Annotated in this window: 56 protein-coding genes (2 of these 56 cut by a window edge); 6 read left to right on the top strand and 50 right to left on the bottom strand. The window is 32.3% G+C overall.

Translation table 11 applies throughout. From position 1 onward, the window contains the following. Positions 1–588 carry the start of a MalY/PatB family protein gene (locus HNQ80_RS05500; RefSeq protein ID WP_184308973.1) on the bottom strand. 606 nt of this gene lie to the left of the window's left edge, so only the first 588 of its 1,194 coding nucleotides appear in the window; it begins with the start codon at positions 586–588; its stop codon lies off the left edge, out of view. Between the two features lie 236 nt (positions 589–824). Between HNQ80_RS05500 and HNQ80_RS05505 the strand changes: the two genes are divergently transcribed. Beyond that, positions 825–1,532 carry a helix-turn-helix domain-containing protein gene (locus tag HNQ80_RS05505; RefSeq protein WP_184308975.1) on the top strand — a complete coding sequence of 236 codons (708 nt, stop codon included), beginning with the start codon at positions 825–827 and terminating at the stop codon, positions 1,530–1,532. A 204-nt stretch (positions 1,533–1,736) separates the two neighbouring features. Here the strand turns inward: HNQ80_RS05505 and HNQ80_RS05510 are convergent, their stop codons facing one another. The 6 genes from HNQ80_RS05510 to HNQ80_RS05535 form a co-directional block, all read right to left on the bottom strand. Beyond that, positions 1,737–2,027: a hypothetical protein gene (locus tag HNQ80_RS05510; RefSeq protein WP_184308977.1), complete on the bottom strand. Its 291-nt coding sequence runs from the start codon at positions 2,025–2,027 to the stop codon at positions 1,737–1,739. A gap of 126 nt (positions 2,028–2,153) precedes the next feature. Then, positions 2,154–2,531, bottom strand: a complete 378-nt coding sequence (locus HNQ80_RS05515) for a winged helix-turn-helix transcriptional regulator (RefSeq protein ID WP_184308979.1) — start codon at positions 2,529–2,531, stop codon at positions 2,154–2,156. A gap of 272 nt (positions 2,532–2,803) precedes the next feature. Further along, the gene (gene polC / locus HNQ80_RS05520) at positions 2,804–7,144 is read right to left on the bottom strand and encodes a DNA polymerase III subunit alpha (protein ID WP_184308981.1); all 4,341 of its coding nucleotides are present in this window, start codon (positions 7,142–7,144) and stop codon (positions 2,804–2,806) included. A gap of 578 nt (positions 7,145–7,722) precedes the next feature. Continuing rightward, positions 7,723–8,415, bottom strand: a complete 693-nt coding sequence (locus HNQ80_RS05525; RefSeq protein WP_184308983.1) for a cadmium resistance transporter — start codon at positions 8,413–8,415, stop codon at positions 7,723–7,725. 40 nt (positions 8,416–8,455) lie between these two features. Further along, positions 8,456–8,977 carry a hypothetical protein gene (locus tag HNQ80_RS05530; RefSeq protein WP_184308985.1) on the bottom strand — a complete coding sequence of 174 codons (522 nt, stop codon included), beginning with the start codon at positions 8,975–8,977 and terminating at the stop codon, positions 8,456–8,458. 107 nt (positions 8,978–9,084) lie between these two features. After that, a complete protein-coding gene (locus HNQ80_RS05535; protein ID WP_184308987.1) occupies positions 9,085–9,837 on the bottom strand; it encodes a transposase in 753 nt (250 codons plus the stop codon). Positions 9,838–9,998: 161 nt separating this feature from the next. Here HNQ80_RS05535 and HNQ80_RS05540 point away from each other — a divergent pair, with 161 nt between their 5' ends. From HNQ80_RS05540 to HNQ80_RS05550, 3 genes are read left to right on the top strand one after another with little or no spacing between them, the layout of a single operon-like run. Beyond that, positions 9,999–10,442: a MarR family winged helix-turn-helix transcriptional regulator gene (locus HNQ80_RS05540; protein WP_184308989.1), complete on the top strand. Its 444-nt coding sequence runs from the start codon at positions 9,999–10,001 to the stop codon at positions 10,440–10,442. Positions 10,443–10,459: 17 nt separating this feature from the next. Continuing rightward, complete coding sequence (gene arsM / locus HNQ80_RS05545) at positions 10,460–11,281, top strand: arsenite methyltransferase (protein WP_184308991.1); 822 nt, start codon at positions 10,460–10,462, stop codon at positions 11,279–11,281. An 11-nt stretch (positions 11,282–11,292) separates the two neighbouring features. Next, on the top strand, positions 11,293–11,787 hold the full coding sequence (locus tag HNQ80_RS05550) for an arsinothricin resistance N-acetyltransferase ArsN1 family A (RefSeq protein ID WP_184308993.1): 495 nt from the start codon (positions 11,293–11,295) through the stop codon (positions 11,785–11,787). A gap of 60 nt (positions 11,788–11,847) precedes the next feature. Here the strand turns inward: HNQ80_RS05550 and HNQ80_RS05555 are convergent, their stop codons facing one another. The 12 genes from HNQ80_RS05555 to HNQ80_RS05610 all read right to left on the bottom strand — a co-directional run bounded on the left by HNQ80_RS05555 (position 11,848) and on the right by HNQ80_RS05610 (position 18,301). After that, positions 11,848–12,249: an arsenate reductase ArsC gene (locus HNQ80_RS05555; RefSeq protein ID WP_184308995.1), complete on the bottom strand. Its 402-nt coding sequence runs from the start codon at positions 12,247–12,249 to the stop codon at positions 11,848–11,850. Positions 12,250–12,289: 40 nt separating this feature from the next. Further along, positions 12,290–12,625 carry a Lin0368 family putative glycerol transporter subunit gene (locus tag HNQ80_RS05560; RefSeq protein ID WP_184308997.1) on the bottom strand — a complete coding sequence of 112 codons (336 nt, stop codon included), beginning with the start codon at positions 12,623–12,625 and terminating at the stop codon, positions 12,290–12,292. Between the two features lie 28 nt (positions 12,626–12,653). Continuing rightward, positions 12,654–13,031, bottom strand: a complete 378-nt coding sequence (locus HNQ80_RS05565) for a Lin0368 family putative glycerol transporter subunit (protein WP_184308998.1) — start codon at positions 13,029–13,031, stop codon at positions 12,654–12,656. Positions 13,032–13,079: 48 nt separating this feature from the next. Next, complete coding sequence (locus HNQ80_RS05570) at positions 13,080–13,796, bottom strand: metallophosphoesterase family protein (protein ID WP_184309000.1); 717 nt, start codon at positions 13,794–13,796, stop codon at positions 13,080–13,082. A gap of 11 nt (positions 13,797–13,807) precedes the next feature. Further along, the gene (locus HNQ80_RS05575; RefSeq protein ID WP_184309002.1) at positions 13,808–14,143 is read right to left on the bottom strand and encodes an ArsR/SmtB family transcription factor; all 336 of its coding nucleotides are present in this window, start codon (positions 14,141–14,143) and stop codon (positions 13,808–13,810) included. Positions 14,144–14,381: 238 nt separating this feature from the next. Further along, positions 14,382–15,113: a metallophosphoesterase family protein gene (locus HNQ80_RS05580; RefSeq protein ID WP_184309004.1), complete on the bottom strand. Its 732-nt coding sequence runs from the start codon at positions 15,111–15,113 to the stop codon at positions 14,382–14,384. A gap of 63 nt (positions 15,114–15,176) precedes the next feature. After that, a complete protein-coding gene (locus HNQ80_RS05585) occupies positions 15,177–15,410 on the bottom strand; it encodes a DUF1462 family protein (RefSeq protein WP_207726871.1) in 234 nt (77 codons plus the stop codon). Positions 15,411–15,519: 109 nt separating this feature from the next. After that, positions 15,520–16,416 (bottom strand): ArsA family ATPase, encoded by an 897-nt coding sequence (locus HNQ80_RS05590; protein WP_184309008.1) that lies wholly within the window; start codon positions 16,414–16,416, stop codon positions 15,520–15,522. Further along, positions 16,394–17,302 (bottom strand): ArsA family ATPase, encoded by a 909-nt coding sequence (locus tag HNQ80_RS05595; RefSeq protein WP_184309010.1) that lies wholly within the window; start codon positions 17,300–17,302, stop codon positions 16,394–16,396. Before HNQ80_RS05595 ends, HNQ80_RS05590 begins: the two co-directional genes overlap by 23 nt. A 10-nt stretch (positions 17,303–17,312) precedes the next feature. Continuing rightward, the gene (arsD, locus tag HNQ80_RS05600) at positions 17,313–17,633 is read right to left on the bottom strand and encodes an arsenite efflux transporter metallochaperone ArsD (protein ID WP_184309012.1); all 321 of its coding nucleotides are present in this window, start codon (positions 17,631–17,633) and stop codon (positions 17,313–17,315) included. 21 nt (positions 17,634–17,654) lie between these two features. Beyond that, entirely contained in the window at positions 17,655–17,984 is a 330-nt protein-coding gene (locus tag HNQ80_RS05605) for an ArsR/SmtB family transcription factor (RefSeq protein WP_184309014.1), read from the bottom strand. Positions 17,985–18,127: 143 nt separating this feature from the next. After that, entirely contained in the window at positions 18,128–18,301 is a 174-nt protein-coding gene (locus HNQ80_RS05610) for a hypothetical protein (protein ID WP_207726872.1), read from the bottom strand. A 1,056-nt stretch (positions 18,302–19,357) separates the two neighbouring features. On the opposite strand from HNQ80_RS05610, the gene HNQ80_RS05615 reads away from it, so the two are divergent. Further along, complete coding sequence (locus tag HNQ80_RS05615; protein ID WP_184309018.1) at positions 19,358–19,537, top strand: hypothetical protein; 180 nt, start codon at positions 19,358–19,360, stop codon at positions 19,535–19,537. Positions 19,538–20,752: 1,215 nt separating this feature from the next. Here the strand turns inward: HNQ80_RS05615 and HNQ80_RS05620 are convergent. The 10 genes from HNQ80_RS05620 to HNQ80_RS05665 form a co-directional block, all read right to left on the bottom strand. After that, complete coding sequence (locus HNQ80_RS05620) at positions 20,753–21,040, bottom strand: hypothetical protein (RefSeq protein ID WP_184309020.1); 288 nt, start codon at positions 21,038–21,040, stop codon at positions 20,753–20,755. Between the two features lie 156 nt (positions 21,041–21,196). After that, a complete protein-coding gene (locus HNQ80_RS05625; RefSeq protein ID WP_184309022.1) occupies positions 21,197–21,631 on the bottom strand; it encodes a DUF3908 family protein in 435 nt (144 codons plus the stop codon). 17 nt (positions 21,632–21,648) lie between these two features. Next, on the bottom strand, positions 21,649–22,623 hold the full coding sequence (locus HNQ80_RS05630; protein WP_184309024.1) for a toll/interleukin-1 receptor domain-containing protein: 975 nt from the start codon (positions 22,621–22,623) through the stop codon (positions 21,649–21,651). Positions 22,624–22,645: 22 nt separating this feature from the next. Continuing rightward, a complete protein-coding gene (locus tag HNQ80_RS05635) occupies positions 22,646–23,383 on the bottom strand; it encodes a DUF429 domain-containing protein (protein WP_184309026.1) in 738 nt (245 codons plus the stop codon). A gap of 193 nt (positions 23,384–23,576) precedes the next feature. Next, entirely contained in the window at positions 23,577–24,161 is a 585-nt protein-coding gene (locus HNQ80_RS05640) for a hypothetical protein (protein ID WP_184309028.1), read from the bottom strand. Positions 24,162–24,217: 56 nt separating this feature from the next. After that, a complete protein-coding gene (locus tag HNQ80_RS05645) occupies positions 24,218–25,984 on the bottom strand; it encodes an ATP-dependent helicase (RefSeq protein WP_184309030.1) in 1,767 nt (588 codons plus the stop codon). Continuing rightward, the gene (locus HNQ80_RS05650) at positions 25,984–27,882 is read right to left on the bottom strand and encodes an ATP-dependent nuclease (protein ID WP_184309032.1); all 1,899 of its coding nucleotides are present in this window, start codon (positions 27,880–27,882) and stop codon (positions 25,984–25,986) included. Before HNQ80_RS05650 ends, HNQ80_RS05645 begins: the two co-directional genes overlap by 1 nt. Before the next feature lie 331 nt (positions 27,883–28,213). Then, entirely contained in the window at positions 28,214–28,744 is a 531-nt protein-coding gene (locus tag HNQ80_RS05655; protein WP_207726873.1) for a tyrosine-type recombinase/integrase, read from the bottom strand. A gap of 285 nt (positions 28,745–29,029) precedes the next feature. Then, positions 29,030–29,320 (bottom strand): hypothetical protein, encoded by a 291-nt coding sequence (locus HNQ80_RS05660; RefSeq protein ID WP_184309034.1) that lies wholly within the window; start codon positions 29,318–29,320, stop codon positions 29,030–29,032. Between the two features lie 70 nt (positions 29,321–29,390). After that, positions 29,391–29,762 (bottom strand): hypothetical protein, encoded by a 372-nt coding sequence (locus HNQ80_RS05665; RefSeq protein ID WP_184309036.1) that lies wholly within the window; start codon positions 29,760–29,762, stop codon positions 29,391–29,393. Between the two features lie 188 nt (positions 29,763–29,950). On the opposite strand from HNQ80_RS05665, the gene HNQ80_RS05670 reads away from it, so the two are divergent. After that, complete coding sequence (locus tag HNQ80_RS05670; protein ID WP_184309038.1) at positions 29,951–30,868, top strand: helix-turn-helix domain-containing protein; 918 nt, start codon at positions 29,951–29,953, stop codon at positions 30,866–30,868. Between the two features lie 67 nt (positions 30,869–30,935). On the opposite strand, the gene HNQ80_RS05675 is transcribed toward HNQ80_RS05670, so the two are convergent. From HNQ80_RS05675 to HNQ80_RS05775, 21 genes are all read right to left on the bottom strand, one after another. Next, positions 30,936–31,631 (bottom strand): hypothetical protein, encoded by a 696-nt coding sequence (locus HNQ80_RS05675; RefSeq protein WP_184309040.1) that lies wholly within the window; start codon positions 31,629–31,631, stop codon positions 30,936–30,938. A gap of 104 nt (positions 31,632–31,735) precedes the next feature. Further along, on the bottom strand, positions 31,736–37,252 hold the full coding sequence (locus HNQ80_RS05680) for an ATP-binding protein (protein WP_184309041.1): 5,517 nt from the start codon (positions 37,250–37,252) through the stop codon (positions 31,736–31,738). Between the two features lie 18 nt (positions 37,253–37,270). After that, entirely contained in the window at positions 37,271–38,830 is a 1,560-nt protein-coding gene (locus tag HNQ80_RS05685; protein WP_184309043.1) for a hypothetical protein, read from the bottom strand. A gap of 9 nt (positions 38,831–38,839) precedes the next feature. Continuing rightward, on the bottom strand, positions 38,840–40,726 hold the full coding sequence (locus HNQ80_RS05690; RefSeq protein ID WP_184309045.1) for a hypothetical protein: 1,887 nt from the start codon (positions 40,724–40,726) through the stop codon (positions 38,840–38,842). A gap of 27 nt (positions 40,727–40,753) precedes the next feature. Then, positions 40,754–41,908, bottom strand: a complete 1,155-nt coding sequence (locus HNQ80_RS05695; RefSeq protein ID WP_184309047.1) for an aminotransferase class V-fold PLP-dependent enzyme — start codon at positions 41,906–41,908, stop codon at positions 40,754–40,756. Positions 41,909–41,929: 21 nt separating this feature from the next. Further along, positions 41,930–45,496 carry a hypothetical protein gene (locus tag HNQ80_RS05700; protein WP_184309049.1) on the bottom strand — a complete coding sequence of 1,189 codons (3,567 nt, stop codon included), beginning with the start codon at positions 45,494–45,496 and terminating at the stop codon, positions 41,930–41,932. 6 nt (positions 45,497–45,502) lie between these two features. Further along, entirely contained in the window at positions 45,503–46,405 is a 903-nt protein-coding gene (locus HNQ80_RS05705; protein ID WP_184309051.1) for a DUF4007 family protein, read from the bottom strand. Next, positions 46,402–48,129: a phosphoadenosine phosphosulfate reductase domain-containing protein gene (locus tag HNQ80_RS05710; protein WP_184309054.1), complete on the bottom strand. Its 1,728-nt coding sequence runs from the start codon at positions 48,127–48,129 to the stop codon at positions 46,402–46,404. The genes HNQ80_RS05705 and HNQ80_RS05710 overlap by 4 nt, the downstream gene beginning before the upstream one ends. 292 nt (positions 48,130–48,421) lie before the next feature. Further along, on the bottom strand, positions 48,422–48,670 hold the full coding sequence (locus HNQ80_RS05715) for a hypothetical protein (protein ID WP_207726874.1): 249 nt from the start codon (positions 48,668–48,670) through the stop codon (positions 48,422–48,424). Positions 48,671–48,704: 34 nt separating this feature from the next. After that, positions 48,705–49,628, bottom strand: coding sequence for a ParM/StbA family protein (locus HNQ80_RS05720; RefSeq protein ID WP_184309057.1), 924 nt, complete (start codon positions 49,626–49,628; stop codon positions 48,705–48,707). A gap of 244 nt (positions 49,629–49,872) precedes the next feature. Beyond that, positions 49,873–50,073, bottom strand: a complete 201-nt coding sequence (locus tag HNQ80_RS05725) for a hypothetical protein (protein ID WP_184309059.1) — start codon at positions 50,071–50,073, stop codon at positions 49,873–49,875. A gap of 803 nt (positions 50,074–50,876) precedes the next feature. After that, positions 50,877–51,062, bottom strand: a complete 186-nt coding sequence (locus HNQ80_RS05730; RefSeq protein WP_184309061.1) for a hypothetical protein — start codon at positions 51,060–51,062, stop codon at positions 50,877–50,879. Positions 51,063–51,455: 393 nt separating this feature from the next. Beyond that, complete coding sequence (locus HNQ80_RS05735) at positions 51,456–51,638, bottom strand: hypothetical protein (RefSeq protein WP_184309063.1); 183 nt, start codon at positions 51,636–51,638, stop codon at positions 51,456–51,458. A gap of 56 nt (positions 51,639–51,694) precedes the next feature. Next, positions 51,695–51,877, bottom strand: a complete 183-nt coding sequence (locus HNQ80_RS05740; RefSeq protein ID WP_184309065.1) for a hypothetical protein — start codon at positions 51,875–51,877, stop codon at positions 51,695–51,697. 43 nt (positions 51,878–51,920) lie between these two features. Next, entirely contained in the window at positions 51,921–52,274 is a 354-nt protein-coding gene (locus tag HNQ80_RS05745) for a hypothetical protein (RefSeq protein ID WP_184309067.1), read from the bottom strand. A gap of 205 nt (positions 52,275–52,479) precedes the next feature. Further along, entirely contained in the window at positions 52,480–55,158 is a 2,679-nt protein-coding gene (locus tag HNQ80_RS05750) for a hypothetical protein (protein ID WP_184309069.1), read from the bottom strand. A 174-nt stretch (positions 55,159–55,332) separates the two neighbouring features. Then, a complete protein-coding gene (locus HNQ80_RS05755) occupies positions 55,333–55,644 on the bottom strand; it encodes a hypothetical protein (protein ID WP_184309071.1) in 312 nt (103 codons plus the stop codon). 227 nt (positions 55,645–55,871) lie between these two features. Further along, positions 55,872–56,162, bottom strand: a complete 291-nt coding sequence (locus tag HNQ80_RS05760; RefSeq protein WP_184309073.1) for a hypothetical protein — start codon at positions 56,160–56,162, stop codon at positions 55,872–55,874. A 34-nt stretch (positions 56,163–56,196) separates the two neighbouring features. Next, complete coding sequence (locus tag HNQ80_RS05765) at positions 56,197–56,481, bottom strand: hypothetical protein (RefSeq protein WP_184309075.1); 285 nt, start codon at positions 56,479–56,481, stop codon at positions 56,197–56,199. 285 nt (positions 56,482–56,766) lie between these two features. Beyond that, positions 56,767–57,114 (bottom strand): hypothetical protein, encoded by a 348-nt coding sequence (locus HNQ80_RS05770; RefSeq protein ID WP_184309077.1) that lies wholly within the window; start codon positions 57,112–57,114, stop codon positions 56,767–56,769. A gap of 399 nt (positions 57,115–57,513) precedes the next feature. Next, on the bottom strand, positions 57,514–57,671 hold the final stretch of the coding sequence (locus HNQ80_RS05775; protein WP_207726875.1) for a GGDEF domain-containing protein. 598 nt of this gene lie beyond the right edge of the window; 158 of the gene's 756 nt are visible here — the last part of the coding sequence; the start codon falls outside the window, past its right edge — the gene reads right to left on this strand; the stop codon is at positions 57,514–57,516.

Below are 57,671 nucleotides of genomic sequence, written 5' to 3' on the forward strand. Positions count from 1 at the left end.
TCTAAGCTCTTCTTCAGTCCAAACTCGACCTGTAGGATTATGTGGATTACACAAAATGAAAAGCGTTGTTTTTTCATCAGCTGCTTTCCGTTCAAAATCATCGAAGTCAATACTATAGCGACCATTATCATTTATAAGATCTGCACATACACACTCCCGATGATTAAAATCTGCTGCATATTTAAAATATGCATAAGAAGGAGTTAAAAAGATAACCTTCTCATCTGGCTTGCAGATATAATCAACAAGTTCATATAAAGCAGGTATAATCCCATTAGACATTACCAGGTGTTTTCTTTCAAAGCTCCATCCATATCTTCTGATACACCAATTCACAAAAGCATTATAATAAGTATCAGAGAATATACGGGTATAACCAAATATTCTTCTGTCCAGACGTTCTTTGATTGCATCAATGATTACCTGTGGTATTGCAAACTCCATATCTGCAACCCACATTCTGATAAACTCCTCATCCTTGTAAGGAAATGTCATTGAATCATCGGCATGAAAGATATAGTCACGGAAACCATCTGTATTCATTGCATTTGTATTTCTTCTGTCAATAATTTCGTCAAAATTGTACATAATCTCACCCTTCTTTCTGTTTTTTTATGCATCCTGCATTTAGTTACACTAATCTTACTGGTATAATCGTCCAGCGTCAAAACAGCATAAGTTTCTTTAAAATAGATATTTTTTGTCGATTGTCTATTTAAAGTAGAAAATTGACCCTGATTGTGTTATAAATAAATTAATTATTAAATTTAATCTCACATATTAACCTTTTAATCTATTTTAAATAAACTTTTCGAGGAGGTTCTATGTCGGAAATTAGCATTGAAATCGGTAAAAGAATCAGAAACTTCCGTAAGAAGAGAAAGATGACAATAGAAGAATTGGCCCAGATTATCTGCAAAAGTAAAGCAACTGTATCCAAATATGAAAAAGGGGAAATTGTACTAGATATTGTTACATTATACGATATAGCCAATGCACTCCAGCTCCACGTTGAGCAGCTTCTTTATTGCAAACCGGAGCGGACAACCATATCTACAACAGGTAAAAATCCAGCATTTTTTAACGGCCTTTCCCAATTTTACGCCTATGTTTTTGATGGGCGAACAAACCAGATAATAAAATGTGTATTTGACGTTTTATCAGAATCTGGAGAATCCAGATATAAAATCATGATGTACATGAATTTTAAAGATTATAATAATTATCAGAACTGTGAAAATACATATTGGGGGTATATAGAACACTATGACGCTCTTACGAACATCTTTATGAAGAATCAAGATACATCCATGGAACAGATAACCATCAGTATTTTAGCATCTTTTCTAGATTCAGATACAAAATGGGGGCTATTCTTTGGAATCTCTTCACGACCCATGATGCCAATCGCAGTCAAAATGCTTTTTTCCAAAAAGATGTTAAGAGAAGATGAAACCCTTATCAAACAGCTTAAAGTTTCACGAGAAGATATCCGCCTACTGAAGCTTTATAACATGCTTTCAGTAACATAACGCATAAGAAAAAAGGCATCCCAAATCTGATTGAACTTATATAACCGCACGTAAAACGTTCGGTATCAGCATATTCTTTGAACTATAAAAGCCTTGTTCAATATGATATTGAACAAGGCTTTCAGTAATGCTTTTTTTGTGTCTGCTTTTTCTTGATAAGTTCAACTTTGGATATAATCTCAAAGCCACGATTTAGCTATCTTATTATGCCACACTATAAATCTTCACTTCAGGAGCAGTACTCCACAATGGCTTAAGACCAACCACAACATCATTATTAAACATTTCAGTTTTTAGATAAGCTTCTGCATTTTCAACACTATCAAATCCATGAAGCACTTGAACATCTTCAGCTCTAATGAGAAGTTCCTTAGAAACTGCGCCTTTTATTTGTGTCAGAAAAGGTTGGCGATAATCAGTATATACCTTGGCCGCTGCCGGACGGTTTGCTTCATCAATCACCATTGTAATTTCTAAATATGCTTTTGTACTCATGATATCAACCTCCATTTAGTTTATTTTATTGTATGGATCAACCATGACTGAAGTATATCAGAGTAACTTATACGGGTAAATATATTAACAAATTTATAAGTAGCTATTAAATTTCATAGTATTTCATCATAATTGATCGCAGGTCATGCACGGAGGCAATTTCTTGTCTATTTCCTCATTCGTATGGGTTCTTGACCATTGACAGATGCTTTGAAGAATCGGGAGAACCGATTTTCCACCTTCGGTGAGAGAGTATTCTACTTTTGGCGGAATCTCATTATATTGTTTCCGCTGAATAATTTTATCCGCAATTAATTCTTTTAACATTGCAGCAAGCACTGCGTCGGTAATGTTGCTGAGTTCTTTTCTTATTTCACCGTATCGCATAACATCTTTTGAAGATAATACACAGATAATCCTAGATTTCCATTTACCTCCAAAAATATTTAGACCATATTCTATCGGACACATTATCTCTTTTTCAAGCTTTGGTACATATTTCATTTCTATTTCCTCCCAACGCTATTCAAATCTAATTAACTCTCGTAACTTTTCTTAATATAGTAACTATTTTTTGTATAGTATCTATTTTTAACAAAGTAATTATTATCCATCATAGCATTTAGCCTGTAAAAAGTCATGTTATATATCCAAAACTGTAATAAACACCCTAAATGTTAGTCTTCTGCCTAACATTTAGGGTGCATTTCAAACCGTCCCCTGTCGCATTTTATTACGTACTTAGCAATATCAATCCACGGTGGTGACTTTACCCATTAGATTACATCAAAAAAGCTCATTTGATCACTTTCTGGAAGACCGTTCAAGCAGCCAAACTTTTTAAGTAAGTCTATAGCAGCATTCCCGATCTTGGCCCGTTTCCTTAGATCTTCTATTGAACTGATGGGCTCTTCTTCATGAAATGCATTAAATATACCTTCTGATGCAATGTTTCCCATGCCGGAAATACTGTTTATAGGTGGCCTTAAGCCGTCCTCCTCTACCAGAAATTTTGTGGCATGGGACTTATTTAAATCTATGGGGAAAAATTTAATCCCCCTCTCGTACATTTCCAAAACTATTTCCAAGTCATCGTACATATCCTTATCCTTGGGGGCGGCTTGCATGCCCAACATTTCTATTTCCTTCATCTTTTCTTTAACCTTTTCTTTTCCGAATATCATAAATTCTGCATCAAATGCCTTTGCTCTAATGCTGAAGTATGCTGCGTAATAAGCCTTAGGTATGTGAACCTTGAACCAAGCTATCCTGAAGGCCATCATTACATAGGCTGCAGCATGGGCCTTAGGGAACATATATTTTATTTTTTTACAGGAATTTATATACCATTCAGGCACATTACACTCCCTCATTTGCGCCTCATATTCCGGCCATTTGTCGTCCTTTAGTGCCTTTCCCTTACGTACTGTCTCCATAATCTTAAACGCAGTATTAGGTTTCAGACCTTTTTTGATAAGATACGTCATGATATCATCTCTCGTACATACCGCCTCACTTAAGGTAACGATTCCCTCATCAATCAAGTCCTTGGCATTGCCGATCCATACATCTGTACCGTGAGAAAGCCCCGATATACATATTAAATCCATAAAGGCCTTTGGCATTGTATCTAAGAGCATTCCCCTTACAAATCTAGTTCCGAATTCAGGAATACCAAAGGTTCCCACTTTGGAATTTATCTGCTCCGGGGTTACTGCCAGCGCTTCCGTGGATGAAAATATAGACATGGTCTTCTTATCATCCATAGGTATCGTTTTAGGGTCCACTCCGGTTATATCCTGCAGCATTCTTATGACTGTGGGATCATCGTGACCCAATATATCCAGCTTCAATAAATTCTGATCAATAGAGTGATAGTCAAAATGCGTTGTTATAATATCAGAATTTGGATCATCAGCAGGATGCTGTACAGGGCAAAATTCAAAGATTTCTCTTCCTTTAGGCACTACGATGATTCCACCAGGATGCTGGCCCGAGGTTCTTTTTATGCCTGTACAACCCTTTGCGATTCTGGCTATTTCTGCTTTGTTTACTGTTAGGTTCTTTTCTTCAAAATATTTTTTCACATAGCCAAAGGCTGTTTTATCCGCGATGGTTCCTATGGTTCCTGCCTTAAAAGTTGTGCCCTTTCCAAAGATTACTTCTGTATACTTATGGGCTGTTGCCTGATATTCACCAGAAAAATTTAAGTCGATATCCGGCTCCTTATCCCCATTAAAGCCCAAGAAGGTTTCAAAGGGTATGTCTATACCATCTTTGACCATCTTTTCTCCACAAACAGGACAAAGCTTATCCGGTAAGTCAAAACCAATTTTAAAACCATAATCTGTAAAGTCCGAATGCTTGCAGCCGGGACACCTGTAATGGGCTGGCAGGGCATTTACTTCCGTGATCCCCGTCATATATGCTACAACAGATGAACCTACGGAACCTCTAGATCCCACCAGATAACCATCTTCGTTTGATTTCCATACCAGTTTTTGTGAGATGATGTACATTACGGAGAAACCATTTTTTATAATGGAATCCAATTCCTTATCTAGTCTTTGCTGAACAATTTCCGGCAATAGATCGCCATATAGCTCATGGGCCTTCCCATAAGTGATGTCCTTAATAGTCTGCTCACAGCCCTCAATGTGGGGCGGACATTTTTCCGATGAAATGGGGCTAATCTGCTGGCACATATCTGATATCTTATTAGTATTTGTGACAACCACCTCATATGCCTTTTCAGCTCCTAAATAGGAAAATTCCTCCAGCATCTCCTCTGTGGTTCTTAGATATAAGGGCGCTTGATCATCTGCATCCTTAAAGCCCTGTCCTGCTTCCAGTATACGTCTGTATATCTCATCCTCAGGATCCAAAAAATGAACATCTCCCGTTGCCACTACAGGCTTATTTAATTTCTCTCCCAGCGCTACAATCTTTCTGTTAATTTCCCTTAGATATTCTTTATTAGGCACCTGCTCTGTTCTTATTAAATAATCATTATTTCCTAAAGGCTGTATCTCCAGATAATCATATTCCTCTGCAATGGCCTCAATTTCCTCATCAGATTTTCCTAGAAGTATTGCCTGATACAGTTCCCCTTCACTGCAGGCACTTCCAAGTATCAAACCCTCGGAATACTTTTTATATATGCTTTTCAGTATACGGGGTCTTTTATGAAAATAATCTAAACTAGAGATAGACACTAATCTGTATAAATTCTTTAACCCCACATAATCCTTTGCAAATATGATTGCATGATAGGTTTTAAGTTTTTTATACTCCTGCTTCAATGCCTCCTCATCAGAACCATATATATCTATTTCCTCAAGGGTTTTAGCTCCCCTCTCTTTAAGCATTTCAAGCATTATATGAAACACCTTAACTGTGGTATCCACATCATCCAAAGCTCTATGTGCAACCTCTACTTTTATGCCAAGATTTTTAGCAATTCTTCCTAATTTATAGGATTTAAAATCCGGGAATAACTCCTTCGCTAGGGATAAGGTATCCACATATGTAAAGTCGAAGTCATAGCCTAAGACTTTGGCATTATGTTTTAAGAAGCCTATATCAAATCCTGCATTATGGGCAACCAAAACACTCCCCTTAATAAAGTCCAGCATTTTAGGAAATACCTTCTCTATGGTTTCTGCATCCTTTACCATATCATCCGTTATTTGGGTGACCTCCACCACCTTTGATGGAATAGGCTTTTCAGGATTTACAAAACAACTGAATTTATCGATTACCTTACCGTCCTCAAATTTCATGATTCCTATTTCAGTAATTTTTTCAGTTACTGGTGAGAAGCCTGTCGTTTCCAAATCCAGCACACAATATGTAGTATCGATACTCTGCCCCTTGGGATTTGTTACAGATGGTTTTTTATCCGGTGCCAAATAGGCCTCCACTCCATATAAAACCTTCATGTCGGGATGATCTCTCCCTAAAAGCTTATGGGCTTCAGGAAAGGACTGCACCACTCCATGATCGGTTATTGCAATGGATTTCATGCCCCAACTCATAGCTCTTTTGATCAAATCAGTGGCACTTGCCATAGCATCCATCCGACTCATTTGTGTATGCATGTGGAGTTCTACTCTCTTCACCGCTGCTCTGTCTGTCCTCTGAGCCTTCTTTATGCCTTCTATTTCTACGATTGTATTCGCAATCATCTCAACTTCTCCAGAAAACTTGCTGTAGCCTGCGTTTCCTGCAATCCTGACACCCTTAGCCTTTTTAAGCCTGGACAATATCTCTTCGTCTTCACCAGGCTTCAAGAAAGACTTACAGGTCATGGAACTTGAGCCATCATACAAATCAAAGGAAACTAATGTCTTTCCACTTTTCAATTCCTTCGCTTCTATATTGGATATTTCACCCTCTAAAGCGATCTTACCCTCATCCGGTGTAATATCTGTAATTTTCATTATGGTATCTTTAATCTTACTACTTCTGCCTACTATCAAAAATGGATCGCGTTTTTTCCCATCGGTCTCTGCTTTTGCTTCCTGCATTTTTACTCCAGATTCATTAGGCAATTTGTTCATATTATTGTTTGCTGTCTCTTTTACTTCTTGAATATACAATAGTTCCTTTGCAAGGGTTTCCTCTTGCTGCCTTATTACTTCTTCACTGCTTACTTTATCAGAAAAATTTATTGTATATGCTGCGTCGTACAGTTTTTTTATGGTCTCATGGATTTTTTTATCATAATTCATGCCTTTTAAAATGTCGGATACAGCGCCATTAAAGCTAAAATTTATGGTATCTTCATCCACTTCATATTCACTATTACTCAGCAGTGCTTTTAAGGCAGGATATTTATTTTTCAGGGAAGATATAATACTTGGGAGTTCCTCTTCTACAGGCTTTTTATCTGTCTTATCGTCATACTTCACCGTAATCGTAGACTCATTTAAGCCAAATCTCTCTCTTATAAACTTATTGAGATGTTCAAATTCACTGATTTCAATATATTTATCAGCGCTAATTTTCATTTCAAGGGTTTTGTCTTTTTTGCTTAAGACCACCGATTCTACCATGGCAGTATTTATATTACCACTTATGATAGAATCACTAAAAATTTCATTTACTCTTCTCATGTTGTCATCTAACCTTCTCCTAAAAATTTTCAGTATGTTACCATTATATAAGACAAGCTTATACTTTGTCATATACAAAAATAGGATAGCATTATTTCTTTATTATATCACTATTTGGGGTAGTGGGAGCATCCATGGGCTTATCTATAGCAGGCGGGGTTCTTGGTAGTTGACAGGCGGAAAGAAAAAAGCGAGGTTATTTAACCCCGCATTGCGTAAGCGTCAAATTAGTCCTTTCCAAAGTTAGTTGATTTTACAAGATTTTCACCATGAATCCCCTATTTCTTTTATTTTTTATCTACGTATTTTTCAACTTTATCTTTATATTTTTTCACCATCTGGGATTCTAACTCTTTCAGAAGCTCACGCTCAGCCTTCTTTTCTTTTTCAACTTTATCTTTGCCATCAATGTTATATTTTGCTTGGGCTAAGCCAAACGTCGCATAAGAATTGAATTTTTTACTTTAGAATCCTTATAAGCCCCATTTATATGCAAAGTGATTTTTATCCAACGTTGTAATGTGTATAGGCAAACGGAACCGTCCCTACTTGCTATATAAGAGAGAAATGCCCTACAATCATCCCGAAAGCACTTTCTTATATATAAAAGCTATCGTTCCACTTTCAATTAATATAAAAATTCCTAACCCTATGAATATGATAGGAATAAAGACATGCTTATTCATTTCAATGTTTTTCTGAACGAAAGGATATTCTGCTAACCTTAGACCAATAAAACACCATAGTCCTGTAAGAAGTATAAAGACTGCCACTGTTATCATGATGTCAATAAAATTCATACTTGTAAAAAGAGGTATATAAATCCCTATATTATCTCCACCGTTAGCAATCGTTACGCTCGCTACTTTTAACACACTTGGATTAACAAAGTCCTTCATAAAGGGTATTATATAGCTTTCTTGCATACTTGTTGATTCTTCAGGTTTGTTATTCTCATTATCTTCCGCTTCTTGCTGCTCTACATTCGTCTTATCCATACTCTCTGTTTTGTGTTCAAAATATGCTTTTATACCTAAATATATCGGCACTATTCCAAGAAACCCTACATATTCACTTGGAATGAGCGATATACCTAGAGCACCAATTATACTTACCGCTGTTAGAACCCCGATTCCTAAATACTGCCCAACAATAATATGTCCTTTTTTCATAACATGATTTATTTGCGAGAAAAAAAGCATGAGTACAAATATGTCGTCTATATTGGTACTTACAAATGAAACAAAAGCCGTTATTACAGTACTTAACAATTACTTTTCCTCCCCCTTTATGATCTTTCAATCGATAAAGCTAAAATTTTAAATTATCTTTTTCAATCAAAGGATTTAACCAATCAGACAATCCTTCAAAAATATTTTTATCACTTTCACTAGTATTGTATTCACTTTCCCAATGTCTACCTGTAGTATAATCTATATTAACTGTGTTGTAAGAATCAATAGTTAGCCGCTGATGCATGATTTGGTTTTTGGAACTACTATGAGTTATAAAGATTTGCATAAACGAATATGTCTTTCCTGTTATATTTTCAGAATCTCCCGGCATAAGATTTTTAAAACTAAACTTTTTTGAGTATTTATAGTTGTCTAAGATGTTGATTACTTCATCAATATCATTTTTGTCATCTATTATAAGATCATACGAACTACCGAAACTTCCCTTCCGATAATGAGCATATATTCTAATTTCTTCTATATCCTCTATGCTTCCTATATTTGCAGCATCATTGAAGTTGATTGGTTGAGTAAAAAAAATGTAAAAACTAATTATGCTAATAGCAATAATTAAAACTATAATTATTTTCTTAGACATTATTATTAACCAACCTCCCATCCATAGTAGATATTACATTCATATCTATACAAGACACGGGGACGTTTCGTTCGTCTTCTTTTTTCAAGTAAAGTATTCTACTTATTCTATTTTATAGCCTTTTCAATAATCGTTTTTCCTACCCCTAGTACTCTTCCTAACTGTCTTATACTAGCCCCTGTTCTTTGATATATCTCTTTAATTATTTTATTTCTTTCTTCACTGCCCATCTCTAATAATGCATCTATATGTATCTCTGTTTCAAAGATTTTTCTAAGTCTTGCATCGGTATATTTTTGAGTAGTCCTGTATTCTAGGAATTCCTCTTTTGTAGAAGCATTCATAAACTCTTCAAAGTCGGTGTCCTTTTCAAAATATGCTTTGACTAGTTGATCATCCACGAAAGCTTCTTGTCTGTTATATGCCAGGATATACTGCTGATAACTGCTCCATGGATAATCCTTAGCATGATTTGTGATTTTAGCTTTTACTGGGTTTTGATGAATATACCTTAATACATTTATTAAATATTCCTCTGTTTCAACGACTTCGCTCATATACCGATTTTGGAATAAGTGTCCTGTTCTTTCATGTTTGTTATTATGCCACTGAACGTAACCTACAGTAATACGCTTAATGCTTATGCCGATCTCCTCCTGCTCACCTATCAATAGGTGTACATGATTATCCATGAGACAATATCCGTAAAGTTTAAATCCAGCAGTTTTCCTTGCCTTGAGTAGCTTCTCTATAAATTTCATTCTGTCTTCATCATCTAAAAAGATATTTCTTTTGTCTATCCCCCGAAGCATGATATGATAGATTCCAGTTTTACTTCTTACCCTTGCTATCCTTGCCATGCTATCCCCCCTGTCTCAGAATATCATAAGAATATCGCTCAGACAATCGAAACGTCCCCGTGTCTTGAACTTATATATCATTTGCATAAAAAATAAAAAAATTTAAAATACTATTGCAACATGCAATTATTTTATATTACAATTATATTGAGGTGATACACATGACAAATACAAATAACAGTCAGCAACTTAGAGAACTTGTTAAAACCCTGGTTAGAAATCTGGGTGTCCTAGAAAAAAGTGAAGCTTCCTGCTGCGGCATAACCCTTGGCCAATGTCATGCTATCGTTGAGATTGGCAGTAGAAAAACGATCTCATTAAATGAACTGGCTGAATTGCTCAATTTAGACAATAGTACCATGAGTAGAACTGTAAATAATCTAGTTAATCAAAATCTCGTTGAAAGAGAAATAGATCCAAGTGATAGGAGGTATGTGAAAATAAAACTAACAAAGGAAGGTGAAGCATCTTTTCATTCTATTGAAGAGAGTATGACACAATATTTTGAAACTGTTCTTGCGTCCATAGCCGATGATAAAAGGGATCAGGTGATTGAAAGTCTTCAGTTATTGGTTAAAGCTATAAAAAATAATAAATGTTGTTAAGGGAAAGGGGTTATATTATGAACTTTGATGTTAAACAGAAAGTAAGGGATTACTACGGTGGTATTGCAAGTCAAGTGAAATCAACAAGTAGCAGCGGGTGTGGATGCAATGCCTCATGTTGTGGAGATGTTAGTAATAGCTCTCTCATTTATAACAGCGAACAGCTAAAGAACTTGCCTAAAGAGGCTGTCGCTGCATCCTTGGGCTGTGCAGATCCAGTAATATTTGCCGATATAAAAGAAGGCGAAACAGTTTTAGACCTAGGAAGCGGCGGTGGTATTGATGTCTTGGTGGCCTCAAGATATGTAGGAGCGACCGGGAAAGTCTATGGTCTTGATATGACTGATGAAATGCTTGAGCTGGCAAATCAAAATAAGACAAAGATGGGTGCTACCAATGTAGAGTTTATCAAAGGATTTATCGAAGAAATTCCACTAAATAATGAAGCCGTTGATTGTATTCTATCCAATTGCGTCATTAACCTATCGGAAGATAAAGAAAGAGCATTAACTGAAGCCCATCGTGTACTAAAAGCAGGTGGACGACTAGCAATCGCTGATATCGTAAATCTAACAGATGTACCAGATCATGTACGAAAAAGTGCTGAGTTATGGGCTGGATGTATTGCCGGAACCCTTAAAGTCGGTGAATACAAAGAGATTTTAGAAAAAGTAGGCTTTACAAATGTAGAAATCGAGCCTGTCCATGTCTATACAAAGAGCGTAATAGAAAGTCTCGCCAATCAAAAAGATACAAATCTAGCAGATATCCTTGCCCAGACTGATATTGAAATTCTAGATGGCGCTTTTGCAGGGGCATACATTAAGGCTTACAAGTAGGGGGTTATCTTATGAACTTCACAACTAGGTTTGCAACCACTGATGATGTTCCAGCTATTCGAGAAATTTATAATCAAGGAATTGAGGATCGAATCGCTACCTTAGAAACCAGATTGCGAACAGACGAAGATATGAAAGAATGGCTATTGAATAGAAGCGACCAGCATAAGGTATTGATAGTACAGGATGACACTGAAACTATCCACGGATGGGCATCCTTAAATGTGTTTAATTCAAGATGCTGTTACAGCGGTGTTGTCGATATTTCCGTATATATTCGTAGAGATATGCGCGGAAAAGGATTGGGAAAGATTCTTCTACAAAACCTTATTGGCGTAGCGAAGGAACAGGGTTTTCACAAACTGGTTTTAAGCACCTTTAAATTTAATGAAGCAGGTCAGCACCTGTATAAATCTGTAGGCTTTAGGGAAGTGGGTACCTATATTCAGCAAGGTATCTTAGATGGCAAGTGGATTGATGTAACGATTATGGAGAGACTTCTTTAGCCTAAATAAGTTCATTATTTAATCAAACTCAAAAATGGGAACCCAAAGGATTCCCATTTTCTATAACTCACCTTTTTTTACTCTTTCAATTAAGTCTTCTACCTTTGACTTGATGATATCCCTTGTTTCTCTAAATCCTTCAATAGGTCCACCGGAAGGATCTGTTAAACCCCAATCTTCTTCATGCTTACATGGCACAAATGGGCAAACAACGCCACATCCCATGGTAACCAATATGTCGATTTCTTCAGGAATATCTGTCAACAGCTTAGGATAATGCTCACTCATATCCACCTCTGCTTCTTCCATCACCTGAACTGCTAAGGGCTTTACTTCATGGTATTCCTCCGTCCCTGCAGAGTAAACTTCTAAAACATCGGACCCTAAATGTTTTGCCCAACCTTCTGCCATCTGAGAACGGCAAGAATTATGAATACATACAAATGCTACTTTCTTTTTCATGTTGAATCCTCCTTATTTGTCTTCTAGACTATTATATTTTCTATAGAAATGTAGCTAGAATAAATGCACCGATTGCTCCTCCTAGGATTGAAGAAACAACTGTAGGCATAGCTTTTCTTAAACTTGCACCAGAATATTTAGCTCCAGCCAATAGGCCTACGCCTGCTGCCCAGGCCATATCCACCCAAGCGCCTCCACTCTGATGAATCATCCCTATCCCGTGATTTAATGTCCAGACTGTCCCTACAATAAATCCTGCTGCCATCCATCCGCCGATAGCACCCCAGGTTTCTACCATCTTTCCCCAACACAAACTAACTAAAAAAGGAAAAATAAATGCACCTGCAAACGTTGAAATCATCAGTCCTACCGTCACGTTTATTGCTCCCTTCCATATCGATAAACTAAGCTTTTTTACCTTCTTGCTTTTCTTTCTCTATATCCTTTTGAATGATCGCTGCCATAATTCCACCAGCAATCCCTCCAAGGATTACAATCACAAGAGTAGGAATTGATTCTATCAGTGGTGTAATGGAGCCTGCGGAGAATACTGGTCTCAATGTACCACAAACGCCGATGGCTAAGGCCATATCCACCCATGCACCCTCCTCGGGATTGTGGAGTATGCCAATATGGTGATTTAAGAACCACATAGTACCAATAATAATGAGAGCTGCTACCCAGCCACCTGCAATACCATAGCTTTCAGCGAACTTTCCCCATACACTCATAACGAAAATGCCTGCGATGCTGCCACCAATCATTGTTCGGATGTTTTTCATACTGCCACCTCTTCAAATAAGTATGCTATCTCGTTGAACAACCTACACTTACAGAATTCCTCTTAAATTCTCTGCAAACCTTTCTGGTAGCCCTGCGTCAATCACTGCCTGGGCCATCTTTTCATAATCATATGTGACATATTGTATGTCCATCTCCACGTGGTCCTTGGTCACATCTACAATAATGTAAGTTCCTCTTGGATCTCCTTGGGCATGCTTTGGTTTGCCCACACTACCGCCATTCATAAAATGAATGTCATTCACTAACTGATGAAAGGGTTTGTGAGTGTGCCCACAGATAAGTATATCAAAGTTTGCTCCTTCAGCAATTTCGTCCAACTCCTTAGACTTCTCATACAAATACTCATTATTTCTTCGCGTACTGCCATGGACGAATAGGACTTTCTTACCCTCAACCTCTTGCCAAAGCTGTTTTGGCAACTCCCGAAGCCATTTCTTATTCTCATAGGTAGTATGCTCCCGTGACCAAAAAAGAGACTGGGCGCCAAGATCCATGGCACTTTGAACATTGTAGTCACATCCACATGCAAACAAATCTTCACCTACACTATGATCATAATTGCCTTGTAATGTAGGTATCTGTCTCATTCTTATAAGTTGAATTACCTCATTGGGAAAGGGCGCATATCCAACTAAGTCTCCAGTACAATAAACTACTTCTATGCCCTTTTTCTCTATATCTTCTAAAGCAGCTTCTAAAGCATAGATATTTGCATGGACGTCAGAAATGACCGCAAATTTCATATTTACACCTCCTAGTACTTCATGCAATTATATTTTTCCTCTGAAGCATCTTTGATCAATTCCTTTGATAAAACAAGAATTGTTTTGATCTTTTCATCTGCAATACTGTAATAGATAAATTTGCCTTCTTGCCGTGCTTGGACCAAATCACTTTCCCTCAAGCATTTCAAATGATTCGATATTTTAGATTGACTAAATCCTGTATATTCAATAATTTCTGTTACAGTCTTCTCTCCATCCATAAGACTCTCGAAAATTAGTAATCTGCTGTAATCAGCAAATCCTTTAAAGAATTTACTTATTAGCTTTAGCCTCATAATATCTTCATTGCTCAATTGTACTTCCATACCTATTCCCTTCTTTCCTGATATCCACTTGTTATGATCATAACCTATATACTTTGATAGAATACCTAGTCCTTATGATTTTAATTATATATCATGATATTCTGATGTGTAAATATATAGAGCGTTAAATCTTTGTTAACTTCCATGACATTGCCACATAATAGAGGTCTCACCAAAATTAGAAATAATGCTGATGCGACCTCTAGTGTATGTCTTTCAATCTTCAAGATTTCGCAGATTATTTGATATCTCTTCCTGTCCTCAATACTTCTGCAAAAACATCCAATAACGCAGAGCCCTCTATTTCTTTCGCTACCTTCTCTATATCATATGGAATTCGTATGAATTCCACGCTAATATCCTCGCCAAGTTCTAAGATACAATAACAAGCTCTGTTATCTCCATCTTTGGGTCTTCCTACACTTCCCGCATTAATAAATATCTTATTCTCTATCTTCTTATAATACGGATAATGCGTATGACCAAAGATAACTATATCTTCATCTAATTCTTCAGCAATTTCCTCTTGCTTTTCTGTGTCACTTTCATAAACATAGTCATTGATAGAATATGGACTTGCATGGGTCAATAAAACTGTATATCCTTCTATTTCTAAAGATATTTGTTCCTCAAGGTTCCTCAAGAACTCTTTATTTTCATCTGTAGTGTGCTGGGCAGTCCATTCTAGAGAATTTTTTGATCTCATTCTGTCGTTTTCAGATTCGATATTACATCCACAAGTAGGTAGATAAAATCCTACAGCTTCATCATAGTTACCAAGAATAGATTGAATATTGTACTTCTTAATGAATTCTATTGTTTCATTTGGCCTCGGGCCGTATCCTACCAGATCGCCAAGGCAATAAATATTCTCTGATGAAATACCTTTTTCATCAAGATCCTGTAGGACAGCCTCTAATGCTTTGATGTTTCCATGTATATCTGAAATGAATGCAATTCTTCTTCCCATTTCATACCACTCCATATTTAGTATGATAAGCCCAGGATATCCCTGGGCTTATTTATTATATATCTATATAGACTGTACTTTACCCATAATTTTATGGATATCAATACTTCCCTGGCTGATTACTTCACCATTTAGAACAACAAGGGGTACTTCTACCTCTCCATTGCTGATTTTATTCTGTACATCAGGATATCTTTCTAATATTGGCGAAAATATATCGATAAACTTTAAAGCATTTAGTTTTCCTAATAAATTAGCTTCTTTCAAAGCATTTTTCATATCCTGAATATCATCCATGATTGTTCTAGTTGGCCCGCAACTATCTACAGGTCCTCAACCACAGCCCTGAGGCTTAACACCAAATACCAACATTTCTAATCTTTTCATGTAAAATCCCTCCAGTGATTTATTTATATAGTTCCGATGCAGCTTCTCTTATGGTATCCAATCCCTTTATTTCTTCAGCAAATAAAGGCATTTCTAATATTTCACAATCAAACTTTTCTTTTATTACTGTAAGATGTTTATCTTGCATCTCTCTTCTTTTCTTGAAATACTCTGTAGTACAGTATTCTACTGGCAATACTTGATTGGCAATAATAAGTTGAGTATAAATCTCAGCACCTTTTAGCTCCTCTACAGCGCGATAAGCTTCTTGTATTGGTGTATTCTCAGGGTATACTACAAAGGCAAAGGTAGTCTGCTCTTTATCCCTCATCTTTGAAATGACTCTTTTAAATCGCTCTTGCGCCTTCAAATCCCCTTCATTCACTGTATTCATAGCAGATTTTAACTCAATCTGCTTATTCCAACTTAAAGGGAGTTCAAGTAGTCTTAATGTATGTCCTGTAGGTGCTGTATCGAATATAATGGCATCAAACTCTTCATTATCAGCATAGTCTGTAAAGCGATCAAAGGCTGCCATTTCTTCAGTACATGGAGAATCCAGTTCCTCTTCTAATGCCATGAGCATTTCTGGAGAATAATTATTTTTCTTGGCATCACTCATAATCTTGTTTTTATATTCCTTGGCTGCTTTCTTTGGATCTATTTTAAGAGCATGCAGATTATCAATACCTTTCAGTTCTTGGATTTTCTCATCTATCACCTGCTCAAATACGTCTCCTATATGGGAAGCTGGATCGGTGGTAAGTAGCAGAGTTTTAAATCCTTTATCCGCTAAGTATGCAGCAGTGACACAGGACATAGATGTTTTTCCTACCCCACCCTTTCCTGCAAAGAATATGAGCTTAGGCTTTTTGTTTCTTGGTAGAATTACTTTAGTTTCCGCTTTCAATTTCATTCACCGCCTCCTGCTGATTGTGCAAAACATCTCCCACTTTTCTCAGTATATCCAACCCTCTGATCTCTTCTGCTAGCAGGAACATTTTTCTCTTTGGCAATTGGATTTGTTCATTGATTTCCTTTAGATATTTCTTTTGCATTTCTCCACGTTTTTTGAAAAATGGATTTTGTAGCTCTTCCTCAGGTAAAATGCCATTTACGATGACCTCACTGGTATTGATCCCAATCTCGCCCAGTTCTTTTGCCGACCGTATCGTTTCCTTAATCGGTGTGGCTTCTGGTTGTAGTACAAAAATAAAGTGGGTCTTCTCCTTGTCTTGAAGCAATTTCACAGCATTATCATACTTTTCTTTGGCATCCTGAATGTTTTGTACAGGCCCCATACAGGTCTGCCCTGATCCTTTAGAGCTTTCTTCGATATGTCTAGACCAGTCTACAGGAAGCTCTAACAGTCGAATTGTATGTCCAGTTGGAGCTGTATCGAATATAACCAGCTCATATTCATTTGTATCCATGAAATCCGTAAACTTATCAAAGGAAGCCATCTCCTCCGTACATGGGGATTGAAGCTGTTCCTCCATAATAGCTACCATTTCGTCGCCGAAGGCTTCTCTAATGGGAGCCAATGCTCTTTCACGATATTCAGCTGTCGCCTGATCGCTATCTATTTCCATGGCGTACAAATTTTCGATACCATGAATAGCTGTTACCTTATGACCAATTTCTTGTTCAAAAACATCGGAAAGGTTTGCTGCCGGATCTGTCGTTACGATTAGTGTCTTAAGTCCTTTTTCCGCATAGAAAACAGCTGTGGCAGAGGCCATAGATGTTTTTCCTACTCCACCCTTTCCTGAAAAGAATATAAACTGCGGCATTTTATTCATCTTAAACCTCCTATGCATTTTTGATAGCTTCAACGAACTCATCATAGGTTAAGTAATCTTTTTCTTTTATAATAACTTCATTTACAGTGATAATAGGCAACGCATTGGTTTTTTCCGTTTTCACCTTGGTAAAAACCTCTTTGTTGTTCATAAATTCCTTCGGGCTAAAATTCATGGAATATCGGTTTATCGAAACCTCAGGGAACTCCTTTTCCAATCTTTTAATCGCGTCCTGTAAATCCATTAGTTTAGTATCTGGTGATGGACCACATACCCCTGAAGTACAACACATTGGTGGCTCATAGATATTAATAACAACTTTCTTTTCCATATAAATCCCTCCATTTTTTATCTATTCTTCTATACATCTTGAACTCTCACAGTTACATGAGAAAGCATTACAAATGCAATCATTAGACGGAGTTGTAATTTTTTTTATAAAACCACATATCCTATCTATCTGGTCTTGATTAATCGAATAAAATGCCCATTTCCCTCTTTTCTCTGCATGGATTAAACCCACTTGCTGCAGAACCTTCATGTGGTGTGAAATTGTGGGTTGGGTAAGATTTAATCCATCTTGAATGTCACAAGCACATAATTCACCACAAGATAGCATCTCTAGAATCTTTAGTCGATTTTCATCAGAGAGTGCTTTAAAAATTTCTACCTGTTCTTTCACTACACATCATCTCCTAAGACACATTGATATCTATCTATATTATCCATTATATATAGATGGTTGTCAATATGTTCCTTATAATATTAGGACTATCTTCAAAAATAGCCCTAATATTATTATTCTATCAGATTGTTTATTTCTATTCATCTTGCCAGACTGTCATAAATATTCTCCAGTTTAAACCTTCCATATCCTTCAATTACCATAAGAATTTCGTTGTCTATAACATATTTACTTAGGATACTTCTTTCAACATATATTTTTACATCATCAATATTGAACTCCTCAAAACTCTCTGGTGCTTTTGGCATTCCCATCAGACCTGATGGTGTCTTATAGGCTGTTCATCATCCACCAATAGCTGTTCTAATTGTTACACTCATAACTCCGCCTCTATCTTTTATGTAGTTTCTTAGCCAGTTAGATATTTTCATGTTATAGCTATCCTCCTTTTTATTTATTCTTGATTAATTTACTATTCTAACGAAGATCCCAATATATTGCCACTTATATCAATTTTATAGCTTACTTTATTGATTTATAAAGGAATGTATTTCTTTAAGTCTATTCGCGCTGAAATAAATAACCATGAAATATTATATGTAACTCTATTAATGCCAACAATTTCTTATTTAAATATTTATTCATAAGTTTCTTATACATTCTGCAAGTCTATTATTAGTTCCAAGATTATCTTGTTATATAGCCAATTACCCATACTGGATTTTTATCAGCTGATATATTACAAATTTCTTAGATTCACTGCATTAAAAAAGAGGCTGTCATTTTTGAACAACCTCGTTTTATGATAACTTTTTATAAGGTAAAACATTTACCAACTTTGTTGTACATGAACACCTACTTTAGTGATCTATAACAGAAAAAAGGAGTATACACTAAAATTGTACACTCCTTTTCCTATTTTTAAAAATTGTAATTGTCTTGCCATTTTTAATTTCGAATAAATATCATTGCCATTTTTATTTTCCAACTTTATTTTATGGCAACAGCTTCTGGCAAAACATAAAAAAGTCTGCTTAAGGGACAGCAAGGCTCAAATCCGCAGAATGTCTATTGCCACACCGATTTTACATGTACTCCCAAAATAATAAAGTCTGCTCATGGAACCGCAAATTATGCTCACACAATCCCCAATTAAAGACAAAAATAAGAGTCAAAAAAGATAAAAAAGTCTGCTCAAACCGCATGGTTTTTGCAGGTCCATCTTAGATAAATTTCACCATTGCACATTCCATAATGCCTTGTCGGAGTTTATTGGCAGCCGACAGGCTAACGCCTTAAGAATGCCCCTTTATTTGAAAAAACATCTGTGCTATCATGTAGTAAACTAATTGGAAAGGTGTGATAATGCTATGTTTGAAAATCGTGAGGAGAAGGGCGATAGCCCTGCAATGACTTCCCTTGAATATGCTACTGATTCCTGCGGCTGGAATATAACTAAAGAAACTTCTTCTAATCTCTTTGAAGAAATGATTAAAAAAGTAAATATTGATGCTTCAACTCGCCCTGCTTCTTCCACTGAGGAAGGTTAAATTACAGCCGAAATGCAAACCTTATGTTCTAACCGTACATCTACCATTAACCCGCTTATCTACTGCATTACCACCGAAAATACCGTATATTAACACAACCTCTCCTATGACTAAAAATCACACACAAACTATTAAATTTTATAGAACTTGCCTCATTTTTAGTCATTGGTATCTTCATTAACGGAGGTTATTTCAGGACTTGGTTGAATCTATCTGCCCCCTACCATTGCCATGCGTAGGGTTATTGCAAGCCGATAGGCTATCGCCTTGGGAAAGAAAAAAGCGAGGCTATATCACCCCGCATTGCTGCAAACCCCCCCGGTTTATCTATTTACCTATTTATTCTTCTACTTTTTCTCTCCTCCCTCTGCCATTAACATGCCGTAGGCTTCGCCAACCCGCTTTGGATGGAGTGTCTGCATAAAAAAGCCGTGAATGTTCAGCAGCATTAACCTGCAAAACACCCACGACTTCCAATCAAACTTTTTTATTCTTAACCAATGTTTTTTATTTGTGAGCAGACTTTTTTATCTACATACATATTTGCAATTAAATATCGCCATGAGATATTACTTTACTAACTCATATGTGCTTTTGATAATTATGGAAATTGTTTCATTAGTAATAGAAAAGGAACACAGAATCAAAGAGCATTATAATATCTTCTGATTCTAAGTGTTCCTTTTCTATATCAAATATTTTATTTTTACAACATGCATTTGGACATTAAGTTCATATATCCTTTATTTTTGAAAAGACGCATTCAAAAAGTAGCAAGATATATTTATAATTATTTATCTCATGAAAATTTTTCTGAATCCTGTTCTTATCTTCCACAGGTTACATTGTATTATAGCCAATACTGCCAAGATGCTAGATAAAATTAGAATGCTAAAAATACTCTTTTGAACTAAATCAGAAATTATATTTTGTGGGCTAAATAACTCCACTATTAGACAGGCTAAAAATAATAAGCAAACTATCTTAATCAAAGCAACGAGAATTCGATTCGTTTTATTCATGCAAGACCTCCCTTACTTATATTCTAGACAATTATAACTCGTTTATTAATTTTTTACAGGGCCGTCATCTAATTTATTTCTATTTTCTTCTAGCATATTGCTATGACATTTGAAAAACTTAGAAATCCATAGGCCCTTATGAACGCCCATGGATTTCTAAATACATCATTATTTATATAAGAATATCTCTCTACTAATTGATACCAAATTTTTGTTTAAGTTCTTGTATTGCATCAATAACTTTAGTCACATCACTAATTCCATTATTATCTGGTTCAATCATATAATGTGGTGGGTTTGTATGTTTCTCAATATAGTTTTTATATTTCATTAAGACATATATTGCGGGTTTAAAATGTCCATTTTTCCCCCAACTCACATTTCCACACCTCACAACATACTTGGTAGTAGGACTATGCATAGATTGTATGCAGATTTCCTGAAATACTTCACCATATACTACGCTACCCTTATTATTCATTTAATCTTAACACCCTCTCATAACTTTATAGTTCTATACTATACTGCTTATTATAAAAGGGCAAAGTCGTAATATCCTGATATTTCCTATACTATTCCTAAATAAATTATATAAAAAGCATATAAACATCTCTTATTATCTTAATCTTTTAATATTTTACTTCATCATAAATTTACACATTTCTAAAATCAAAGCATCAAAACGCTGGATATGATGAGTATTTGTATCGTTCCTACTATTAAATTCAATTGTCTCACTACTTGCAAATTTGATTATCAAGGATCTTGAATCATCCTCATGATTCACTTTATTGTAAAAATTTATTATATCTTTTGCAAAATATACAGAAATAGTAAGGTTTTTGTCTTCATAGATTGCCTTAATTAGTTGTTTTTTAGAGTCTATTAAAAACAGTTCAACCTGCTTATTATTAATAAATAAGTTCTTAGGATAAGCAAATACAATATCACTAGCGTCAAAAATTTTCTCTATCTCATTAATTATAAAACTTAATACCCTTGCTTGTGGATTATCAGAACTATAAAATGCCCTACTTGAATATTCTTTTAATTGCCCAAAATTTATATCCATATCGCTTCCCCCTTAATTCACTTGATCCACTGCAACACATTTCTCCACACTTCTCTTAAAACCGCTACCGGTGTATTTGCTTCTGCATCTCCAAACATATTCATTGTCATTCTTAACTTTAATGTATTATCCTTATCGACCTCACAGGTTACTATCTCATTCATAGAATTATCACTATCTGAGATATGATTACCATAGGCAAAGTTAATCGTCTCCGATCCTCTTCCAAAGTTATTTCCTAGCCATATTTTAATAGCATATTTCTGATCGCCATGCAAATATAACTTAAATATTGTTTTTCTACTTGTTATATTGTCGCAATCAAAGTCAAAATCTGAATTTTTCCCCCTCGTATTCTCCAATAACTGAATAAAACCATCCCTTAATTGAATAAAACTATCCTTCATAAATCTATTTTTATCTGCATCAGTAATTTTTTTGAAATTAGGTATTATATCTTCAAAATCATCTGATACCGATAAAGAGACATCTATTGATTTTCTAGGTTTTAAATCAGGCCGCTTACCTAATGGTGATCTTTCTACTAAATCTACTTTATATATCCTGTGTAACAATTCATTAAACTTTTCTTTAAAATCATGTCGCTCTGAAAAATCAATAAAATGAGCACCCTTTAAATAAAATGGTATAGCCTTACTCTTGTTTTCCTTACATTTCATTATAGGAATAATTTTTTGCATGTTCTCATGAATATACGATAATAACATACTAGTTTCAAATCCTACTCCACCTTGTAGTTCATCTGCTTTCTCAGCATATTTTTCAGTCAGTACAACAATTGTATAGTCATTATCTTTTATATTTTTAACCATCATTGTATTTAAATTTACTGTTCCTTTTTGAGTTTCAAAAACATCTGCTGTTGCATCTACTCCATTTTCTCTCAGCAGATTAACCAAACTTGCAACCCATCCCCTATGTTCATCACTGTCCCAACTATAACTGATAAAAGTTGTTGGATTCTTATCCATAAACGTACTTCCTCCTAATTCTTTATTTAATGTTTCTAACCCATATCCATCCTTCTTTTTTAGCAAGTTCTATATCCTCGGGCCAATACACATTTCCTTCAATAAAATCCTTGGCGGCTAGTAAACAAACCGCACTATCTAAAACATCATCGTTATTCTCCATGATATCAGTATCAATAGATATGACCATACTTCTTTTCATCTGATTAATCATTTCTTGTCTTATGTACTTTTGTTCTTTTTTCTTATAGCCCAAATTAGTTATTCCATAACGATCTAAAGTTGCAGCAGGGTATACCTCTATAACAGCAATATCATTTATTTCCTCGTTATTCCAAGCAAGTCTAATTGATTTACCCGTTAATTGCCGTAACTCATTAATTATTGTCAATGCTGAATGTGCAGTTCTCGCTATTTTATCCGCTCCAACATCTAATGGCTGCTTTCCAAGTTTTTTCTTTATAAACTTATCAGTTTCTCTTCTAAATAGGTCATTAGCGTTAATAGATAATACATCTCCAGCGTTATGATTTGCTAAGTATTGTCCCATCTTTAAAGGCCATCCTAATGGTGCATCAATTGCGATTAGCACCTTGCTGCTGTCATCTATCCACTTATGAACAACCGAAGCGATAGATCCTTTGCTTGACGCTATCTCAGTCTTCACAAGTTCTATATATCCTTTACTGTAGGTTCCAAAAGACATACCTACCTTTTTATGGTCTGCTGCACAATCTATACCTATTATTCTTATCCCCATACTCTTCTCTCCTATTAAACTCTGTATGATTGCAAATAATACTAATTTTACTGTATCTGCACCTCTTATTAAATTATTTATTCAAATTTTTAGAATCAAGCAGCCACTCCACAATCCCTGTATTTACCTTTTCTAACTGATATCCAACTATGTTAACAAAATTACTATCCGCCGGTTCATCCCCCTACCTAGACTAAATTTGATATGCCAATATACATTCCCTCTCTTCATTCATTCCCATAGCATATTTCTTATTCTCAATAGATTCGAACCACGCTCTATTAACTTTTCTATTATACTGAAAAGGCTTATCCGATATCATTTCAAGTTCTTTCTCTCTAAATATCTTTTCTCTATAATATGGATCAAAGATATAGGCATGATCTTTATCAATGCTAGTGAGAAGCACATAATGATATAAGGTTGTTGTATAGTAAACTCTTATAATCGCTACCCCACCGTTACTAATACATTGAGTTATTTTACTATCTTTATCTAAATAAATTTCCTCTGTTTCTAAAGTCTCATATCTAATGCTAAAATTATTAGTTTCCCCAAAATTATTTAGCCAGTTACAGATATATTGGACAGCAAAATAAGTTGTGCCTTTTTTTCCTTTCTCTCCATTTCTATTGAAGGTATCAAGAGAATACATATAAACTGCTTGTATAGCCTCTGGCGGAATTTCCTTTCTCGGTAATAAGTATCTTAGGGAATTTATAAAAGTAGTAGGTACACAGTCAAATTCAGTTGTTTGATAGCATAGTGGATTTTTCATTTTTTATTCCTTTCTATAAAAATAGTTATCTCATTATAATGAAGTCAAGAAATTTCTTATATAATCCAATCAAAAATTACTAACTTCTCTTTAACTCGACTAAGTGCCACGTAAAGTAAATTACTTTCTTTACTCATAGTTTCTGTATCAACTAAGTACACAAAATCAAATTCTCTCCCTTTTGATTGATGAACATTTAAAACATATATCCCTTTTAAGTCTTTAAACGCTTTTAAATACTGATATTGCAGAAATAAATCCGTAATCTTTTCAGGTGTACTTTTCTTACTAGATAAAATTTTTCTAACTAAATATAAGTTCTCATGATTCACATTTAACTGACCGTTTTTTACTGTGTTTATACTTCTGACAAGACAATCAAGAAAATCTTTGCTTTCTTGTGCTTCTTCAATAAAAGAGGCAATCTCTTTTAAAAGGGACAATCGAGCATTCTTAAAATTAGCAAATTTCACCTCATCTAATTTAGTTCGCTTAATGGCTCCGATATTATCATCATATATTACTGAAAAAATATATTTCGCTATCTCTTTACTTAATTCATCTTTCGATAAATCCTTCCTCTGCTTTTCCAAAAACTCTATTAGATCACAAACAATATTATGCTCTTCTTCATTATTGCTGATTGTTTGTGAAGATATTTTAAAATCTTCTCTTAAAGCCTTCTTGATAAAGTCTACTTGTTCATTATATCTACACAAAATCCCAATTGACTTGTCCTTTCGCTTTTCATATTTAGGCAATATATCTATAATCTTAAATTTTAGGCTTGCATACATACTGTTCTTACTTTGTTTAGAAAACAAATTCTTATCTTTGACTTTTATTTTTATGTGTTTTACATTTTCAGATGATTTGAAACCATTTATGTCGTATGTTTCCTGTCTTGCATTTTTAATTAGACCTTCAATATCTTTTTGATTTTTAAACCTCATAGAAGTAACTAACGCCTTTTGCTCTATTTCGTTACCATATTCTTTTAGCAAATCAATAATTCTGTTAGGCGAAGCCCCTCTCCAGCCATATATCATTTGTTTTGAATCCGCAAAAAAGATTGCTTTATTTTTTTCTCCAATTAACTTTTTAACTATTTCATCTTGCAGATCTGAAGCATCTTGATATTCATCTAAAATAATCATATCGTATTTATTTTGAATAACTTTAAGTAAAGAAGACGATTTGTTTAGTAACTCTTTCATGTAATAGCCTATATCCGAAAATCCTATATATCCATCTTTATTAAGTTCTTTAATACTATTTTTTATATTTTCTTTATATGGAATTAATCTCTTAACGGCAGGCTTTATATTTCCTTTATGTGTAAGTGGATAGAACTCTCCCTCTAGCAAGGACTCTACCCAGCCATATTGGTCATCATCTTCTCCACTATAATCAGATATATAGGAAAGTTTTTCAGTTAATAGTTTCCTTCTTTGTTTAGGAGAAGCAATCATTAAATTTTCATTTAGCCCTAAATACTTATTATACGCCCATACATACTTTTGAAAAAACGAATGAAAATTTGTAATTTCTATGTATTTTCCTAGTCCCTCATTACTGATATCTAAATCGTCTAATTGTTTTTCAATTTGTGCTTTTGCATTTTTAGAGAATGTTAGTATTAGTACCTTCTTGTTATATTTTGAATCTTGTTTCATATTCGATCGTATATAATGCAAAGCAGTTGAAACAGCAGTATATGTCTTACCAGTTCCGGGTGGAGCCTCTACCAATAATATTCTTTTTCCATTTTTGTTATTAATAAAATGATTAATTATAATTTCTTGCTCTTTATTTGGAATCATTATAAATCACCCTTTACTTGCAACACATTTGTATAATCTGGACTGATACTGCCGCATTGTTCGCAAATATCCATATGTTCGAACGAATTGTCTATGATTTTATTTACTACGCATTTTACCGAATTTGTACAGATGGAGTTATTGCCCATATATACTCCTATAAGTTTAAATATATTTGAAAAAGCAACAGGGATGAAGTCTTGAATTTCTTTTTCTTCAGCCTTACTAATTAGATATGCTGCTACAAACTTTGCATTAATTATTCCTGCCAAATTCAGATGTAGAAATTGTTTTTTATACTCATATACTTCATCAGCATTTAACAATTCTACTAATTCTTCAATTGTTTTTACCTTTTTAATATTTTTTTCATCATTTTGATATTTTTGTTTCAATATTTCACTTTTAGAGTCTTTTGATGCAAAGGGCTTAAGATAGTTATCTTTATACTCTTTAAATGGATATTTCTCTTCAAACAATTCTATCCAGCAGTCTTGAAACACCTTCATATTAACAATTGAAGTCTCATAATCTTTAGGTTGTTTCAATATCATGCTCCTTATTTTGTTCTTAGAATATTCGTCTAATAGCCAAGTAATATCTGAATCATTGTCTACAAGAGATATACTAGGAACTCCACACTTATGATAAAAAAGTGCGTATTTAAAAACATTATTTTTACCATCTCCTTTGATTATTTCTACTCCACTATCTTCTAATCCATTAACATGTTCCTGTGAAAACAAGGGTAATCCTGATAATTCAGAATCTCCTTCTACTAATAAAATACCTTTTGCAAACAACCCTGATATTAATTCCCTTTTAGCAAACTTTTCTATTCTGGATTCAAAAGCATTATCTACTTCTTGAGGGCTAGGTAAATTATATATCTCTCCATTCTTCATTAAAAAGATGTTTTCAAAATCATACACTTTTGCAACTTCTATAGAATGTGTGGTAAAGAAAATTTGACCGCTATTAGATGTACTTATTCTTTTAATTATTTTTCGTTGCATAAATGGTTCAAGATTCTGTTCAGGCTCTTCTAAGTACAAAATCCCATTATTGCTCATTGCTTCCTGTAGTGTAATAAGTAGCATTAAATTCTTTATTCCTCTAGATTGATATTTAAGTGGTATATAGTTTGATGTATTTTTGTTTTTGCAAACAAGGCTAAATGATTGTAGTGTCTTCCTTTCAGTTAATTCTGTTGCTTCTACTCCAATAGCAACTTCATCATTTGAAATTAAATCAAAATTAGCAAAACGCCTTCCTAAACTTTCAAGAATTTCTTTGAAATATGGATCATTCATTAATGAACTACTCGATGAATTGTTAAAATCATTAATGATACCTTGTACTAAATCACTTAATTTATCATTTTGGATTACTTTTGAAAGAACAGAATTATTAACAAAAGACAATTCCTTTAAAGGATCTCTATCGGCTTCTATATATTTATAATTCAATATACCTTTATGAGTTTGTCTAAATGGATGCTCCTTTCCATTTGCTACAATTGTGTGTGAAACTTTCCTATCGCTGCATCCTTTAAATTTTGTTATAAGAACAAGATCTTTCCCACTCTCACAAATTTGATCATCTTCATTTATATGCTCCAAAAACAATTCACCATCATCAATCACAAAGTCTTCTACATCTTTAAACCAAACCTCAATTAAAATAGGTTTTTCTGTGTCTCTATTATAGTAATCCATCTCCGATAGTGTTCTGTTATACCACTGTAAATATGGATTTAATAAATAATCTAACGCCGTAGCCAAGGAGGACTTCCCACATCCATTTGGTCCAATGATAATGTTAATATCCTTGTTGGGTTTCCAATCTAAGGATTTTATAGTCCTAAAATTCTCAACAATAATCTTATAGATATACATCTTCCATTCCCCCAATTAATCTCTTATTCAACAACATTATAACAATTTCTAACAGTAATTCCCATCCATTTACAAAATATTTGCTCATTTAAGTAAACTTATCCAATAAAAAATTAAAAAAGAAGATTTCTCAATAAGATATCTTCTTCTAATAATTATACTGCTATATTTTTTGGGGGAGGTATTTGATAATATGCTTACCAAAAATAAAATTCATAATTTCTTAATAAGGGAATAATACAATAAAACTGTTGGTATAAAGAAATCGGTAAATTAGTTCTGTTAGATTTCTATAATTATTTAGTATTTAATTGTACAATTCCTATCTTCTTTATAAAAAGAAGTTCTGTAGACTTTCATCAATCTCATCCTGCGAAAGGCCGATATATCGCTTTGTCACTTCTTGGCTACTATGATTAAAAATTTGCATTAATTTTGCTACATCTTTTGTTTGCTGATAATAAAAGTACCCAAATGATTTTCTGAAAGAATGCATCCCAAAGTGTTCTATGCCAATTTCTTCTGCTACGCTCTTAATATATCGGTAGGCCTGTACCCTTGTAATATTTACTTTTACGCCAATATTATTTTTCTGTCTACTTTCAAATAAATAATCCTCGTTTTCCATTCTAGCAATATACTGATTAATTTCATCACGTAATTGAGCATTGATTGGAAATAACTTCGTTTTATTAGTTTTCTCTTCTCTTATAACGATATGGGTCTTATTTTTCACATCTGCAACCTTAAGAGTGATAATATCTCCTATACGCATTCCAGTATTAAGAGCCATAACACATACCATGTAGTATTTGTAATTCCTTTTTAAAAGTTCCCTTTTAAGTTCAATAATTTTTTCCATTTCTTTTATCGGCTGAACTAATTCTATAATGACCGCTCCCTTCACAATATTTTTCTGCTCTCATTATAGCACGCTAACTGTAATCTGGGAGCCCACTATGTTACACTCATCTTTAACAAAATCAGTCATTTTACAAGAATGCTTATATATCAAGGTTTGCAGCATTTCACCAGAGTAACACAATTTCAATTGTGTTACTCTCATAATATGTAAATGTACAAAACTTAAAAGTTAGGCTTAATACCTATCACTTAGGTTGCATTTCTTTATCTATTACAAAACATCTTAAGAAGTCATCTTCTTAAGATGTTTTGCTAACTTTAGTGCAGCAGATTCAGGATTGATCTTAATTAATTCACTATCTTTAAATTGAAAAGGTGTTTTTTTAGATAGATGGTTATATTGCCAATAATCTTCTTCAAGTATAATTTGATACCAATGAAAATTTGTGGTTATACAAGGTACATTCGGTATACCATATTTATGTTGAAGTATTAAACTTATATTCAATAATTTGCTCTTCATTAACGCCCTCTTGAGTAAATCAATCCTAGTATTAGTTCTAATATTCTCCATAGAGTTTTCTCCCTTCAAAATATTTGAATAGACTTATTCTTAAATGAGCAAAAATAAAACCTATAAGTTTCTAATTTTCATTTTGGACTTCATATACAATTTCATAAAACATTTCTTTTGAAAATTTCTTCACTATCTCCGTTCCATGAAAATTTATTATTTGCCATTTTCCCCTTTCTGAAAATCTATACAAAATTAAAAAATCATCATTTTCATACTTTTTACCTTGTTGTGGATTCTCATATACAAATAAAATCATCTCATATTTTAAATCATCAGTTCCTTCTTTCCTTTTTGTTATATGTCTTATTATCCTTTTATCACTAAAATCATTTTGTTTCAAAGTATCATAAATAAAATTCATAATTTTTTCTTCTTTTAATTTGTTAAGTTCTTCTTGCAATTGAATTTCTTCTTTTTCTTTCTTTGTTAATCTTGGCATTAAATCTCCTCCCTCGCATTTCACTTTCATGAAATTCACATTCATGAATTTTATAATCATATTATAATGCTGCTGTTTTTTTATGTCAATGGTTTTTCACAAAAAATAATTATATTTTTTTCACATTCATGAAATTTTTATTGACTATTGATTTTTACTATATTAAGATGATGTTAGGAGGTGGCGAAATGTCTTTTAAGTTTTCAGAGTTCTTAAAACATGAGTTAGGAAAAAAGGTTCTTAAAGCGAATGAATTAGCAAAGTTAATGAATCGGGCACCCTCGTATATAACAAAATTGCAAAAGGAAGATATCATACCAGATTATAAAGACTTAAAGGTTATTGCAGAGCAATTTGGAATTGGCTATGAGTTTCTATTATTCCAGATAGGTATAATAGATGTAAATACATTGCTACATATAAATGCTTTTGGAAACCTTAAATCTTATTTATCAGAAATTATTAATTTAACTAACATGACACCCGAAAAAATTGATATAATCAACACCTATATGAAGGAAAATACAGACAAACTTGACTTTGAATTAACAGACGATTTGATAGTTGAGACCATGAAGACTCTAGGAGATGAATTTGTCTTTCCTAGTTATAAAAACCCTTATGGTGCTGATTCTTTTCGTGACTTTAAAAAACTTCCCAAAATTAAAATAGCAACTGGTGAAACAAGCCAAGTAGAAAATCAACTAAAGCAACTACCGGTCTATTCAGATTTTAACGTTGATGGCGGAGTGAATGTAATGACTGAAATTGCAATAGACATACGAACCTTGAAGAATAAAGCAACAAACTTAGAAAGTGAATTTTTTTGGTATAGCCCTTATAGCAGTATAAGAGATCTATATTTAGTTGAAAAAGTCCATTGTAAGGATGGAGATAGAGTTATATATAAGAAAAAGGACACTATTTACACTGGTAAGTATAATGTAAAAACTACCGATGATAAAATCAATTCGGTAGTTTTTACAGATATTATTGCTCCACATAAAGATGAACCTGTTGCAGTTCCAGAGTTTTTTCTAGAGAACAACATTCCAGCCGACATGTTAATCATTGGTAAGGTTTTATCTGTCTTTAAAGATGCTTAGAAAATATAAGAGTGCTGCTTAAGATATCTTAATCAGCACTTTTATATTTGAAATACATAGGTTATCCTCAATAATTTTTAAGTAGACTTAATATATTTTCACGAAATTGCTTAAATGATTCACCCTTTGAGCCGTAGTACATAAAATGCCTACATGCCATTACAATTGCAAATTTCCCATTTGGATATGGTAACTTCAAAAGCGGTAACTTCATTTCCAAGTTATCTATTGTTTCATCTGTATCTACAATATCTGCAGGAATAATCCCTCTCTCACTAAATATATCTATAAAATGTTCTACAGTATCTTTGCCATGAATAATAATCAACTTTGGAGTAAATTCCATAACTAATTGATAAAAAATTTCTTTGCCACGATCAATGATATAAGTCGGCTCTTTCTTTAATTGCTTCAAATTTTCCGTAGGATAAGGTACAACCTCTGTTTCTGCAATTGAAGCATCTGTATTGCTCGATAACCATTCTATAAATGAATTCATTCCTATCCGTGTTCTTGAAAATTTACCTTTATCACTTCTAATCCTACTTTTCTTGTAGTATTCAATAAACTTTTCGTAATCCAGCAACAGTTCAATGTATGTATCTAAATCCATATCTTTTGGGTAAATCGGTGTCGCAGGATTAGTTCCAACAAAAAAGATATCAACTTTGTTGAGTGGCCCTTTACAAAGAATAGGTCTATAATATGCCTTTCCTTCTGCCGTCATTTTGCACATTTCCTTAAATATCTGTTTTGAGAACATGTCCTTCCCCTCCTTAAAATAATGAAAGAAATTATGGATGTAGTTTTCAAAACTACATCCATAATTTCTTAAAAATCTGATGTCGATTATAGTTTAACTATTTATCAACTCCATTGTTGTTCAATAAATTCTTTAACTTGCTGATTAACTAGTTTTAAGTATCCGTTCTCTATTTTAACAACATCCATTTCCACTAAATAATTAACCATTTCTTCTAACCGCTCTTGATTTACACCTTTAATTTGATCTGTAGGATATTCAGTATCTCCATTATAAACTAAATGGCTGACCACTAATAAATGAGGATATGCCATTGTTTTAATAAACTTCGTTCCATAGTGAGAATTATAAAATATTGATTCAAATAGTCCTAAATCTTGAATTTTTTTATCCTCTCCATCAAATCCTGATATTTTCTTTATTGCTTTAACTTTATCTGTATCTGTATCATTGCCATGAAGGATTTTAGTCTCTAAAGAGCCATGCACCTCTGGTGGATAGTGCGAAGGATACTGTGATGACAGCCACATTGCTAGTCCATATGCCCTACACTCTAATACTAAATCAGTTATTGCCTCACTGTTTTTTGCATCTAAAATTCTATGTGCCTCATCAAATACAAATACATTTTTTAGTCTTTGAGAGTGGGATAGGGTATTCAGATATTGGTGAGAACTTTCAACAATAAGTCTTGCAATAGCATTCTTAATCTCATCATTCTGTATTTGACTCAAATTAAAAACATAAGAATCCGACAGCAAATCCTTCAAAGACTTATTTCTATATTTTTCAGTAAATAGATTCAAACTAAAGAATGGTTCAATTCTATTATATGCTTTCACATCTGACTCTTTTAGAATATCTTTTATTTCATTAAGAATGGGAAATACTAAGTCTTCCTTATAGTCTATTATGCCTTCACTTTCTATTCCCCTTGTTGTAAAAACATCTTTGATTGCTTGTTTGACATTGCTTTCTTGTTGAGTGCCAAATGAATTTAATGATTTACCAAAAACACTCACTATAGCATTAATATGCATACCAATATTATAGTATCTATCGCCATGGTCTTCCTTTAATGGTGGAATCAAAGGATTATAAGGTATGCCATATCTCTCAAGATTAACATAATTAAAATTACCCATTTCAAAAAAAGTAGGGTCATTAGAAAAATCATTTTTAAAGTCAAAAATTAAAAACTGTACACCCTGTTTTCTTAGTTGCATGATCATCGATTTTAACAACTGCGTCTTACCTTTTCCTGAACTTCCAGTAATCATTACATTCATATTGGCTAGGTTTTTACCCGGCCTCTTCGGATCGTAATATACTAACTTATTACCTACGCTATCCAATACACCTAGTAATACCTTTACATCTGCCTTCGCTTGCTTTTTATCCTTGATGTCTTCAATACATTCTATATTAGTTCCGCTTGGAGTTGTTTTACTATTATCATTAAGTTTATCAATATCAACAGAATCTTCATCTTTTATTTCAGGCTTTCTACTCATAACTTCTTCTCTCTCTTTAGATGTCTCCTCTCTAGTTTCCTCAGTTATAGGAGAACCCGCATCTAGTTGTTTTTCTATACCTGAATAATTTAGTAATTCTTTCATATTTTCATATTCTATTGTTTTATTTTCTAGTAAATTTTTAAATTCACTATGTTTTATAGCAAAATATTGATTCTTCAACGCATGATTACTTAACTCTTCTATAGAACTATCGTTGTTATTTATATTCAGGAGTATCCCATCGGCAACAATAACCCTTGATTGCTCGTTGTTGATTAGTTGCACTAAAACTTTTAGATCTTCTGTAAAATTATCTTCTATATTCGTAGTTCCTTCAATGTTTAAAGATAATCCTAAATAATTTCTATCAAATAATAGATACTTGTTCCTATTATATACCAACCAATTAATTATTTCTTTTGCTCTGATCTGATAGATAGTTCCATATTTTTGATCGAAAACATCTTTTAATAGTTTATTCGTTTGCTTTAATTGCTCAAACCCGATTTTTACATAATCAACGTTAGATGAATTTTTAACTTCAACCAATTTGATTTGAATATTAACTATTTCATTGTCTAGGTCAGACAAATTTTTAGGAAATGATATTATGGCTAAGTCATCACAATATTTATTTTGTGTTTCATTTGCAAAACGATTAAGTCCTCTATAATACTGTGGAGCCACTCCCATAATCTCTTCTGTACTTATAATTAAGTGCCAGTAGTTTTCATCGTTCGCTAACTGACTTTTCAATAATCTAAACGCTGCAAGCGTCCCCAACATCCCTAATATTTGTGCTGCATTGTTTTTGGAAGTAAGTAGATGCAATAACCAAAATCCATTTAGCAAATTTATGTCTTTAAATACTGCATCTAGACACGCTTTATCTATATTACTGAGAAAATCCTCTAATGCAACTTTAAAAAGTAATTCAAAGGGCTCTCTTTGATTAGTTATGGTTAAGTATTTTACCCCTAAATTATTAAATTCACTATTATAATTAGAATAATCTATTAAGAATGGGATTTCGTTATTTTGCAATATATCCTCATTAAATATATCTAAATCAATTTCATTATCTAAAAAAGTTATCAGGAATGATTTATCATAATACTGTGTAGGAATGTTACTCAAATTTACCTTTGTTAATCTCAATGGATGGTTATTGGCTTGAATGTTGTCCGATAAGCACTGAACGAAATATTTATTAACACTTTGTAAAACTCTAGACATAAGTGAACTATTACCTAAATTCATTGAGTAGTTATTGTAGTTAGCATATGATATCACGTTGGTACTATAAAATGCTTTCCTTAACGGTGAACATTTCAGCCCATTACAAAAATATGTATTATAATATCCTGATTCTTCTCCATACATATTTCTTATCCCTACATTGGACATAAAGAGATCTTTTACAAAGAGCAAATGGAAAAACAGTGAACTATTATTAACAATTTCATCTTCATTTACTTTGCTATAAGATACCTTTTTTATGAATAATTCCTGATTCCTAATATAGTAATTATCATCAAAAACATTATCAAATGCATTAAACTTTTCAATATTATCTTTATAAATCAATGAAACATGAAATCTTGGTTTTATTTCATTTTCACCATCTTTTCCAACCTTCTCAAGTTTTTGTAAGAAAGCAGAGATTCCCTCCACGACAAAATTCGCATTGCCTGAATTTATTATACCTATGTGAATTACTTTATCTTTTTGATTAAAAAGATTGGGATATATCTCTTTAAGTTGCATAAGTTTATTGCATACTATTTTATCTAAGTATTTTTCCTTAATAATTGCATTATTTAGAGCGTCTTTATTTTCCGGTGCACAAAGTAACCAACTGAATATCGGCGGCTTTTTAGATATGTACCACTGCCCATCTGAACTAATAAACTTAAAAATCTCTGAATTATCAATTTCGTCCTCAAAAATTTTCTTTATATCTTTCAACTCACTTTTTGACATCCTTGAAGCATTTTTCTCATAAATATCAAAAAACATTTCTAACACATTATATTCAAATGCAAGATTAACAACAGAAAAAGGCGAGAATAGTCTGTAATCCTTAAATTCTATAGTATCAAGTTTTATTATATAATTTTTATGCTCCACTAAGTTCACATAATAATTCAAATATTTTTTAATTGAATTATGATACTCATGAAACTTATCAACATTTTTTTTACTGCTGTCTGAAAATATCTTTTCATATGCTTTTAGTACATCTGTTCTTAGTTCTATTAGTCTATTTATTTCATCATCATTTGGTGGAAAATATGTTTTTTCACTTACAGTGCAATCATCATTAATAGTAAAATAATAACTTTGGGTATTATCAATAATATACTGTAATAGTTTATTTACTTCTATATATTTAGATATTTCACTGTCAAATTCTCTATCTACTACTATTGTATAATGATTATTTTTAAACTTATACTTTAAAAATTCTTTCTCTTCAAAAATAAGATTATTAAGTAGGTCTATTTTATCTTCATTCTCATTATGTAGTAAAAAATGATATATACTTTTAAAGTCTAGTGTCTTACCTTCAGTCCTATTTTTGATGACTATTTTAGTAACAAAACTATCTTTATATTTTACATTATATTGAATTGTTTTGGTATCATTTGAAAAGTCTTCATCGATTGTCTCATCATACTTAATTCCAACTAAAACATTCTTCTTACTACCACTATCATCTATTTCTATAAATTCTAAAGTTTTATCGTTTTCATGATCAAAATTATCTATATTGATAATAGGATAAATACTATTATTATCCCATCTAATTGAGTATTCCTCACCTGATGGAAGTAGAAGAGTATCTCCATCAATCAACAACATCTTAATAGTAAAAAAGGGTCTTTTTATGCTTTTTTCATCTGAATTTACTGATATAGTAATTGAAGAATGAAAGTTTGGCTCTATACTTAATTCAAACTTGCCATCAACTATCTTATCAGTTATAAAATTATTTTCCTTTTGATCATAAAAATAATGAAAGTATAACTCATCACCATTTTCTTGATAGTCTACTATTGATAACTTTATAGACTCCAGTCCTTGCCTACTAAGACAACCTAGTAATTTATTCTTATCTTTAGCGAATTCTTCAAACGTTCCATTATTGGGAGAAACTATTAATTCAATTTTTTCAAATGATTTGTTAACTGCGAATATCTTCTTCATTCTTTCTAATGATAAAGATTTATGTTTATAATACTGAGAAGTGAAAAGTTCGTCGTTTTTAAAAATGTTAATAAATTCTTCCTCTGTTACATCAGTCGGTAATTCATTTCTATTTATTGCCCTTACAACTTCTGTATAAAAATTAACTCCCCTGCCCTCTAACTTATTAACGCTCATTTGATAGAACTGGTCATAACTTGCCTGAATTTCTGCAGCATTATCAATATAAAACAACGGCATTTTATACTTTTCAATCACTTCATTAATATTCTTATCTTGCTCACCTACAAGTCTTGCTAAAAGACTTATTCTGTCCAATTTATTAATTACATGCCCTTTGCTACTAATTAAACTATCTACTAACTTATTAAACCAATCAACAGTGGCTACTCTCTTAAAATATCTTTTTAAATAATCATTTTGTAAAACACTATTGATTATTTCTTTATTTGAAGCAGTATTTAGTGTTCCAATTGGATCTAAATCAAAAATTAGAATAATAGTATTATTATCCCTAATTTCATGATTATCTCTTAATTTGCCTGCAAATCCTCTATTCCCACTATTTTTTATAGATACCTCATTTTCTGAAACCAGATAAGGCAGTATTTTTATACCACTCAAGTCATATACACATAAATCTAACTTATTTACTTCCTTTTTATTGTTATCTAATTTCGCAATTAATTCTTTAAATACATTACAGAGGAAGTCTTCCTCCGTAATTAACTCAAACTTTCCGTTATTAAAGCACGGCTTATTATATTCTACACCTAAGACATTGTAGGCATTTGAAAAGATTAAAAAATAGTCCTCTCCTTTAAATGTATTCGTTAAACGCCTACACTTATCCAGAATTAAATCAGCAGTCAAAGAATATATTTCAGGCAACATTCCCTTTCCCCCTTTAACCTATATTCCAATAGTCTTTCTTATATATATGCTTTCCCCAGCATCAGATTTTTTCTCGAGCATACCTAGATGTACCAACTGTTGTTCGATATTTAATTTTTCTCTCTCAGATGCATAAATAAAACCATTTTGTTTGATGAACTCCCAGAAATCTTCTAATAGTATCTTATTGCTCTGTTCTCTCCCTATAATAATATTTGTTATGAAAGTTAAGAACTTTGATGAAAATTCAAACTTATGAGAGTTACCAGAACTAACAATATTTAGATATCCGCAACCCATCTTATTTCCTGCGAGTTTTATGAATACTCCATTAGTGGCATTTTCTCTTGAAGAAGACTTCTTGTTTGACTCCACCTTTTCATAATATTCTTTAAACACTGTATATAAAAATGTAAAGACATTTTCGTTATTCCAGTTTTTCTGATCTATTTCTGTGTAGTCCTTAGTATTAGGAAAAACTCTATTGATTTCCTCATAGATTAATTTTAACTTCTCTTTAAACTTCTTTATAAAGTCATCATTTCGATTTTTGATTAATTTTTTAATCTCTGTTAAATTATTCGGTTCGGTCTTACCATTTAAGTCTTCGTATATTTCACACAGTACCGAGAAAGCGATAAATCTAGAATAACCATTGAAAAAAATATTTCCCCTGATATAATTAAATTGTTCTGATATTTCTCTTGCTTCTTTCGAGTTATATCCAGTATGCGAAGACTTTACTAATATTTTTGAGTATAGAGGACAACTCTTTAAGCCATTACACTTTATACAAATGTCACTATCTGTAGAATTAAAGTATCTTTCTTCCTGCTCAATAACAGTGTATATTCTCAACATATATGACGAAAAATGGAAGTATAATAGATTTTGTATCCAATTAATTTTCTCTACTCTAGGTATTTCTAATTTAAGAATAAAGTCTAACTCTTTCTGAAATTGCTTAGGTTGTTTTTTACATATAAAATACTTATCAACCTTTTTTTCTAATTCATCTTGAGATCTTAACTCAGGAAAGTTTGTAAACGCCTGATTTTTTCTTACTTGATCTATAATAAATTTTTCATAATAGTTAAGATCATTCTCATCACAGAACTGATCCCAAAACTTTTTTATTAATTCATAGTTAAGAGATCCATCTTCCTTTAAAAAGAATGCAAGTAAAAACTCTTCTCTAAATCCTTTATTATCAAGTTTTGAATATTCTCCATCCTCTTTCAAATTAGACGTATATAGTTGAAAAGTACAGGGAATTAGAGTATGAAATGGAACTGGAACTTTTGAGGCCTCACTCTTTTTCTTTCCTTCAAGTTCAGTAATATAGTAATACATAAAATTTTTCTTTAATTCATTACTCGATTTAAAGTCTACGCAATCAAATATTGGTTCCCATTCCTTGTTATTGACAGCATGAAACTTAGCATTACCTTTAGTTTCATTTGAACATAGAGTGTCTCTTAAAAAATAGTAAATTATTTTTTCAGGTGCGTCTGCTGAAGTATTTTCCGGATAGTAAATAGAATTAATATAACCATTCCAACTTGTTCGTCTTCCCATGATAACACCTCATATCTCTCTAAATATATAATTTAGCCCGAACTCATCTTCTTCAAATACCGCATAATTGTTCTGAAAATCATAATAAATTTTCTTCTGATTTTTCAAATCAGGAAATATTTTGTCTCCGATAAACTCAATATTGTAATATTTATCAGCATCAAAACTTTTGATATTATATCCATTATTACAAAGAACAAATAACTCGTATATAGATAGATCAATCTCTATATATTGTTCGTTTAACTTTATCGTTACAGAACTTGGAAAATACGAAATACTTTCTAAATACTCTCTATTTACTAGATATTTGTTTTTGCACGGAGAATTTGATAGTTTCATATCTAGTTTTGTTAATAATCTTCCTTTAGCCCTTGTAGAAAGAGACTCGATTTTAAATAATTTTTCTTGGTTTTTATTAATTCCAAATATGTTCAATAAAGCGTTTAAACCATTTTTTAGAAACTTCTCACTGAAAGTACCAGTTTTCTTTCCTATAAAATACTGCCTATCTTCGATAAGTGCATCAAACAACTCAATATAGTTTCCTTTATTAAATATTTGATTTGGATAGTTATATAAAATATCAAACAACTCAACTTCATTTCTAGAATCTCTATAAAAGAAATAATAAAATCTTGAAAATTCAGAAATGAACTTATCTAACGATGCTTCCTCATCCTTAATTGTTGATGTATCAAAAACAAAAGCACTTTCTATAAATCTGGAGGCAATAGAGTTATCAATCGCAAAATTATCAACTTCGTTTTTTAACTTATCCTTGAATTTTACAGGATCTGCATTCAAGAATAGTTTTTGTTTCTCGAAGTTGCTATTATTTAAATATCGCGGGTCAAATAGATACGCATTCTCTTTTATGAATGATAAGACTGCATTATCAGAAGCACTATCGAAAAGAGTATTGTAGAATAAGAACTGTGAAAATCTCTCTGGACTACAATGCTTCACTATTTCACAGGGGCTAATATCTTTATCTCGTATTCCTTGGGTTTTCTCTTTGATATCCAAATACTTTTCTTCTCCACCAGTAAGAATCATATATAAGAAATCCCATAAATTACGTGGAGTCAGATGAACTTTATTATACAAGAAAACCTTAAAAAGGATATTTTCTATCTTTTTGGCAATATCCTCATCTCTAATTGCAAGTAAGTTATAGTATATAGGGCAACAACCCGAAATACAGTTTTTACACTCTTCTATATCAACAAAATTATTTACCTTTGCAATCATTTGTTTAAAAAACGAATAGTGTAAGTCAGGATCTAGTTCTTTATCTGGTAAATTACAAATGGTAAGTGCTCTCAAATCAAAGTTGCAAACTAAAACATCTTCAACAAAAATGTTATTATCTAGTATTGAATACTCGATATTTAACTCGTTTAAAATCAATTTGCCTATTTCTGAGAAAAAATCCTCAAATTCTCCAACCTTTTCTTTAAGTGCTTTTGAGTAAAAAAACTTAACTGCAATTCCTGCATTCATAGCAATAATATATGTTTTTTTACTACCATTGAGATAATCAATAAAGAAATTTTCAAAATAACTTATTAACTTTTCAATTAAATCCTCTTGTTTTGAATCAGTCTGTGTTGCATCAGCATTAATACACAGATCACTGTCTGTAAAGCCTGCTTCTTTGAGTTTGCTCACTGTGTGATATAGTGTCATTGATTTGCCGTCACCAGCATTACCAGACAGTACGACCAATCTTGTTTTACTGCTCTCCTTACTTTTTTTGCAATAGTTTAACAGAAATGCATCAAAATTTGTCTCAACATACAACTGTTGCTGTATTGGTAATAATTTTTCCTGTGAAACTACAGAGTTCCTTGAAGTTGCACGCAATGCGAATAACTTTGAAATATTATCCATACCCCCACCTACCCCTATAAAAAATCCTTACATTTGCTTCACAATACTTTTTAATATTCCGTGTAGATCGCTTATATCTTGTATTGTATTAAAATAACCTATGCTAAATCTTACCGTACCACTAGGCAATGTATTAAAAATCTTATGGGCATTCGGAGCACAATGTAATCCTGTCCGAACAGCAATCCCATATTCATCCAAAACCATTCCCATAGAATCTGCATCATATCCTTTAAAATTACACGCAATGACAGAAATCTGATTACGCTCAATTTTATCTTCATAAGTAATAATTTGCTTAAACTCATTAAGGCATTTACTCAGTTCGTCAGTCAATAACCTAACCTTTTCTTCGATATTCTCACGTCCTGTTTCACGAATCCACCTAAGTGATGAGTTCAATCCTGCTATAGCCAGAATGTTATGACTTCCTACTTCATATCTGTCGGGTATGTTCGATGGACCTTCCATGCTAATTGACTCTTTTCCTGTTCCACCATATAATAATGACTTGATCTGAGTGTTACTATCACAAATAAAGCCTGCAACTCCGAATGGTCCATACAGCGTTTTATGTGCTGAAAATACTAAAAAGTCTATGTCAATTTCCTTTAGGTTTATATCTAACAGTCCTGCTGCTTGTGCTGCATCAACTAAAATTATGCATTCATACTGTTTAGCCACATTACTTATCTCCTTTAATGGTGCAATCACACCAAAAGCATTACTAACATAGGATATTATTAGTAAGTCAGGCCTGTCTTTATGAAAAGCATCTTTTAATCCTTCTATATCAAAGGCAAAACCATTTCCTTTTTCCATTGGAATTTCAATAACTTTAAATTTATATATCTTTTGTAGTTGGTGAATCACTCTCAAAATGGAATTATGTTCAAAACATGAAACATAAATATTTTCTATATTTCCCCAGTCTAATCCTTGAAGTATTGTGTTGAGTGACTCTGTCGCAGAACTATTTAGAACAACCTCTTGATTTAACTTGCATTGAAACAGTTCTTTAATTTTATCTCTAGTATCTTTTAAAATTATGTTAGTTTCCCTTGCCAACTTATATTGCCCTCTACTAGGACTAACACAAGAATTTCTCGAAAATCTATCTAATTCGTCATATACTATATTAGGTTTAGGGAAAGTAGTTGCTGCATTATCAAAGTATATCAATACTCTTTTACCCCCTTACATTCATATAAACTTCTTTAGTATTTCAATAAGAATATGTTTCTTTTCAATGTCATTAACCGAGTTCCCAAACTGTTCAAATGTATTTTCTAGACCAGTTTTTAGTATCTTACCTGTTGGTGATAGTTCTACATTTCTGGTATCAAACAATATGCGTTCTTGGCTTTTTTGCCTTACATCCGAATTCTCAACTAAAGAATTATGTATTTTTTCTTCTATAGAGTTTTTCGTTTTTAAAACTGTATCTACAAATTCGTCTAATGTATTGTCATTCCAATCAGATGTTCTCAATCGCAACATCTGAAAACTTAGTTTTTCAATTAATTCCTCTTCATTATTAGACGGTTTTTCAGCAATGGAAATAAATTTTCTTTCTTCATTGCTTAATAAGGCACATGCCTCATATTTTTCCTTTATATTGTCATACCAAATTTTTAGAAGCGACGTTAAAGAAGCCTGTCCATTATAATTTTTATCCCAAAAAATGCTTTTAATCTGATTCTCAGTCTTAGCAAGTAAATCATAGTAACTATCATCGATTTGTCTTTTTAAATTAGATATATCATTTACAAGTTCTACATCAACAGTATCAAAACCAAACTTATCAGGTAGTTTTTCAAAAACAAATTCTCTAGAGTTTATTTGCATAACTCTTAAACTACTCTTTAGGTATTCACAGTCATTGCTAATATAATGATCCTTCTGATATTTATTAAGAGATAAAAACCATCTTCTCATAGATTTTACAATTATCTCATATTCAGGAAATATAATATTAGTTTCTACTTCATTGCTCCTAAACAGTTTCCTTAAATCGTCAATATATCTTTGTTTTTTAACGTTCCACTTTTCCATATAGATGTTAAACTTTTCAGGTTTATCATTTATTACCATTATTAAATCTGGTGTAAGTTCATACTCAACGCCATTAGACGAAATTGCGATTTTATCTCTATGCTCAAAAAACTTAATGCCTAAAAATATAGGGATTAATCCTTTTCTCATTCCAATATTTTGAGAATCACCCGATAATAAATTTATTAGTTCAATCATACATTTAGTCTTGTTTGAGGCCGAAAAAATAAATGCGTCAATTAATTCAAAAACATTTTTAATCTTTTCATCTGCGTTATCAATTATAAATTTTGAATATTCTTCAGTATTTTCTAATATTCCTGTATTAATCAATACTGTCTTTACAATAAATACATCAGGACCGTTCCCTGCAAGTCCTAACATTGGCTTACCTTTATTTTCAAAAATAGCATTTAACACTTTCTTTAAAGCAGATACAATTGCTCCTGTAGGGTTTGATCTATTAATTAATTCATTTTTTATTACTGGACAATTGTAAAAGACTTGTTCACAAATTCTAGATACTTCTCTTGAAATCTGTGATCTTTTATAAATACCTATACTTTTACCGCCATTATAATATTCAAGATTACCTTTTTCAGGCAAGTACATATTTTGCAATTTAGAGTTAATTTCCTCAAATAAGTCCTGTTTAAACAAAGTTAACTCACTTTTTAGGTAAGCATCTTGTGATATAAAATTATTATCATTAAGTAAATAGCAAACACTATCATATTCTCTCAGAATATCTTCGATATTAATAAATTCTTGAGGTAATAAAAACATAACCCTTGGCTCAACAATACTCTTCAAATATTCTTTGATCTCGCTTATCTCATCTGATGAATGTAATATAATTTTATAAATAAATCCATCAGCCACTGTCATATCAGTTTTTTTAGACCAATCCGATATCTGTTGCAACTCTTTATAAGTTATATATTCATACTCGAAAAATCTTGTCATTTCATAATCATCGTTGTATTTCTTGGCCTCTTCATAATAACCTGAAAAATGATCAGCCAGAAGATTTTTAACTGATATTTGACTTCTCTTTTTTTCAGTAATTTCTGAAATGTGGTAGTTGATATCAATGTCACTGCTTTCAATAATTTTAATTTGATCAATACTTCTTACGTAATGAATATACCTATTATTGATTAAATTGTTCAGAGTGTCTTCAAAATCCTTGATAGAAATACCAAGCAAAAACTTCATAGTCTCTATATTTGCAGTCAAGAGGTTCGGTGCATTAATAATATTTATTAATGCAAGACATTTTATAAAAGATCGAGTCGTTATATCATCCTCTTGGATTTTATTAAGTACATTTTCTGCCTTACGCCATATATGATGTACTTCACTATTATAGGTTTCCTTCTTAAAATTAAACTCGAAATAATCATACAACTTATCAGGGTAAATAGTATAGAAACCATCTTCTTTAGGTAATATATCAAATAGAGAATTTTTGTCTCCTGATGAAAGAAATGTAAAAATAGTTCTATCATTTTGTGCAACTTTTTCAGATAGTCTTGGTAGCATAAAGGTTGCAGAAGGGTGCAAAGGATAGCAACCTTTTAAAATCAGGCTATCTATATCCTTACCTTCAAAGTCCTTAAAAAGATTAGATTCTAATGTATATTTATAAAGTTGATCAAATCTTTCTCTATTGTTATAAGTGAAATTCTCAAATTTATCTATATCCTTATATAATACAGTGCTGATTATTTCATAAATTTGGCTCGAGTGATTAATAAATTCTATTTGTTTAAACCTACCTTCAACCGCCCTCCAAGCATCTAACTTTTCTTTGGGTAGTTTATGTGTATATTGATTTATACTCTTATGTGATATCAGCAAAATATGTAGTTGGTTTTCTCCACTTGCTTCACATTTTTCTGCTAAGTCCTGTAGTATTTTGATTTCATTAGCAGTATTTCGACTTAGGCTACCTTCTAAATACTTGCTGAATTCGTCATAAATAATATAAATTCCATCAAAATCTGTTTTCTCTTTTAATTTAATAACTATTTCTTCATAAAATTCTGCAACATCAATAGTATTAAACGGGTTAAATCGTCCACCTGAAGTGATTTTTGTGTATAAGTCAGTAAAGTGCAGATAAGTATGCTCATCGTACATTTCTAAGTTATATATGAACTTTTCTCCATCCTCTACAGCATCAATAAACTTATCATATGTGTCAGAATAATTGTTCTTCCAAAAATATATATGTTCAATTGCGGAATGGAAAAAGGTCTTGGGCATTAATTCACTAATGTTCTCTCTTTCTAGAGCCTCTCTAACTGCTAATAGTAAGGATTGTCTTAAGTCTAATCCATTTTCTTGAATAATAACTGGCAACAATCTAGTCTTCTTTTCTTCAAAAATATCTACAATTAAATCGTAGGTCTCTTTATCCTTATATTTAATTTTTTCATAAACCGGGTATAAAGGTTCTCTATCTTTATAGGATAGTAAAGCAAGTAGCATTAGAGCAAAATGAGACTTCCCCTTACCATAAGGTCCAATCATAATACGTCTTCTATCCTTAGAATTCTCAAATAGACTCAAAATAATTTGCTTTAACTGGTTAATCCCTGTTGAAGTAGGTATATAATTCTTAACTTTATGTATATTATTTAGATCAAATTTCAAGTTGACTGAATATTTGAATCCTTGTTCAATTTTTTTGTAATCTAAAATCGACATATTGACTTACCCCTTATTTATCTTTTTATAATAAGAATGAATAACATCTATGGGTTTCATATCTGTTAATATGGTTATTACATCAAGTCCAGCAGTTCTAGTTACTGTAATATACTTTTCATTATGTAATCTATCTAAATAATTATTTAGAACAAAAATGTCCATATTGAAAACTCTAGAGATACTGCCTTCTCCTTCAATTACTTCCTTAATAGGAATCTGTCTCACTTCTTGATAATCATCGTAATCCTTATAAAATTTATCCAATAAAGCATAGAGTACGATCAGACTATCTATTTCCTCTGTCATGATCTTTCTTTTCTTATAACTTCTTCCTTCACTAGTTAGTTCAATCAAATTTAAATCTGCAAGCGGGCATTCGATATTCTCTTCAGGAGTAATCTTCTTATTTCTTATCGGTGTAAGATATGTTGAGATAATGCATGTAATGTCTCCTTCAATTGAAGAGGTAGAAACCTCTGTTTGTAAAACATATTTTATATATTCTTTTAGTTGCTCTACTGAAAATTCCTTTGTAAACTCATTAATGCTAAAAACATTAAAAAACCAATACCATGCGGTCGCTAATTCTTTGTTAGTCACTAACTGATAATGTAGCAGCCAAAGGGTTCCCTGCTCTTCCAAATAACTATCGTTTTCCCATATTGCTTTTCCAAAATCAGTAAATTCCTGATACCGCTTACCTGAAACTGGCTCTAATGATACATTGAATGCCTGTAACCAATAGCGTAAAGATTTAACCATATTTTTACCAATGGCCAATTGTTCATTTGAATCTTTCGATGTAAAAATATAAGTTTGTCCATCTCGATCGATGAACTTCATACCTTTTCTAAGCCAACCTTTTCTTAAAGCAAATGATTCATGTGCTCGAAATTTATAATTCATTTTTCAATCACCTGTCTTGTTATTAATACTTTTCTCATATAGCAACCCCCATCAAAATGAGATATACACAACTTGCAATTAACGCACTTTTCTTCATCAACTACATATTTATTGCCACTAACCTTAATTGCATCAAATTTGCACACGCCTTCGCATCCTTTACAGCCTATACACATTTGATATTTAGTTATTTGAGAATCAATTTTCTGCTTTGTCAATCTAAAATTGTCTGTCTTCAACACTACTACTTTTAATGAATTTTGGTTAAATTTCCCTTGTATGGACATGATTGGCTCATCAGTAGCATTATCAATAACTATTACTTCATTAAGCAATTTTCTTCCCATATTCTTTGAAATTCTTCCAAATGGCTTAAATACCTCATAGATATCTTCTGTGATACTTCTTTGTAATTCATACTTAATTGCATTCTCTTCTAATGTACACGGTTCAGAGTGAATTCGTATCTTTTTAGAAGCCTCAAGACCATTTCCACCTTGTCTTTTTCTCCAATTACCAGAATCTACGTATTCAGCAGCATCTTTCTTACCTACTTTTTTAGCAAAATTTATTAAATAATTTCTCCATGTTTGATACTGCTCTGGCATATATACTTTAGACATAAATTCGGACCATATACTGTTGTTTGGACAACACCAACATCCGACTCTTGCATACCCCAATCTGTAGGCATCATTAAAATCTATTTTTTCAGTCAGAATATACAGCCAAATATCTATATCGAACCAATCATAGATAGGAGTCACTACCTTTTGTTTGCTAATTTTAGGACTTTCATAATCTCTTTCATATTTACTTCTAGACGCAGATTCGTTTCTTCTAATGCCATAAAATGTTAATATATCTCTATCATTAAAAAAAATATTGATAAGATCATTAATAGGGCTTGTCTTAAATACTGTGCAACACCAACTAATCAGTCTTGCAGGTGGCCCAACTATATCACACATATCATAAAACTCTTTTTCATTATTTTTTGCCGTCAAAAGAGGTGTAGACGGGTTGTCATCTCTAAACCTTCCTACATAATCATAAGTTAATGGCATCTCTAACTTGGTATCCCCAAAGATATGAAGTATCTTTTCTTCCCTCATTTTTTTTCTTACCAAATGTGATACAACTGTAGAGTCTTTCCCCCCACTGAACGAAACAAATATAGAGTCCAGAGTATAACCCGTCAACATCTTTTCAATAAAATTATCTGCTTCATCAACAATAGTATTATATCTATCTCTATTTGCAGCGATAAATTTTTCAATATTATTGGTAAAGGTAGTATCATTGTTTAGTTCTTTAAGCCTATTATAGTTTTCAATAATTCTTTCAGGATCACTTTGAACTACTTCACTAATTTTTATTTCCTGTGATTTTCCGTTGAATATGTACCTATTACCTGATGCATTAATTAGGAACCCATCAATAAATTTAAAAGGCTCATTAATTAACAACTCAACTAACAGCCTTTCTTCAGGAAATACTATTCGGGCATCAGATGCCACATATTTAATTTTCTCACCGCAAATAGGGCATGAACTGTCCTCAAGTTTAAATTCAGTTGTGCTCCTAATTATAGGAACATTACAGTTGTAGCACCAATAGATCCCACATGTCACATAATCTGCAATAGTACATATAGCACATTTATCACATTTATCCGAGGGTACGGGTATACCTTCCTTCTTACACCAATATAAGCCATTCATATTAACACCTCAAACACAACCCATTTTCTTAAGTTTATTTTCATATCTATAAAGTATATTAGCGTTCATATCAGATCAAGATTTATTATATTCTCAGTCCAAAATATTCAATTACTTAAAATCCATTTTTATCCATCTAGTAGATACAATACAAAAAAATTATATCACAATTTTATGAATTTATAAAGAAAACACTGGAAGTATTTTCTTTTAATAGAATCACTCACTCTTTCCAATCTTTCCTTTCATTAGAACAAAAATACCAGTCAGGTATGGACTGGTATTTTTGTGTTTATATTTGTTCAAAGATATTGAATACTGCTTCTGGTATCTCTTGCTTGATCCCTTTATTCTTTGTCTCAATGTTTATATTGATCTCTCCTAATACTTCTCTCAGTGCCTGTTTAATAGCATTATTATTAAGACCATCCTGCTTGCTTGCCTCAAATGATAGTATAGCCTCTATAACATATGCCGTTTTATGTGTTTTAACCTTTAAAATATCATTGACACGTCGATCTTCTCCTCGCCTAATATCCAAACTAAGATTAATTCTTTTGATATAATCCATACTATCACCTTTTAAGCAACTTTTGTTTTGCTAACATTTCAAACCCTTTGGCATTAGTAAATGAATCTTCAATGACTTCTGTATAACCAGTATTATTTTCTTCAAGAATTTGCTTCAGTAGTATTGAACCTCCTCCGCAAAAGACTGTTGGATTCAATCTAAGTTCAAAACCATGTTCACCAACTTGCGATAGTAGTTTTTGAGTAAATCGTGTGGCAGTATCATTAACTATTTTAAAAAGCCCTTCATCCTTAAATGTAGGTTGTTTGCCTAGTATCATCTGCTGAATCTGAGATTCTGTTAAATGGTATCCTAATGCAAGAGCCTGTTGTATTATGTTATTGTAAAGGTGAATAGCCCCTACCGGCAAAGAGAAACAAGATGAAGTATTTAATAACCCATATTCAATTACAAAACAGTCACACGTTCCTCCTCCAATATCACATACATTTACTAATGGAAGATTTTTATATTCTGAAAACTTAGTTAGTAGAGCAGAATAAGACTGAGGAAAAACAAAACAGTCTTTTATATTTATTAAATACTCTCTACTTTCATAAATAAAGCCAATGTTATTTCTGATAAAATACGACTTAAACCGCTCTTTCATTCTTCCATAATTCACAATAGGCAGCCCAGCCGATAAGATTATGTCTCTTTCTCCCACTAAACCATTAGCAACATCAACAATCGACTCTGCTATCGCCCCAAGGCTCAAAACAAAAAAATCTTCATCTAAAGTCTTATCTGCTTTAACTGGAAATCTCTCTGAACCAATAGAATAATATTTGGATTCAAATTGTAATAGTCTTTTCTGAGAAATAGGCTCATCATTGAGAATGGTGAAACCTGACTTACATTCAAACCCTGTGTGTGTCTTAATACTCGCATTTCCATGGTCAATACCAATAATTTTGAGTTCTTTCATTATTAAATTCCCCTTTCATATGTTATTAGTTGTTTTTGGAACCAAAGATTTATTGTTAGTACAATTTGGAACCTACCTCAAACCTTCACCTCTTTCCTTTGTTTGTAAAAAAATAGAGGAATCAGAAAAACGGACTCTATCACCTGTCCATCTTCATGTTCCTCATTAACTATCTGGAGTCTACCATATGCCTGAATTCTAATTCTTCACAACCTCTTTAAATCCTTGATTTTTCATCATATTTTTAGGAATTATATTCTGATTGAATTTCCTTTATAAGCCTTTCCTCTAATTGAGCATTCTTACAAATTAGAAATTCCTCACGTAGTTCCTGCCTCAAGAATTCTATATAATCCGATTGAAATTCAACATCCTTTAATGCCTGTAATTCATTTCTAAACTGTTCTACTAGTTTATCAATTATCTTATCTAAATCCTTTGCCATTTGCCACCTCCTATCTCTACAAACAGTTCTATCAGTACACTCATAGAAACTCATTCAATACCTTCTGTTCATCTCCTGCTAATATGTTATAATGCTAAAATCCATTAAAATAGGCTATTTATAAATATCATAGGGGCTTATGATTAAATGTCACATATATACTGTCAAAATCTATTTTTTTCATTTTTTTCTTGTCTATAATTATTTTTTTCAGCAGGGGTATTGGGAGAGATAGATGTCAGGCCTGAATAAATTCTTAAGCCCTATAATATCATTCATGTTTAGAATTAAATGCCATATAATACTCAACATAAATGCTTCATTTCAAGTTGAATTCTTTCATTTTCAGGAATATTAGCAATATTTTATGGGTTTTTATGATAATTACTGTTACATTTGATTTAATTCATTTTTTTCTTATTTTATTCACCCATTTAATCTTAGATAAAATATTGTCCTCACTCACCAATGGCTCATAGTAGACATCTTTTCAATATCATTAAAGAACCATAATTAATAACATATATGATTTATTTATAATAGTTAATATCACTTCATAATTGTTGTTAACAGATTTTCTCTACATCGGCAAACCGTTAATAATATTTAATAATATTCAATAATATTCAATGCCAATTCATAATGATTATTAAATATTGAGATGTATTTATAACTGTTGTTAATAGAGTTCATTCTTCTCTTTGACTGCTCACCAAAAATTAAAAAACTCTGTATATATCAGTAACTTTATTAAAGATAACTGAATTAAACAGAGTTCTTTACTATTAAAACTTGCGATTTACTTAATTGCTCAATGCCCATATAGAAATTGGTTTTTGCAGTCTTACTATTTTTCCTTTCCTTTTTATATCCACCTGTACCAAGTATTTATTATCCTGCCTCTGTATATCAACCACTTCAACCTTGCATCCCATTTTCCCTTCTAAAATATGCTCTAGACTATCCTGAATCATTTTTTGCTCTTCCATATTATCCGCTCCTTTAATTACAAATTTTTAAAAAGGTAGCCGGGATATTTCCCGGCCAAAATGAAAAATACTAAAGAAAGTTTGGGGATTTACAAATTACTATTGGGATCATACCAATGAAAACAAAATACAACTTGAGATAAATAGTTATTGCTTATACATCAAGACCGTTTAAATTACCTTTCGTTTGCACCTCCTAGATTTTCTGATGAAATAGAAAAGAACACGTCAATAAAAAGAGGGGGACATCCTCTTATAATCCGTGTTCCTGACTATCTTAAGTAATTATTCACATGCGTCTATTCTATTTTCTACAAGACAATCCTTTATTTTAAAAAATAAATTTTAAAGTTCATTTGAGTATTTGTTGATACCTTTTTAAAATATAGGTTTTTATTCTCTGCATATCCTTTTTATTTCCATACAGCCTTTATGTATTTCATCAATAATGGCAGTTGCAAAACTTTCACCCACTACTGTATAAGTGAAATACTGCTGCATTGAGATATTTGGCTTAAATATGATCCAAAATAGCCATGAAAAAAGGGCAGCCATCAAAACCGTATATGTAGCCATAAAAAAACTCTCTAATGTCTTACTTATCTTTAACACCTCCTATACAATATTTTTTCCTATATATCCTCGTTAATTTTACCCTTGCTTTTAGCAGTATATTTATCTTCTTTAATTTTGGATAATTTCTTTAAATAGATAATTAATTGTTCAGTTTCCATTTCCCAAATGCTATCATCTATATTCTTGCACTCCCAAATTTCCACTTTACCTTTATCAGATTTCTTTTTATTAGAACCCATTTAACTCACCCATCTTTGATTAATATAGAATCTCTTTTTATTATCAATTGCTTTCCCCGTTTGTATCTTCTACTATATAGCCATGTATTTTATATGCAGTTATCGCACTTCTAGCAAAGAAAAGAGAGTCAGAGTCTTTTTTCCTGAAATCTCTCAATAAATTATAATAAATTTCTAAATCAGTCTCCTTGATTAACTTATTTATACTAATCTTATTGTCTCTACAATACTTATTTAAAAGAGCCGCAGTTACCCATTCAATTTTCTTAAGTCTATGTTTGTACTTATACCGCTCATCAGTTATAATGATGCAGGCATTATGAATAAGTTCATTTAAAAGTTCTATCGGATTATCTATAAAAATTTCTGGTATTTCTATAACATGAATTATACTCAAAACCTCACCTCATTCTTCATAAAAGATTGCTGATCTTCTACTAGATAACTTTATGCTCTATAGTAAAAATCCTCCCTGCCAAAGGAAGTTCTTTTGACAGGAAGGTTCTTACTGTATAATATATCACTAACAAAGGAGACATTTCTGACTACATGTTTAGTATAGCATGCATTCGAAATAAACGCAGGTCCATTAGGAATATTCTTTATTCAATATTCTTCTTTTTATATTCATTCAATTCTTGTTGTGAAAGAAATATAAACTCTGCACCCGGTACAGGGAAATTACTTAACAATAACACTTTTGAAGGCTCTCTTAAGGTTCTTGCCCTCCCCACAGTTTGAATAAGTTCACTCTCAATCATATAGAATTGTATCTCCCTGAGAAAGTCATTTCTACTGTAGGTTTGAAAATAAAACTTGTAAATTCCTCTTGTCACTGGCTGGTAGGACATAATACTATCGTCTAATCTGATGCTATATCCCAACACACTACTGAATAATAAATATCTTAAAGGATTAACATGAGGCGTACCAATAATAGTGATATTTTCACCTTTTAAATTATCTCTTCCAGCCGTATTCCAGAAGTTAAAATTGGTATTAATTAAATCTTGAAAATAATTTTTATATGTTATCACCTTACTATTAGGGTTGTACAGTTCAATTAGTTTTTCAGCCATGTTAAGCATACCATCATAGTCCCTATTAATTGAGTATTTAGAATAACTTTTAGTAGGAATTTGAATAATTTCTCCCTTTTGCTCTATTTCTCCCATATCATAAAAGAAGATGTCATTTCCAAAAACGATTTTTGCAATGTTTTCATTGATTGTAGCACTTAAAATAACTATTTTTTTATCAGGGAGATGCCTTTTGCCTATAAAATAAATATATTCAATATTATCAGGTCCATTTACTTTTACATAGCGGCTAGAGTTCAAAAATCCCAATATGTTAGAATCAATAGTTTCGTCCTCAATAATCATTCTTTCAATTTCCTCTGCAAGATGAAGAAAATACGATGGTGTTTCTTTAACTAGTCCATATTGTGCATTCAATATTTCCTGCTCTATTCCTTGTAAAGTCCCTTTTGAGGCTGCAAATTCTGATTTCATTCTTATCTTTGCATTAACCATTGATAAGTCTCCCATTTTTATATGAGATATGGGGAACATAGCGTTTAGTATTATATCTTCGTCTACTATAACAGTATCATTAAAATCCTTATCATAGAGCAGTCTATGATGTGTTGTAATAATAGTTTCATTACTTATTTTCTTTGCATTCTTTAATTTACCAAGATAACGTTCAACTTCTTCACATTCTTTCGCCTTCTGTTTTAAAAATATATTGGCTCCTCTAAAAGAACCGCTATCGTAAAGTCTTTGTAATTCCTTAGTATCTGCTGCACTCATTTTTGGCAGTTCTGGCATAACAAAATGATGTATGCCTTTACTTTTCATTTTTTCACTAATTTCACATTTTAACTCGTGAGTCGGCACTGCTACTGTCAGATTCTTATTCTTACAAGCATTTAAATACAATTCAGTCTTTCCTATACCAGTTGGGGCTTTAATGATATAGATACCTTTCTTATCATTATCTAGTATAGATTCAAATTTTTCACTAAGTTCGTTTTCTGCTTCTTCCAAAGTTCTTGCTTTTGTTTTACCCATTACATGTATTCTACCTCTTACAAGTTTCCCTTGTTCAATCATATTTAAGCAGTGATTGCAATTGCTTTCAAACTGCATTGGACAAAAGTATTCACACTGGCATGGTTGATAGTTTGACTTTATTATCTGATTTGCCATTGTACTCCAACTATCCGCCTTCTCAGCGTATTCTTTTCTGCTATTTAAAATTTGTTCTACCTTGGTTGAACCACCTTCTATTTGGAGTAGATTTGTCATTATTCCGAAGATTTCCATATGGTGAAGCCAATATCTTCCTTCAATTGCTTCTCGATATAGGGTGCAATTCTTATACAATTCTTCATAAGGATAATTCCTAATTAATTTTTTCTTCTCTCGTTGCTTTTGGATATCAAATTTAAAACTGCCTTTATTTTCACTCGATATATGAAATTCCTTTGTATTTGGTTTACTAAAGAAAATGACATAGTTCATAGGACTATTTTCTACACACAAACTACTATTATTTAATAATGTTGTCCCATTTTTAGTCATGCAGACAAACACATTGTGCTCTTCATTAATTTTAGGCATGTCTTTATCATTGTTGAAAATAACCAGTTTAGGGTAGCCATTATACATATCTACTCCTGCGGAGCGGCAGAAATTTTCCATATCTCTGGTAGGATTAGGACCATTTCTAATCACTGCAGACGCGGCATGGCAAATATCAATCACTGAAACAGTATTCTCAAAGTTGTTATAGACAATTTCTTTTCCTCCAAACATTATTCGAGCAGCGTCTCCTGCCATAGTATCTGTCTGTGGAAAGACCTTTATTAATGACTTCTGAACAAACTCTCTTACTCTAATATCTTCTATCTCATGTTCAAGAATAAATACTATCCTAAATCGTTCATAGTCTGATGTTGAACTAAAAGTAGTATATATAAATGCAGGCATTAGATTAAATTCATTACACTTTTTCAGTGCTTCTTTTACTGTAAGCCCATTGTCTATATCTAAAGCAAATACCTGCTGACTCTTCCATGAAGCATTCGTTCTTTGCCCTTCTCCAAAAACTGCACTTGAAAAACTCCTGCCATAAGGTTGTACTGTGAATTTAGCAAAGTTCTCAACTAATATTTCAGTTGAACTTTTGGCAATCCGATTTGAAATATGTGCAGTTTCCTTCTTAGTTGGTTTTCTATCAAAGTTTTTACTATCTAAAGATATTCTAATTTTCATAGCAATGCCCTCCTTTGTTTTTTTTAACAAAGGGCATGCTTTTTTAAGTAATTTCTTTAATTTTGTTTTTGTGCTGTTTTAGATAACTGTAGTTATATTTTGTTTGATATTTTGGTTTATTCTCTTTTTGCCCTGATTTAATTAATATTCAACAATAAACTTTCATTCTTATGGTTAATCTTCTTGAATCATATCAGAGAAATATTTTTCTATAGACTCAGTTTCATTATGCTCTTCTAGCCATTCATATGCCTCTTCAGAATCTACCGGAATAATAGTTTCTAACCCTGTTGTACTATTTCCAACTCTTTCATGATATTTTGACATAGGTCCACCATCTGCATGTATAAAGTAGTTTCCTTTCGAAGTTTTATAAAGTCCTTCATATAAATATCTAAAATCACTTCTAGAAAAACCATTATAAAATTCTGCCACCAATTCAGCCTTTTCAGTATCATACGCCTTTTTATTAATCACTTTTCTCATTTTTACAACATCTCCTTTCGTTTAACTTATTTACAATAACATTCACTAGATGCCTGTAGAATAAAGTAACTCCCGTTACTAGTATAAAAATATCCTTTTCTCAGAGTTTCTATATTCTGTCGGCTTATTGGACAATCATAATTCAACATATTTATGGTCCAACTACTACATTATTTAATACACTCACCCTCACCCCCCTTCATTTTCTCTTTAGAATTAGTTTTGTTTCAGGATAAAAATAGAAATTGTTGTAGAATTTCATTGCTATATGCGTCCTTGATTTTTTCATATCCCTGCTGCCTCAACACCTCTTCTTTTTCTTTATTAGTTTTCGATAACTTCACAAACTCAAATTTTCCACTATCCTGATTGTATTTTCGGAAGATTGAATAGAAAAAGGAACGATAGTTGCTAATAAGCACTGTGAAGCCCAATTCCTCAGCAACTCCCTTAATTCCTGATAAAGACGAAGCCTTTGCAAGCATTCCATTTTGCTCATTGACATAGATTTTTGCCATGCTTTTATCACCTCCTTTATAAATTCTTATTCTACTAATGCTGATTAGTCAGGGTTACTAATTGCTGCACCAATTGATTCATAGCCCAAAGTTCTCTTCTGCCAGCCAAATATAGGGCAAGATATTCATAGAAATCCTTTATTTCCAATTGGTAATATATCGCTCTATCGCCTGCAGTGCAAATTACAATATGTCTAATCTTTCCATATTCGTCATATACATCTTGCAATCTACAGTTCTCAATATCGAACAGCACTCTCTTTCCATTTCTCGAATACTCTAGATACTTATCTAGTGCAATTTTCCTTTTAACTCCCATTACACATTCCTCCTCTCAAAGATTTCAAAAAAATAACAGAGCAAAAAACACCAGTGTATATAAATACCACTGATAAAAATTTGCTCTGTTAATAATACTTTGTTTTATAGATATTCAGTTTTTGTTTAAAATACTATACCTTATAATTAAAAATAAAAAGTATAGGATTCATTAAGATACTCTCATTATAGCATAATATTCCATGTAATGATTTTACAGTATAGTTACAAAAGTTCGAATTTATTTATCAAGCCCTTGATAAGTAAATGTTTATCCTCTTACAAGTTACTCTGATATTTTGTCTATGGCTGTGTAATCTCTAATATCTTCAATTTCTTCCTTAAATTCATTAGTCTTCTCAATAGACTTAGCAATAATCATTTTTCTATCATTTAAGAACTCCTCTTTTGCCGCATTTGTTATCTTTAGTTCTCCATTTTGTATTTGAGCATAGACTGCCTCTATTAGGTCCTTAATATCCTTTCTAACTTCTATTCTAGGCTCTTTTAGGTTCTTGCCTATAAACTCTGCACTATACTCTACTTTACTATTCCCATGGGGCTGTATTTGTGCAGATATCTCTATAGAAAAGCATGAATCATATACCTTCCCCCAGATGGCTTTTTCAGTCATTATAAACATCTCCTTTCCCAAAATAAAAAACTAACAAAATACACCACTAGGACTTAATCAGTCGTGGCTAATGAATACTTTGTTAGTTTGCTTTGATTTCATGATTATTTCTTATTTATTTTTCTATACTTCTTTGTTGTATCATTAGTATATATCAATGCTTCAGCCATGTCAAATAACCATATCGATATTTTTTCAACATATTTGTCAACTCTCAAATAAACCACCTTCATTAAAAGAAGAACCTGCAATTACTTTCGGTCTTCTCGGCTAATGCCTCACTACAAAGTAATTACAGGTTCTTTCTTTTAACATATTTTAGACAAAAGAAAGGTTGGATAGTCTGTATTAAGATTATATCATGATTTTTAGCCATTAGCAGCATGTTTACAGTAGTTTTCATTTTCCCTTTTCAGCGGATCTTCTATAACTCTTCTGACCTTTTCTTTTATTCTTATACTTAGTTTTCTTCTCCATATACATGTTCATATCGGCTATCTGCACTGTATTTTGAAGACTTTTCAAGCAATTGGAATAGGCAATACCGGTACTTATCT

Source organism: Anaerosolibacter carboniphilus (genome assembly GCF_014205875.1).
Lineage (GTDB): Bacteria > Bacillota > Clostridia > Peptostreptococcales > Thermotaleaceae > Anaerosolibacter > Anaerosolibacter carboniphilus.

Excerpts from the sequence above, each read along its gene's own strand:
- HNQ80_RS05505 (WP_184308975.1), top strand. The coding sequence starts at position 825 with ATGTCGGAAATTAGCATTGAAATCGGTAAAAGAATCAGAAACTTCCGT.
- HNQ80_RS05510 (WP_184308977.1), bottom strand. The coding sequence starts at position 2,027 with ATGAGTACAAAAGCATATTTAGAAATTACAATGGTGATTGATGAAGCA.
- HNQ80_RS05515 (WP_184308979.1), bottom strand. The coding sequence starts at position 2,531 with ATGAAATATGTACCAAAGCTTGAAAAAGAGATAATGTGTCCGATAGAA.
- polC (WP_184308981.1), bottom strand. The coding sequence starts at position 7,144 with ATGAGAAGAGTAAATGAAATTTTTAGTGATTCTATCATAAGTGGTAAT.
- HNQ80_RS05530 (WP_184308985.1), bottom strand. The coding sequence starts at position 8,977 with ATGTCTAAGAAAATAATTATAGTTTTAATTATTGCTATTAGCATAATT.
- HNQ80_RS05535 (WP_184308987.1), bottom strand. The coding sequence starts at position 9,837 with ATGGCAAGGATAGCAAGGGTAAGAAGTAAAACTGGAATCTATCATATC.
- HNQ80_RS05540 (WP_184308989.1), top strand. The coding sequence starts at position 9,999 with ATGACAAATACAAATAACAGTCAGCAACTTAGAGAACTTGTTAAAACC.
- arsM (WP_184308991.1), top strand. The coding sequence starts at position 10,460 with ATGAACTTTGATGTTAAACAGAAAGTAAGGGATTACTACGGTGGTATT.
- HNQ80_RS05550 (WP_184308993.1), top strand. The coding sequence starts at position 11,293 with ATGAACTTCACAACTAGGTTTGCAACCACTGATGATGTTCCAGCTATT.
- HNQ80_RS05555 (WP_184308995.1), bottom strand. The coding sequence starts at position 12,249 with ATGAAAAAGAAAGTAGCATTTGTATGTATTCATAATTCTTGCCGTTCT.
- HNQ80_RS05565 (WP_184308998.1), bottom strand. The coding sequence starts at position 13,031 with ATGAAAAACATCCGAACAATGATTGGTGGCAGCATCGCAGGCATTTTC.
- HNQ80_RS05570 (WP_184309000.1), bottom strand. The coding sequence starts at position 13,796 with ATGAAATTTGCGGTCATTTCTGACGTCCATGCAAATATCTATGCTTTA.
- HNQ80_RS05575 (WP_184309002.1), bottom strand. The coding sequence starts at position 14,143 with ATGGAAGTACAATTGAGCAATGAAGATATTATGAGGCTAAAGCTAATA.
- HNQ80_RS05580 (WP_184309004.1), bottom strand. The coding sequence starts at position 15,113 with ATGGGAAGAAGAATTGCATTCATTTCAGATATACATGGAAACATCAAA.
- HNQ80_RS05585 (WP_207726871.1), bottom strand. The coding sequence starts at position 15,410 with ATGGATGATATTCAGGATATGAAAAATGCTTTGAAAGAAGCTAATTTA.
- HNQ80_RS05590 (WP_184309008.1), bottom strand. The coding sequence starts at position 16,416 with ATGAAATTGAAAGCGGAAACTAAAGTAATTCTACCAAGAAACAAAAAG.
- HNQ80_RS05595 (WP_184309010.1), bottom strand. The coding sequence starts at position 17,302 with ATGAATAAAATGCCGCAGTTTATATTCTTTTCAGGAAAGGGTGGAGTA.
- arsD (WP_184309012.1), bottom strand. The coding sequence starts at position 17,633 with ATGGAAAAGAAAGTTGTTATTAATATCTATGAGCCACCAATGTGTTGT.
- HNQ80_RS05610 (WP_207726872.1), bottom strand. The coding sequence starts at position 18,301 with ATGGGAATGCCAAAAGCACCAGAGAGTTTTGAGGAGTTCAATATTGAT.
- HNQ80_RS05615 (WP_184309018.1), top strand. The coding sequence starts at position 19,358 with ATGTTTGAAAATCGTGAGGAGAAGGGCGATAGCCCTGCAATGACTTCC.
- HNQ80_RS05620 (WP_184309020.1), bottom strand. The coding sequence starts at position 21,040 with ATGAATAATAAGGGTAGCGTAGTATATGGTGAAGTATTTCAGGAAATC.
- HNQ80_RS05625 (WP_184309022.1), bottom strand. The coding sequence starts at position 21,631 with ATGGATATAAATTTTGGGCAATTAAAAGAATATTCAAGTAGGGCATTT.
- HNQ80_RS05630 (WP_184309024.1), bottom strand. The coding sequence starts at position 22,623 with ATGGATAAGAATCCAACAACTTTTATCAGTTATAGTTGGGACAGTGAT.
- HNQ80_RS05635 (WP_184309026.1), bottom strand. The coding sequence starts at position 23,383 with ATGGGGATAAGAATAATAGGTATAGATTGTGCAGCAGACCATAAAAAG.
- HNQ80_RS05640 (WP_184309028.1), bottom strand. The coding sequence starts at position 24,161 with ATGAAAAATCCACTATGCTATCAAACAACTGAATTTGACTGTGTACCT.
- HNQ80_RS05645 (WP_184309030.1), bottom strand. The coding sequence starts at position 25,984 with ATGATTCCAAATAAAGAGCAAGAAATTATAATTAATCATTTTATTAAT.
- HNQ80_RS05650 (WP_184309032.1), bottom strand. The coding sequence starts at position 27,882 with ATGTATATCTATAAGATTATTGTTGAGAATTTTAGGACTATAAAATCC.
- HNQ80_RS05655 (WP_207726873.1), bottom strand. The coding sequence starts at position 28,744 with ATGGAAAAAATTATTGAACTTAAAAGGGAACTTTTAAAAAGGAATTAC.
- HNQ80_RS05660 (WP_184309034.1), bottom strand. The coding sequence starts at position 29,320 with ATGGAGAATATTAGAACTAATACTAGGATTGATTTACTCAAGAGGGCG.
- HNQ80_RS05665 (WP_184309036.1), bottom strand. The coding sequence starts at position 29,762 with ATGCCAAGATTAACAAAGAAAGAAAAAGAAGAAATTCAATTGCAAGAA.
- HNQ80_RS05670 (WP_184309038.1), top strand. The coding sequence starts at position 29,951 with ATGTCTTTTAAGTTTTCAGAGTTCTTAAAACATGAGTTAGGAAAAAAG.
- HNQ80_RS05675 (WP_184309040.1), bottom strand. The coding sequence starts at position 31,631 with ATGTTCTCAAAACAGATATTTAAGGAAATGTGCAAAATGACGGCAGAA.
- HNQ80_RS05680 (WP_184309041.1), bottom strand. The coding sequence starts at position 37,252 with ATGTTGCCTGAAATATATTCTTTGACTGCTGATTTAATTCTGGATAAG.
- HNQ80_RS05685 (WP_184309043.1), bottom strand. The coding sequence starts at position 38,830 with ATGGGAAGACGAACAAGTTGGAATGGTTATATTAATTCTATTTACTAT.
- HNQ80_RS05690 (WP_184309045.1), bottom strand. The coding sequence starts at position 40,726 with ATGGATAATATTTCAAAGTTATTCGCATTGCGTGCAACTTCAAGGAAC.
- HNQ80_RS05700 (WP_184309049.1), bottom strand. The coding sequence starts at position 45,496 with ATGTCGATTTTAGATTACAAAAAAATTGAACAAGGATTCAAATATTCA.
- HNQ80_RS05705 (WP_184309051.1), bottom strand. The coding sequence starts at position 46,405 with ATGAATTATAAATTTCGAGCACATGAATCATTTGCTTTAAGAAAAGGT.
- HNQ80_RS05710 (WP_184309054.1), bottom strand. The coding sequence starts at position 48,129 with ATGAATGGCTTATATTGGTGTAAGAAGGAAGGTATACCCGTACCCTCG.
- HNQ80_RS05720 (WP_184309057.1), bottom strand. The coding sequence starts at position 49,628 with ATGAAAGAACTCAAAATTATTGGTATTGACCATGGAAATGCGAGTATT.
- HNQ80_RS05725 (WP_184309059.1), bottom strand. The coding sequence starts at position 50,073 with ATGGCAAAGGATTTAGATAAGATAATTGATAAACTAGTAGAACAGTTT.
- HNQ80_RS05730 (WP_184309061.1), bottom strand. The coding sequence starts at position 51,062 with ATGGAAGAGCAAAAAATGATTCAGGATAGTCTAGAGCATATTTTAGAA.
- HNQ80_RS05735 (WP_184309063.1), bottom strand. The coding sequence starts at position 51,638 with ATGGCTACATATACGGTTTTGATGGCTGCCCTTTTTTCATGGCTATTT.
- HNQ80_RS05740 (WP_184309065.1), bottom strand. The coding sequence starts at position 51,877 with ATGGGTTCTAATAAAAAGAAATCTGATAAAGGTAAAGTGGAAATTTGG.
- HNQ80_RS05750 (WP_184309069.1), bottom strand. The coding sequence starts at position 55,158 with ATGAAAATTAGAATATCTTTAGATAGTAAAAACTTTGATAGAAAACCA.
- HNQ80_RS05755 (WP_184309071.1), bottom strand. The coding sequence starts at position 55,644 with ATGAGAAAAGTGATTAATAAAAAGGCGTATGATACTGAAAAGGCTGAA.
- HNQ80_RS05760 (WP_184309073.1), bottom strand. The coding sequence starts at position 56,162 with ATGGCAAAAATCTATGTCAATGAGCAAAATGGAATGCTTGCAAAGGCT.
- HNQ80_RS05765 (WP_184309075.1), bottom strand. The coding sequence starts at position 56,481 with ATGGGAGTTAAAAGGAAAATTGCACTAGATAAGTATCTAGAGTATTCG.
- HNQ80_RS05770 (WP_184309077.1), bottom strand. The coding sequence starts at position 57,114 with ATGACTGAAAAAGCCATCTGGGGGAAGGTATATGATTCATGCTTTTCT.